Raw genomic sequence first — 57671 nt, 5'->3', positions numbered from 1 at the left:
TGAGTCGGCTGATGTTCAGCCAACGATGCAGCTACAGCCGGCGCCGGCCAAACACACCAACAAAGAGCGGCTGATGTGGGAGCGCGAGCTGATGGGCTGTATATTTCGGCGCACCCGCTCGATGCGTATGAAACATACCTCAGTGAGCAGGCCCAGCCACTAACGCAGCTGGTGCCAGAATACGACGGTCGCCTGATGACGATCGGCGTATTATCACGACGGTGCGCACCATCGTTACCAAGTCAGGCAGCAAGATGGCATTCGTCGGGATCGAAGATAAGTTTGGTGAGGGCGAAGTGATCGTTTTTCCGAATTTGTATGAGCAAGTCGGCGCCAAGCTCGTCCAGGACGCTGTCATTCGGGTGACCGGCAAAAACTCAGCCCGTGATCGGGATGGTAATTTGGGCTCAGAGAGCAAGATGATTGCTGATGAAATTGAACTGATTTCTGACGATGACCTCCGGCAGTATCAGTCAACTGGCCGTAAAATGGAAGCGCCAAGAATGAGTAATAAAGTCAAGCAAGAGCGGCGTACAGCGTTCCGAACTCAAACGACTCAGCGAGCAGGCACGGCCCGAGTATCGACAGCGAAAGAGACGAACATGAAGTCAACACCGGCCGACGCGACAAACACGCCACGCGTCCAGCAGCCACGCACGCCGTGCCCGAGACAGAAAAGCTATTTCTTCATATCAAAAACCCGAGTGACCATGATAAACTAGTAGCACTCAAGTCACTCTGCTCCGAATACACTGGTGTGACTGATGTGGTGTTGGTGCTGGGTGAGGCCAATAAATCTGCCATGCGCATGCCGTTTCGTGTTGAGGCTGGCGACCAGCTCATGAGTCAGCTGCGTCAGGCACTGGGCGACGAGTGTGTAGTCTTGAAATAAATTTGAGCGTACTTTATTGAACTTTTATCTCTCGTCGTCGCAGGAGCTTATTATACCAGCGAATCATACCGCGCCGTACTGGTCGGCCGATCATATTACCAAGCGATGCGCCGATGGCGATGGCCACGCCGATCATGATGGCTCGTGCGAGGACGGCCAGTGACAATAAAAAATTCGGGGTCAGTTGGTGGATTTTCTATCACACCCATCAAGCCGTTGTAGAGCGACAGCCCGGCACCAGCGGTACGATGCCAGCAGCGATAATGGCTACTGAAGGAAAGCGCCACAGCCGGGATGCAGTACGCTGTCAATCCGACTACTGTTGCTGCGGCACCGCTGGCGATGACAACTCCGAGTGACCCAATTAGCGTACTTGACACCCACCATCCCAACACACCGACACCGCCGGCAATCAGCATTCCGAACAAACGCGCGTGATTGCCGGCCGCGAAACCTGCAGCAATGATCAGCGCCCCTAAGTATTGCGCGTATGTCTGCTGCTAGCCCCAGCCGATCTGGTGTAGCCGGAAAGCTAATCCCAAATCGCTGAATAATATATAGCCCGGTCATTACACCGACAACAATACCAGCCGTTCAGCTGTTTCTTTTGCAGCGTGATAATAAGCACTATTTGGATCGGTGCGCGCCGAGCAAAAGATGGTTATTGTTTTCTGATATTTCCGGAGGATCTCGTAGCCGCTCTGAATTTCATCTTCCATCTTGCCGAGGCGGAACATCGCCGCCTGTAGCTGCACATCGCGCGGAATACATGTATGTTGTGGAGTCATTGAAGTGCCCTTTTTGTTTTATAGCTAATAACTGGTTAACTATATCATGAAAAGTTGTTATTTGTCAATAATGCTACAATAGTAACGACATGGTGCCTTTAATCTCGTCTCCAACTATCGGCCGACCGGCGACCAGCCGACGGCGATTGCTCAGTTGGTGAACGGTTTGGAGCGGGGCGAGCGCGAGCAAACTCTATTGGGCGTGACCGGTTCGGGTAAGACGTTTACTATGGCGAATATCATTGCCCAAGCTAATGTACCGACGTTGATACTGGCGCACAACAAAACTTTGGCGGCGCAGCTATTCTCTGAGTTTAAGGAGTTCTTCCCAGACAATGAAGTCCATTATTTCGTCAGCTATTTTGATTATTATCAGCCAGAGGCTTACATTGCCAGTAGCGATACCTACATTGAGAAAGACTCGAAGATCAATGATGAAATCGATCGGCTGCGGCATGCCGCAACGTCGGCGCTGCTAACGCGGCGCGATGTGATCATTGTGGCCAGCGTGTCCTGTATTTATGGCATCGGTTCGCCAGAGACGTATGCTGACATGGCCATTCCAATTGACGGTCGGCGAGCGGCGGGTTCAGGATAAGTTTATTCGCTTACTAACTGACATTCAGTATAACGTAATGACATTGATTTTGCACGCGGCACTTTCAGGGTGCGCGGCGATGTGGTGGATATTTTCCCGGCTGGGCAGGACACGGCGGTGCGGGTGGAATTTTTTGGCGATGAAGTTGAGAGACTCACGCGAATTGATCCGCTGACGGGCGAGATTTTGGATCAGCCAAAGCAACTGACGATTTTCCCGTCTAGTCACTATTCGACGCCGCGTGAACGATTGAAAAAGCCATCATTGGCATCGAAAAGGAGTTTGACGAGCGGCTGAAGTGGTTTGAATCACACGATAAGTTACTGGAGGCACAGCGCCTCAGTCAACGCACCAAATATGACCTGGAGATGCTCAAAGAAACTGGTTTTGTCAAAGGCATTGAGAATTATTCGCGCTATTTGACTGACCGCGAGCCGGGCGAGCAACCAGCGACCTTGATTGATTATTTTCCGGACGATTGGCTGCTGCTGGTCGATGAGTCACATATGACCTTGCCCCAAGTCCGCGGTATGTATAACGGCGATCGGGCGCGTAAGGAAGTGTTGGTGGAGCACGGGTTTCGTCTGCCGAGTGCGTTAGATAACCGTCCGCTGAGGTTTGATGAGTTTGATCAGCATATTCATCAGGCGATTTATGTGTCGGCTACGCCGGGCGACTATGAAATTGCTCATTCGCCAAAGCCGGCTGAGCAGTTGATTCGGCCGACCGGGTTGCTTGATCCGCCAATTGAGGTGCGGCCGACTGAGGGCAGGTTGATGATTTGATGGAGGAGATTCGCCAGACTATCGCCAAGGGCCATCGCGTATTGGTGACCACCTTGACCAAGCGCATGGCCGAGGACTTAAGCGCTTATTTGACCGACAATGGCGTGAAAACGGCGTATCTACACAGTGAGATTGACACACTGGAACGCGGCGATATCTTGAAAGATCTGCGACTGGGGACGTACGATGTCTTGGTTGGTATCAATCTGCTGCGCGAGGGGTTGGATCTGCCAGAAGTCAGCCTGGTGGCGATTATGGACGCCGATAAAGAAGGTTTCTTGCGTAGTGAACAGCACTGATTCAGACGATTGGCCGGGCGGCGCGGCACGTGGACGGCGGGTGCTGATGTATGGCGATAACGTAACTGACAGCATGCGCCGAGCGATTGATGAGACCAATCGTCGGCGGCACATTCAGCAGCAATATAACGAAGCGCACGGCATCACGCCGCAAACCATCCAGAAGAAGATTGACGATGGCTGCGCTCCATCATCCCGCAAAAAGAATCGGACAAAAGCCGAAGCTTGATTTGAAGAAGATTCCAAAGGACGAATATCCAACGCTGGTCAAGGAGCTGACTGGTCAAATGGAACTCCATAGTGCTAATCTGGAGTTTGAAAAAGCCGCTCAGCTGCGCGATTTGATTGCAGAAATTCGCCAGACCATGTAGAATGAGGTTAGCATAAGCGGAGGTAATAATTATGACACAAAAGAAAACAGCATCAACACCAGAGATGGTGCAGCCGGTACAGGACACGGGCGCTCCACCAGTTCCACAATATGCTCCACAACCGACAGCGTACTATCCCCAGGCTGCTACCGATCCGGATCGCGGTAAGGCAAAATGGCTGACATTTGAGTATTTACTAGCAATGGTATCGACGGTCGTATCGGCGGTATTGTTTGCGCAAGTACTGGGGTCGTTGTTTACTGCTTGGGCAAAGGTTAATGGTGCAACGACAACGACGATAACTTCGATTGGCGGTTGGCTGGCCGATATATTATCGATAAACATGGTAACGCCGGGAACGGGTATAGTGATGGCGGGTGTATTGGCAACACTGTTTGCAATCGTTGCGCTCATCACATTTGGTCGCGTCTCACGGGCTATTCCAGATCGTGACAGCTACACCAGTAGTACGGCGTATAAAGTAGTAACATATGGTGCATTTGGTGCTTTGGTAATTCCAGCAATTGTACTGACGGCAAAGTTAGTAACAGTCCTCATCAGCTCGCTACTATTTGTCGGCGCTGGTGACGCTGGTACAGTGTATGGCGCGCTGTATCTCGGTGAGTTTGTACCATATCTCCTAGGGCTAGGAGTAATCGGTGCGACGCTGTGGATGCTTAAGGGGATTATCTCTGGCCGCAACACATCTAAGACGATGTCTCTGATCCTGTTGGGCGCAACAGGGGTGGTGCTGATTGCTGGAGCTATCACGGTAGCCGTTCAGGTGCACGATACTGGGTCCACATACACTAAAACCAATGTACAGCGCAATGTTCGTTCGACGATGTGCGATAAATACGGAGTCGGATGTGACTAATAAGACATCTGGGTGGGATAAGGACGGTGGGTTTGTGTTGCCGACCGTCCTTGTGGCGAGCATTATGCTGCTGCTGATCTTGCTAGCTGGTCTCCAGCTGGCGTCGGCAGCAGCTAATGCCTTGATGGAGCAGTATTATAATCAGCTGGCGCGTGAAGCGGCTGAGGCCGGCGTGGTGCGGATGAATGAATGTATCAGTCGTGGTCATGACAGCGCCATTGCCTCGGGCGTGCGTCCAGGTACCGATTGCCGCGGCAATGGTACGGCGATTGACGTATTTCGTAATGACAAATTACGTTCGTATTTTATTGGTGAATACACCTCAACAACTAACCCGCGGCGTGCTGATGTCAAGGGTTACCTTGAGTTGATTCGAAAATCTGATGGCCGCCCGTATAAAACCTATATTTACAATTCACGCCAGCAAGCTATCCCGGAAGTTGATTTTAAGGGAACGCGCGCCAGTAAGCGCTGGTGGTGTATCGGCGGGTCAGTCTGTCTCGATTTCGGTGTGGGCGGGTCAAATAAACCGACTCCACACCCTCATCCAACACACTCAAGTGGCCCATCCCATGAGGGTCTAACGACGATTTCCGATCGTAATGGTAATTTGAAATTCTACTCTGACGGACTTCGTATCTGGAACTCGGCACGGAATATTATGCAGGTTGATAGCTCGGCTCCCGATGGCAATCCAACATGTGACGATGGTCAAACAGCATACTATAGTGAATCACCACAGGGATTATGCGGTTCGCGTACTGGTACGCAGGCGGTGGTTGCTTTCCCGATCAATAAGGAAGAGTCTAAATATCTCGTAGTATCAAACTCGGCAAATGGTCGTGAGCGGGCAAAATTCGGCACGCTATACTACCACGTCGTTGATTTTACCAATGATCCACTCGGACGAGTGACGAAAAAGAACATGTCTATTGGCATGGCGGGCAGTTTTTCGCGCAACTATTCTGGCGAGGCGATGAATGCCGTGCCGAATAATGCGGGAAATGGTGCGGTGGTGTATACCTATCGGCCGGGTTCACCGAATCAAGTCTATGCCTTCAATATTTTCTCGACTGACAACGGAGCAACTATTCAGACGCCAAATGCAGCAGTGTATAATGTACCGTCTGGCCCGGCTCAGCCGTGTATCGTGCAACCAAATCCATCAAGCCCTTCACGAACGGGATTCGGCTCGATTAACTTTAACAACGAGGCTACCAAAATGTTAGTGTTTATGGGTGGTAGTGCCTGTCCAAATCGTAATGGTAACGCTGGAGTATTACACGTATTTGATATATCTGGGGCTGATACCAATATGACACCAATAGCTCACTGGTCAGTTGGCGTGCATAACAACAACCCACTTGACAGTAGCTTAGGATATGCTGCTGATTTCTCGCCAAATGGTGACCACGTCTACGTCTCGAAGTTGTATATTGGTGAATTATTCCGCTATGATATAACAAGTCGTAATAGTAGCACTATTAAAGCGAGCGAGCGATTCATCGGCTTCACTAGCTGTGAGCATTTCAGGGACTGTGCGGTTGCCGACTCTCTACCAAACTCGTCAGTGCCGAATCAACCTAGCTGGATGGGTCCTGGCTTTGGTGGCGATGGCGGCGGACAAGTTTTACGTGGCCCGGATGGTCGAGTATATGTGGCAGATCGTGGTGCCAACAAGATTAGTTATATTGAACGACCAGACGCACCAAATGCGGCAACCGATGCAGCAACGGCGGCAGCTATCGGCTGGAACCGCGGTGGGTTATCGCTTGGTTCTGGGATCAGTAGATATGGCCTACCACAGATGGTGACGCTCCATTCGCCGCGACTGCTAAGTTATTAGATTTTCCTCGAGACAGTGCTATAATAAACTGCATGACAACTATTTCTACCAGTGACATTCAGCACCTGGCGAGTTTGAGTAGTCTGGCATTAGCCGATGATGAAGTTGATGGACTGCGCCAGGATTTGGAAAACATAATTAGCTACATTGAGCAGCTGAGTAAGCTTGACACAGCTGGCGTAGAGCCGACCTATCAAGTAACGGGGCTGGCGAATGTCTGGCGCGAAGATGAGGTCCAGTCAGGGATTTCTCGAGACGAGTTGCTTGAGCTGGCGCCTGAAAAGCAGAACAATCAAGTGAAAGTGCCGCAGGTGCTGTGATGAGCCAGATTAGTGATTTTGCCGGAAAAAGTGCGGTCGAAAATGTTAAAGAAACACTGCGGCGGGCGCGCGACATTGAAGAATACCATGCACTACTCAGTTTAGCGGAAGAGCGGGCGCTGGAGCGTGCCGAACTGGTGGATAAGGGTGAGATTTCTGGCCGGCTGGCTGGTGTGCCGTTTGTGGTGAAAGACAATTTCTTGGCCTTTGGAGCGCCGACGACTGCTGCCTCGAAGATGCTCGAGAATTTTAACGCACCATTGCAGGCCACGGCCGTTGAAAAACTAGAGGCTGAAGGCGCAATTTGCATCGGCAAGGCGAACTTGGATGCCTTTGCTCACGGCGGTTCGACGGAAAATTCAGCCTTTGGTCCGACCAAAAACGCTACGGATAAAACTCGGGTAGCCGGCGGTTCGTCAGGCGGCTCGGCGGTGGTGACGGCGCTTGATGTGGTGCCGTTTGCGTTGGGTACCGACACTGGCGGGTCAATTCGCCAGCCAGCCAGTTTTAACGGTGTGGTCGGTGTCAAGCCAACCTACGGCGCAGTCAGCCGTTACGGTGTGGTAGCCATGGCCTCGAGTACGGACACCATTGGTTGTTTCGCCACGAACGCTGATGACGCTAATGTGGTGATGGAAATTATGGCGGGCCGCGACGACAAGGATACGACGACGCTGCCTGACTTTTGGCGGAACCAGCCAGGCTTTAGAAAGAAAAAGATTGGCTTGGTTAAGCAATGTATGACTGACGATGTGGACGCGGCAGTTCGCCAGAAAACTCTTGATTATGCTGAAAAATTAAAACAGCTGGGCTATGAAATTGAAGAAGTAGGTCTGAGTATGATGCAATATTCGCTGGCGATGTACTATATTATTGTGCCGGCAGAGTTGTCGTCAAATCTAGCGCGCTATGATGGCGTGCGTTATGGTCACCGAGCGGCCGAGGTAAAAACGCTGGCGGAATTGTACGGCCGCAGCCGTAACGAAGGTTTTATGACGGAGAATAAGCGGCGGATTATGATCGGTAGCTTCGTGTTGTCGAGCGGCTTTTTTGACGCTTATTATATGCAGGCGCAAAAAGCGCGCACGCTGCTCATCAACGAGTTCAAGGAATTGTTTACTGAGTACGATGCGCTGCTGACGCCGACGGCACCAACGCCGGCATTCAAGCTTGGCGAGAACACTAGTGATCCGATCAAGATGTATCTGTCTGATATCATGACCGTGCCGGCCAGTCTGGCCGGACTGCCAGCAATTTCTGTGCCAGCTGGAAATAATGACGAAGGATTACCGATCGGCGTGCAGCTAGTTGGTAATTACCGTTCGGACGGAAGCCTGCTGAAACTGGCGGCGGAAGTGGGGGTCATCTGATGGATGGATTGTTGATCGCGCTAGTGGTAGCGGCGCTGGTGATTGGTGGCCTATTGATGCTGTTTATTCAGTTGACGTCGAAGCGAACAGAGAAGCTCGACCGGGAACTATACCGAAGAGTCTGGCAGGCGGTGCAGCGTGTGGCTGATACAAACAACCCCGACAGTCTGCAAATGGCGATTATCAAAGCTGACAAGCTGCTCGACCGGGCGATGCGCGAATATGGCGTTAGCGGCACGACGATGGGTGAACGACTCAAGGCGCGGCGTGGTCTGTGGACACATGAGGACGCGATTTGGTCGGCACATAAACTGCGTAATCAAATTGCCCACGAAAGTCGAGTCACCATCACCACCCAGACATTCAAGCGGGCAATGGCCGCATTTGAGCAAGCATTAAAAGATTTGGGAGCGTTATGATGAGTGTATATGATGAATATGAAATGACCATTGGTATCGAGTGCCACGTCCAGCTGGCGACCAAAACTAAGCTGTTTAGCCCGGCTGATAACGACGCTCGCGACGCTGAGCCGAACGAAAAAACGCACGAGATTGACTTTGGCCTGCCAGGAATGCTGCCGGTGCTGAATAAACACGCTGTCGAGCTGGCGGTGCGTGCTGGCAAGGCGTTGAATGCGCCGATTGCCCGCGTTAGCCGGTTTGATCGCAAGCATTATTTCTACCCTGACCTGCCAAAGGGCTATCAAACCTCGCAGATGTACCAGCCGATCATCTTGGCTGGCTATGTTGACGCGCCACTAGAAGACGGTTCGCTCAAACGAGTGCGAATTCATCACGCGCACATGGAAGAGGATGCTGGCAAATTGACGCACCACGACGGGTACTCGTTGGTCGACCTCAACCGCGCTGGTACGCCGCTGATTGAAATCGTTTCTGAACCGGATATTCATTCTGCCGAGGAGGCCAAAGCGTACGCTTCGGAGTTGCACAAATTGATGGTCTACGCAGGTGTGACGCACGGTGATTTGTATCACGGCAATATGCGGTTTGATGTCAATATTTCGGTGGCCAAGAAAGGAGCGACCGAACTCGGCAAGCGCGCCGAAGTCAAAAACCTCAACTCTTTCCGTAGCGTGGAGCGTGCCGCTGAGTACGAGTTCAAGCGCCAAGTTGACCTATTGGAGCGTGGTGAACAGGTAGCTCAGGAAACCCGCGGCTGGAGTGATGACAAGCAAGTCACCACTCCACAGCGCTCGAAAGAGGACGCGCAGGATTACCGCTACATGCCTGATCCGGACATTCCGCCGATTGTGTTGACTGACGAGGAAATCGCTAGTATGCAGGAACATATGCCACTGATGCCGGGCGAGTGCCGAGAGCGTTGGGCTGATCTGGGGTTGGATCATTCGGTGATTACGACGATACTCGGCCATCAGCCGCTCGCGATATTGCTTGATGCTATCAAGACGCTGACGGTACATAACGAGCAGGCTGTCCTTGATGAGCTAGGAGTTGACAAGATAAAATATCAGCGGCTGGTCAAGCGGATCTTTAACTGGTTTGCCTCGACGCCGGAGGATCTAATTGATATGGATCTCATCAATGAGGGTCATGTTGGGCCGCGTCGGTTGACGGAGTTATCACTGCTTGTTGAGGATGACGAGGTCAGTTCAACTGGTGGCAAAGAGATTTTCCTTAGTCTATTCGACCGACAATATCTCAAACAGGGGCCGCGTGAGATTGCTCAAATCAAGAACTTGCTGCAGGTGTCTGACGAGGGGGTGATCGCAGCCATCGTTGACGAAGTATTGAATGACCCAGCCTCGGTGGCATCCATCGCTGATATTCGCTCGGGCAAAGACAAAGCCATCGGCTATCTCGTCGGTCAAGTCATGAAGCGTTCTAAGGGTCAGGCCAATCCAAGCTTGGCACAAAAACTAATTCGGGAGCGGCTATAGCATGAAAACATTCACACGTATTCAACCAACCACCACGCAAACAGTCGGCGAGGCGTTCAAGTGTTCGGCCGTCATCAAGCGGTATCAAACAGAGGATGGTGAGCAGCATGAGTTTACAACCTTCTTTTCTGAGGAGTTAGTGTCAGTGTTGGTGGTGGCAGTGACGACGGATAACAAGATCGCTATGACCTATCAGTTTCGAGCTGGCCCAGAGAGGTGGCTCTATGATTTTCCCGGTGGTGACGGGGAGCCGGGCGAATCAGTAGAAACAGTGGCGCGGCGTGAGCTAGTGGAAGAGACTGGTTGTACACCGGGGCACTTTGAATATATTGGTGAATGTTATGAGGGCCCGTACATTAACATCAAGATTGCAGTGTACTTGGCGACTGATTGCGTGTACAATGAGGATACAATTCACCTTGATGAAGCTGAAAGTAGCCAGGGCGCTGAACTACGGTTTGTTTCAGCGGCAGAGTTGTTTGCTATCGCTCGGGCGGGTAATTTATGTGTGACAGGGCCATTCGCGCTTTTGTTTGATTATTTAGATAACCTACGACAGGAGGAACTATCATGAAAAAACCAACCAAGGCTATCATCGCTGCCGCCGGCTTCGGTACGCGGTTCTTGCCGCAGACCAAGGCCATGCCAAAAGAAATGATGCCGCTGATCGACAAGCCGATTATCCAATACGTCGTCGAGGAATTAGTCGAGGCCGGCATCAAAGATATCATTATCATCGGTAGCGCCAACAAACGAGCAATTGAGGATCATTTTGACAGGCCGAACGAGGAGCTGCTAGTCAATCTGCGGGCGGGCGGCGCCAAGAAGCAGCCACTGATTGACATCGTGAATAATTTGTCAGAAATGGCTAACTTTGTCTATATCCGCCAGAAAGGCCCGTACGGCAATGCCACGCCGTTGACCTGCGCCGCACATTTGATCAATGGTGATGAGCCGGTTATTTATACGTTTGCGGATGACTTTATCGCTGCTAGCCCTAGCCGATTTCGCCAGATGATCACTGCGGCGCAAAAATTAGACGGCGCGGTGCTATCGTGCAAGAAGATTATTGATGATGCTGAATTTGATCGCTACGGCGTGGTTAACGGTGAGCAGGTTGCTGACGGTGTGATCAAGATGACGAACATTGTTGAAAAACCAGGCAAAGCTAATGCCCCATCCGATCTCGCGAGTGTCAGTAGCTATCTGCTGCCGGGCGAGTTCTTTACCTATCTCGATAAGGCCAAACATGCGTTTGATGGTCACGGCGAATTTACAGTGCAGCCGATTATGCAGAGTATGATTGATGACGGCCATAGTTTTTATGGCGTGGAAATTACCAATGGCATGTACTATGACACTGGCGACAAGCTAGAGTATCTCAAGACAGTGATCGATTTTGGCATGCGTGATCCGAAGCTTGGTGCGAGCCTTCGTGAATATCTAGTCAAGCGGCTTGAGGAAAATGGCGCCAACTAAATCGTCAAGAGAAAGTGGCCATGAGGACAAGAAGGCCGCCGACCCACGTCCCTCGGTAGCCCGCCGAGCCATTCATCGCATCAAGCGTGACAATGAAAACGGCGCTCGGCAAGCAATGATTGAAGACTTGTTTTTTGATTTTCATCGATCGCGGCGGCAAATCTATTGGATAAACTTTTGGCGCGGCTTTTTCTTTGGCATGGGTAGCCTCGTGGGTGTGACGGTGTTGATCATGGTGTCGGCTTGGCTGCTGGGGCGGTTTGCCGACGTCTTTCCAGCGCTGGCGGATTTTCTCAATCAGTTGATTGATACCATGCAGCGCCGGCGCTAACATGCTATACTTGGTGGAGAAAGAGGAGGTGGCGCCCAAGGAGGCGTGATAGATAATGGCTACCAAACATACGACAGCTTCAGTCCAAGCCGCGGCCGCGTTGCAGCCGTCTGATTACGTACACCTACACAATCACACCCACCATTCGCTTCTGGATGGGCTGACTAAAATTCCTGACATGGTGGCGCGGGTGAAGGAGCTGGGTATGGAGGCCTGTGCCATTACTGACCACGGCACGATGTCGGGCGCGATTGAGTTTTATAAAGCAGCCAAGAATGTTGGTATCAAGCCAATCATCGGTATCGAAACCTATGTGGCAGCCCGCACTCGTCATGACCGCGACCCAGCTAAGGACAAGGCACGCTATCACCTGACGCTACTGGCCATGAATCACAAGGGCTATCAAAATCTGATGCAGCTCAGCACCATCGCTAACCTCGAAGGTGTCTATTACAAGCCGCGCATTGACCACGAGCTACTGGAGCAATACAACGAAGGCATCATCTGTATGTCTGGTTGTATCGGTGGTGAGCTGGGTGAGAATTTGCGCAATGATGATTATGAAAAGGCCAAGGAAATCGCTGGCTGGTACAAGTCGGTGTTTGGTGATCGCTACTACATGGAGCTACAAGATCACGGTCATCCCGAGGCGCGCAGTCACTGGCCGGAGCAGAAAAAAGTCAATGATTACATCGAGCGCATCAGCGAGGAACTAGACATTCCCTGTGTGGTGACCAGCGACGGCCATTACCTCAATCACGAAGACCAAGAGGCACATGAGATTCTGCTATGCGTTGGTACCGGCGCATATTTGAGTGATGAAAAGCGGATGAGCTTGAAGGACTTTGAGCTGCATTTGACCACACCAGAAGACATCATTTCGCGGTGGCAAACCACCAATCCGCAGGCAATTGCCAATACCAAAGCCATCGCCGATCGGTGCGACGTAGAAATTAAACTTGGTGATATTCTCATCCCGAAATTCCCAACGCCAAACGGTGAGTCCGAGAAAGAATATCTGGATCACCTAGTGTATAGCGGTATGGCAGCACGGTATGCTGGTATGAAGCTGGAGGATGCAAAGAAGCTGCCAAATGATCAGCTGCGAGCCAAGTTATCAGAGGCGCAGCTAGAGCGACTAGATATGGAATTCGGCGTGCTCGACAACATGGGCTATAACGGCTACTTTTTGATCGTCCAGGACTTTATCAACTGGGGCAAATCTCAAGGAATTATTTTTGGCCCGGGGCGTGGCTCAGCAGCTGGCTCTATCATCGCCTATGCTCTAAACATCACCGACCTTGATCCGCTGCATTATGACCTGCTGTTTGAGCGCTTCCTTAACCCGGATCGTATTTCCATGCCCGACATCGATATCGACATTCAAGACACCCGCCGCGGTGAGGTGATTGAATATTGTGCCAAGAAATATGGCCCAGAACGAGTGGCTAACATCTGTACCTTTGGTACCATGGCGGCGCGTGCTTCGGTGCGTGACGTGGCGCGGGTGCTGCAGGTACCATATGGCGAGTCGGACCGGCTGGCCAAGCTCATTCCACCGCCCGTTCAGGGCCGGCATGTGCCTATCAAAAAGTCGCTCGAGGAAGATCCTGACCTTAAAAAAGAATACGAAACCAACCCGACTGCCAAAACGGTTTATGACTTTGCGTCGCAGCTGGAAGGAACGATTCGTTCGCACGGTGTGCATGCCGCCGGCGTGGTGATTGCGCCGGATGATTTGGTGAAATACGTGCCGCTCGAGATGGCGCAAAAGGGCGTGGTGGCAACGCAGTATCCGATGGGCCCGGTGGAAGAGCTTGGGCTGCTGAAGATGGACTTTTTGGGTCTGTCTAACTTGTCCATCATCAACAACGCCCTGCGTATTATTCGTAAAGTCTACAAAACGGATATTGATTTATCAACACTGCCGCTGGATGATGAAGAAACCTACAAATTATTCCAGCGCGGCGACACCACTGGCGTGTTCCAGTTGGAATCGGCTGGCATGAAGCGGTACCTGCGCGATCTCAAGCCGAGTGTCTTTGAAGACATCATCGCCATGGTGGCGTTGTACCGCCCGGGGCCGATGCAGTTTATCGACTCATTCATCAAGCGCAAGCACGGCGAAGAAGAAATCACCTACTTGCACCCCGGTATGGAAAACTCGCTGAAGAATACGTACGGCATCTTGGTCTATCAGGAGCAGTTTATGCAGATTTCCAAAGAGTGGTGTGGCTTTACCGGTGGCCAAGCCGACACCCTGCGTAAGGCAGTCGGTAAAAAGAAAATTGACCTGATGAAAAAGGTCAAGCCAGAGTTTGTCGAAGGCGCGGTCAAGGTTGGTGGTGCGACTAAGGAAATCGCTGAGCAGTTTTGGGATGCATTGGAAGAATTTGCTAACTACTGTTTCAATAAGAGTCACGCGGCGTGTTATGGCTTGATCGCCTATTGGACGGCGTATCTCAAGGCGCATTACCCTGACGCTTTCATGGCGGCGCTGATGACCAGTGATCAGGACGACACCGAGCGCCTGGCCATCGAGATGACCGAGTGTAAGCACATGGGCATTGAAGTGCTTAACCCGGATGTTAATGAGTCATTTGTCGAGTTCGCGGTGGTGCCTGGTGAAAAGAAGATTCGTTTTGGTATGGCAGCGGTCAAGGGCGTCGGTGTCGGCGCGGTGGAAGAAATTATTCGTGCTCGCGAGGCTGATGGCCCGTTCAAGTCGGTCGAAGATTTTGCCAAGCGAGTGTCGACCAGCAAGTTTAACCGCAAGGCTTGGGAGTCGCTGATCAAAACTGGTGCCTTTGATAGCTTTGGTGATCGGTCTGATTTATTATTTAATCTTGATACCATTGTCGCCTTTGCTCAAAAGACTCAGAAAGAGGCCGCGTCGGGGCAGACTGACCTGTTTGGTATGCTTGGTGATGAGTCGGCTGATGTTCAGCCAACGATGCAGCTACAGCCGGCGCCGGCCAAACACACCAACAAAGAGCGGCTGATGTGGGAGCGCGAGCTGATGGGGCTGTATATTTCGGCGCACCCGCTCGATGCGTATGAAACATACCTCAGTGAGCAGGCCCAGCCACTAACGCAGCTGGTGCCAGAATACGACGGTCGCCTGATGACGATCGGCGGTATTATCACGACGGTGCGCACCATCGTTACCAAGTCAGGCAGCAAGATGGCATTCGTCGGGATCGAAGATAAGTTTGGTGAGGGCGAAGTGATCGTTTTTCCGAATTTGTATGAGCAAGTCGGCGCCAAGCTCGTCCAGGACGCTGTCATTCGGGTGACCGGCAAAAACTCAGCCCGTGATCGGGATGGTAATTTGGGCTCAGAGAGCAAGATGATTGCTGATGAAATTGAACTGATTTCTGACGATGACCTCCGGCAGTATCAGTCAACTGGCCGTAAAATGGAAGCGCCAAGAATGAGTAATAAAGTCAAGCAAGAGCGGCGTACAGCGTTCCGAACTCAAACGACTCAGCGAGCAGGCACGGCCCGAGTATCGACAGCGAAAGAGACGAACATGAAGTCAACACCGGCCGACGCGACAAACACGCCACCGCGTCCAGCAGCCACGCACGCCGTGCCCGAGACAGAAAAGCTATTTCTTCATATCAAAAACCCGAGTGACCATGATAAACTAGTAGCACTCAAGTCACTCTGCTCCGAATACACTGGTGTGACTGATGTGGTGTTGGTGCTGGGTGAGGCCAATAAATCTGCCATGCGCATGCCGTTTCGTGTTGAGGCTGGCGACCAGCTCATGAGTCAGCTGCGTCAGGCACTGGGCGACGAGTGTGTAGTCTTGAAATAAAATTTGAGCGTACTTTATTGAACTTTTATCTCTCGTCGTCGCAGGAGCTTATTATACCAGCGAATCATACCGCGCCGTACTGGTCGGCCGATCATATTACCAAGCGATGCGCCGATGGCGATGGCCACGCCGATCATGATGGCTCGTGCGAGGACGGCCAGTGACAATAAAAATTCGGGGTCAGTTGGTGGATTTTCTATCACACCCATCAAGCCGTTGTAGAGCGACAAGCCCGGCACCAGCGGTACGATGCCAGCAGCGATAATGGCTACTGAAGGAAAGCGCCACAGCCGGGATGCCAGTACCGCTGTCAATCCGACTACTGTTGCTGCGGCACCGCTGGCGATGACAACTCCGAGTGACCCAATTAGCGTACTTGACACCCACCATCCCAACACACCGACACCGCCGGCAATCAGCATTCCGAACAAACGCGCGTGATTGCCGGCCGCGAAACCTGCAGCAATGATCAGCGCCCCTAAGTATTGCGCTCGTATGTCTGCTGCTAGCCCCAGCCGATCTGGTGTAGCCGGAAAGCTAATCCCAAATCGCTGAATAATATATAGCCCGGTCATTACACCGACAACAATACCCATCGTCGCCATAGTTACCCGCAGCAGTCGGGCATTTGCTGTTACATAATATTCATCAATCGCATCCTGAAAAGCACCGACGATCATCAGTCCTGCCACCAACAACACGATACCGCTGATCACCAGCATTGTTGTATCAACCTGCCAGCCCAGCCAGCCATTTAGCCACTGGGCAGCGCCCGCCGCCAGGGTGATTAGGAGTGCGGTAATGATTTGCAGGTAAAATGTTGCGAGACCCCATTTGTCCAGAATCCTCATTGTCGCCGTCGCCACGAAGCCCATCACAAACGCTAGTCCGCTCATCAGGATCGAGCCGTTAAATAAAATCACCACGCCCATCGACACGCTACCGCCTGCTAGGCAGACGATCCAGCGCGAGTGCTCTCGTGGGCCTGCTAATAATTCCTCAGTGCGTTTTTCAGCTTCGGCCAGTGGTAAATGATGGTCACGGATTGTGAGGGCGAGGTTTTGCAATGCCTGAATTGTCTGGTAATTAACGTATTTTAAGGTAATCGTCCGCACTAAGGTGAGTGGTTCACGTTCGGTACCGCGGTCTTGGGACATGGTAATGAGTGTCGAGCTAACATCAATGTGAACTCGTCGCCTGCAGTATGTGCCAGTGATCCCCAGCGCCATATGTACCACGTCCCGAGCAGCCACCCCCATCGCCAGTAGCTCCTCGGCGATTGTCATCGTCATCCGTAGCGCTCGCATATTTGGTGTCAGGCTTTCGTCGATTTTATCTAATTGCCAAACGGGTGCTGGCACTGGCAGTCGTGGTATGCGCCCTAATGATCGCTTGATAAATTCAGGTACTTTTCTTTTCACAGCTGTTTTCACATCACTACTATAGCGCCTCTTGGCTAAAATGAAAATAGTTTAGTGGGTCGAGACCTGCATGGGTGATACAATAAGCTTATGGACGAACGGCAGATAGCTCAACTTGAGACAATAAAAAATAAAGTGCGTGATATATTAGGCGGCGACCCATCAGGCCATGCTGATGATCACGTTGAGCGGGTGGCACTGCTGGCGGAACGTTTTGCGAGCGAATGTAATGAGCCGGTAGACCTGTACGAAGTGCTATTGACGGCTTGGTTGCATGACATTGACGATTACAAATTAGTCGGCAAAGCGCAGGCGGAGAAATTGACGAACGCGGTCAATAGTATGGCGGAGGCGGGAGTGGCCGCTGACTTATGCCAGGCGGTATTAGAAAATATTGCGGCGATTGGTTATGGCAAACGGCTGGACGGGCAGCAGCCGCAGCGGTTGGCAGGGCAGCTAGTGTCTGACGCTGACATGTGCGATGCTATTGGCGCGGTTGGGATTGAGCGAGGATTGATGTATGCCTGCCATCACGGTGGGCGGATTTTTGACCCCGCGGTTTGGCCAAATGTTGATCTAGCGGCGGAAGAATACGACATTAACGGCAACACGCATGATACCGACGGCTTTATTAATCACTTTTTTGAGAAGTTGCTGAAATTGAAAGGCTTGATGCTGACGGAGCCGGGGCGAATAGAAGCGAGGAAGCGTCAGCACGTTATGGTTGATTTCCTTCATGCCTATTTCCGCGAAAAGAATGTGCCGGAGTGGAGTCAGTTTTTGGAAGGGTATTTACTTGATATAACTAAGACAAATGATTTACAATAGGCGGACAAGGACTATAGTATGAGTGAAGTTTCAGGAAATATGTACTCGCTGCTTGCAGAACGCAGCATTCATGACAGAATGAAAGATCGCGAAGTTCCGTATAACGTTGTTGGCGGGCTAGGTCTGCATGCAGTTACCAATGCTGCCGAAATTGATTGGGGTAATCGTGTTGTTTGTCTGCCCAATGGTGTGGATTTACCGCGTCTACGTAAAAACGGTACGGTGCGAGACCTTGATACATTAGTGCAAAGCACAGATAAGACTGTTGTGAAGAGTTGTCGGCAGGAAATTACCGATGCTATCGGTGATAAGTTGGTAGTTTCGGCATTTGGACTTAATCCATACGAAAAAAATCGTCGTGGTATATTTGATTTCGTCGGCGATCGTTATGTTGATGATGAAGGTCGTTTATACTGGCGCCTCGGCGGTATTGAGACGGAAATTCCCCCAGCTAGTCTTGATCAGTGGCTTGTGAAGAGAGATGGCGAGACAGTATGCGCTATCCTTAATCCAATTGCTCAATTAGGAGCGTACGGATGTCGTTCAATTACCGGCTGGCGTCCAAAAGACACAGAAAAAGTCGAGGAACTAATAAAAGTTATAATGCCAAACCGCAAAATTTCAGACATTCCGCAAGATTGTCGCGACCAGTATTATACATTTAGAGAACAATCGAGAAAAGTTGCCGAAGCTAGACAAAAGTTAGGCTGGTTTGGGCTAAAGGCCGGATTATTGTCATTCCTTGAGCGCCAAGAGTGGGCGGTACGACTTGCTCAGGGCGAGCTGGATGGTGTGCTCAGTGGTTTTGTCGGCAAGACGTGATCGCTTGATATAATGGTAGCTGTGAATCAACGGTTGCAGCAAAAACTCAAAACCTTACCCTGCACTCCCGGTGTCTATTTTCATAAGTCAGCCAGCGGCGAGATTATTTATGTGGGCAAGGCGGCGGTGCTGAAAAACCGCGTGCGTCAGTATTTTCAGGATTCGCGCGGTCGGGACAATAAAACCATGGCGCTGGTGGCGGAAATTGCTGATACTGATTGGATTGAGACCGAGAGCGAGGTTGATGCTTTGTTTCTGGAAAGCGAGATGGTCAAGCGTTATATGCCGCGCTACAACGTACTGCTGCGCGACGATAAATCGCAGATGTATGTGCGAATCGACATGAAAAGTGAGTGGCCGACCGTCAGTTTTACGCGCAATCCAGCCGATGACGGCGCAGAATATGTTGGCCCGTTTTATAATGGCTTTGCCTTGAAAAAAGCCCTGCGATATTTGCGGCGAGTGTTTCCGTATTTGACCAGGCAGAGGCGACCAGGGCAGTCGAAGTTGGATGAAGATTTGGGCTTGAGCCCGCGGCTGAGTGATGGATCAGCTGCCTATAAAGCTAATTTACGCAAACTCATCAGCTACATCAAGGGCAATCGTAAAGCCATCGCTGCCGAGCTGGAACGCGACATGAAAACGGCGGCTGGACTGCATGATTTTGAGCGGGCGGCTGATCTTCGCAATAAGCTCAGCGCCATGCGGGAGTTACAGCGGCGGGTTTGTTTTGGCGACAAAGAATTCTTGGATATTTCTAAAGACAAGGCGCTGGCTGATTTGGCGAAATTGTTGGGTCTAAAAGATATCCCAGTGCGCATCGAGGGCTATGACATTTCACACATGAGCGGCCGGCAAGTTGTCTCCAGCATGGTGGTATTTACCAATGGCGTGAGCGACCGGGCGGAGTACCGCAAGTTCAAAGTCAGTGAGAAAAATGATGACACCGGCAATATCTATCAGACGATTTTTCGCCGGCTGAGTGAGCGTCATCTGAAAAGTTGGGGTCGTCCTGATCTGCTACTGATTGACGGCGGCAAAGGTCAACTAGCGGCAGCCATTAGAGCGCGTGATGAGCGTGGCGTCACCGTGCCGATTGTCAGCATCGCCAAGCGCGAGGAAGAATTATTGGTGCATAAGACTGGTTCGCAAATTGACATAGCGTTCATTGAGCAGGTTCGGCTGCAGTTGCGGGTAGATATTGCCATCCATGAAGACGGCGATGTTTATATAGTGAATTTACATCCGAGTCGGCGCAACGCCAGTTCGCATTCAAAAAACTTACGAGCTAGCATGGAGCAAACTCGCAACGAACGTCCGACGGCGGACGAGAATACCCTTGCGACAACCGACATCGTCAAACTGTTCCAGCGCATCCGCGACGAGTCACATCGCTTTGCCGTAAGCTATCACACCGCGCTCAAACGTCAGCAGCAAACGAAAAACCAGCTGGAGGAAATTCCTGGCATTGGGCCAAAAACCCGCGCCAAATTGCTGAAAAAATTTGGTAGCATCAGCCGTATACGGAATGCCTCACTCACCGACCTGGAAAAAATCGTGGATAAAGAGCTAGCGAAAAAGATTATGCTTATGCTATCATCATAAGTATGAGTCGCAAGTATGGATTTACCGTCATAGAAATACTAATTGTCGTTGTGGTTATCGGCATCTTGGCGGGTATCGGTCTCGTCAGCTATAACGGGTGGCGCAAAGAGACGGTGCGTAAGGCTATAACGTCAGATCTACAGAATGCGCTATCAGCGGCGGAGCAGGAGAAAAACTTCAAAGGGTCATACCCAACGACATTGCCGCAGTCGTTCAAGAGTGGCTCGCCAGACATCGTAATCACTGTACGAACAATCCCACCGTCTGGTTCGACGCCAGCCGCGATCTGCATTGAGGGGACGAGTAGTCGCCAGCAGCTCCAGCTGCACATCAAGAACACTGAGCGCAAGGTAGTCGACGGCGCCTGTTAGCGTTATGATATAATGAAATGTAGTCATGAGACGACAATTTGCAATATTTTTTGTCAGGTGGATACTTAATTCTGTTGGCATCTGGGTGGCGGTGCGGCTTCTCGGGACGAGTGAGCCAGTGGTCGAGACGACGGCAACGTTTGTCCTCGCTGGCCTAATCTTTTCGATCGTCAACTCTATCTTAAAACCAATCGTTGTCATTTTATCACTACCGGCGATCTTGCTCACACTCGGTTTATTTACGCTGGTGGTGAATGGCATCATGGTTTACATATCATTGGCGCTGGCGCCGGGATTATCCATGAGTTTTGGCTCGTCGATTCTTGCCGGAATCATACTCAGTCTGGTAAACTATATAGTAAGTAGCGCCTTCGTTATCAAGCCGGCGCCAGAATAAGGAGAAAGCATGTTACTTGATACTATTTTGCCGTATGTCACATTAGGATCAGCCATTTTGATGATCATTGCCATATTGTTGCAGCAGCGTGGCGCGAGCCTAGGTGCAGGCTTTGGCTCGTCGGGCGAACTGTTCACCACGCGGCGAGGTTTTGACAAGAACTTGTTTGATGTGACTATCGTGTTTGCTGTTGTGTTCGTACTGTCGATCTTGGCGAGTTTGGTGCTGCCGAGTCTGAAGGGCTAGGAGCGCGCCTTGGACACAAAAAAATCATCTTGGAAAAAATTTCTGCGGCTGGACTTCGCAACAAAAGATCTTGATGGGCAAGCGCAAAAACTGACTAAAACGACCTTGCGTCACACGCATATGTTTATCTCTTCGCGCCTCGAACATTTGGCTGGAGTCAAGCGCCATGTCCTGGGGTGGATCTTTCTGGTTATTTTGTTAATTACGGTCAGCATGGTGCAGTGGCTGTCATTTCGTGAATTGTACGCTCATAATGCACCAGCCAGGGGTGGGTCGTACTCAGAGGGCGTGCTGGGGCCATTAGAGACACTGAACCCAATCTTTGCTCGTAGTAGTGCCGAAAAGTCAGCGGCCCGACTGATGTTTGCGAGTCTTTATAATTATGATACAACCGGGCACATCAAGGGCGACCTCGCTGAGTCGGTCACAGTCAATGAGGCCGAGACTGAGTACATGGTCAAATTGCGCCGTAATCTCAAGTGGTCAGACGGAGCGCCGCTGGATGCTCGCGACGTGGTGTTTACTGTTAATCTACTCAAGGATGCACGGACACAATCGTCAATTACTGGCTGGCAGTCGATCAACGTCAAGCAGGTTGACGAGCGGACAGTACAATTTACTCTGCCAGCCCCGTATGCACCATTCATGCACGCTCTCACCTTTCCGATTTTACCTCAGCACAGCCTCAGTGAAGTTAATCCGGCTGAGCTACGCGAGCATGGTTATGGTAAGTCGCCCGTAACCTCTGGGCCGTTTGCCATGCGGATTTTACAGAATGCTAATGCTGATGGGTCGAAAAAAGTGCTTCATCTCGTGGCGAACTCGCAGTATCATCATGGTGCGCCGAAGCTGGATCGCTTTCAGCTGTATGTATATCCGACGCGGGACGAGATCACCAAAGGTCTCAAGACGAGTGAAATTATGGCGACACCGGAGTTATCATACATGGCTCAGTCAGACCAGATCCGTCATATGTATGCCTCGCGGTCGTACGCTATTAACGATGGTGTCTACGCATTATTTAACACCCAGAGCGAAGTGGTGAGTTCGCGCAAAGTTCGACAAGCGCTGGTCCAGTCGATTAATACCCAGGCGCTGCGCGAGAAGTTTGCCTTTGCGAGGAAGCCACTACATGGCCCAATTTTTGACGACCAAGTGGACGGGCAGCTGGCCGGTCGTTTGCCGTATGACACAGAAGCAGCGAAAAAATTACTGGACGAAGAAGGATGGAAGGTGGTCGGTAATCAGCGTAAAAAGGGTGAGCAGGTTTTGCAATTGTCGTTCGTGACGCTCAAGGGCTCTGATTTTGAAACTATTGCGCGTGAACTCGTAAAAGTCTGGCAGGAAACGCTGCATATCACCGTTGATTTACGGGTGGTTGATCCAAATGATGCCTCGCAGAACGTTTTGCAGTCGGTCCTGCGGCCGCGCGGTTTTGATGTGCTATTGTATGAGTTGGTGCTGGGCGGTGACGCCGATGTCTTTGCCTATTGGCATTCGTCACAGGCCAATCAAGGCGGTCTCAATTTTGCTAATTATAATAGCGCCGTAGCTGATGATGCCCTCGCAGCTGGTCGTGCCAAACGGAGTGCTAAGCAGCGAGTTAGCAAATACCAAGCGTTTACCAAGCATTGGCAGTCCGATGTGCCGGCCCTCGCACTATATCAAGTGCAACTGGACTACATTCACTTGCGTTCCGTGTCGGCGCTTGATAAGTCAATGCGGTTGGTATATCCCACCGATCGGTTTGCTGACGTGATCTACTGGACAGTTCGCCGCGAATCCGTTTACAAAACACCGTAATCAGGTATAATGGTAGGTGGTCATGCGGGCGTGGCGGAATTGGTAGACGCGCTAGCTTGAGGGGCTAGTGAGCATTACGCTCGTGGAAGTTCAAGTCTTCTCGCTCGCACCAAATGTAACAGAGCGGCGCGTTGGCGGAGCGGTTACGCAGAGGTCTGCAAAACCTTTTAGACGAGTTCGACTCTCGTACGTGCCTCCAGGATTGTCGATAAAAGCTCTCTTGGAGAGCTATAATTATAAATAAAAATATTGAGTGAAATAAAGTTGAATTTGTAACTGAATTTTTGTATTTTGCGAAGGGAGAATATTGAGTTATGTTTTCAATATCAGGTGCAGTATTATTTGGAATTATAGCAACTATGACCGTTCTTGTTGCTTGCGGCTTGCCTTTGGGCGAATTTACCATGGGTGGACAACATAAAATCTTACCTAAGAAATTTAGAGTTATGGCAGTCATTTCGGTGGTTATCCAAATTTTTGCAATGATCATTATTTTGCAAGCCGGGGGTTTTATTTCCTTATGGTTGCCTTTTACGGTTACCAAATATATTTGTCTCTTCTTCGCCGCTTACCTAACTTTGAATACGATTATGAACATGATTTCAAAAAGTAAGAAAGAAAAATATGTTATGACTCCGATCTCACTTATAGCCGGAATATGTTTTTGGATAACGGCATTTCAGATGTAGTATGTAAAATGAGGGTAAGCTACAGCGCGTCACACTGGAATTTGACAGCAACATTTATATAAATGATTGTCAATGATATTATTGTGGTATTGATGGATACAGGAGGCACAAAGATGATGAAACATAACAGATTGCTTCATTGAATAGAACAATTTTTGAGATAGTAAATCGAGAAAAGTTTACTGTTTTTCTTGCTTAGTTTTCAAAATAAAAGCGTCAATAAAGTAAAAAAGTACAGTCGTCTTTATTATGTAGTAGGTGAATTTCTTTGGCAGACTTTTCGTTTGGTATACTGGGCAGCAAGATGCCAGTGTCATCTCGTTCTTAGGCCAACTATCTACACCATATTGGCGCGTAGGGTGTACATTTTACTTTATAAATATAGTATACTATGGAGGTATGCGCGAGTGGCGGAATTGGTAGACGCGAGGGACTTAAAATCCCTTGACCAAAAGTCGTGCGGGTTCGATTCCCGCCTCGCGCACCATAATCGTTACAAAAGCCGCCGGTAAGAGGCGGCTTTCGCGATGGATAGTTGAGTTCTAGTGTGCCAGGTAAATCAGGTGTTTCGCCCGGTCATCTTTCGCCGAAAGATATAGATAGCGAGTGTAAAGATAACGGTGGTATAACACAAAACAATCAGTAGATGTGGTGTGATGACTTGCCAATTCCCCTCAATGCTGCCTTTAATGGCGGCAACACTGTGGTAAAATGGCAGTGCTTCCGCAACCATTTTAAAACCACCGCCGATGAGATCAACCGGGACAAATACGCCCGACAGCCAGCCAGCGACATTGGTGAGCAGGGCGCCACATATACCGCCAACTGCTCGCTCGTTAATGAGACTGCCGAAGAATAACCCACATCCAACAAATAGAAGCGACGTTACCGTTGTAATAACGATTGCCCCAATAATATGCACTGAAAAGTCGAGCCCGATAAAGCAGGCGATAACGAGGGTAATCACTGCCTGCATGATAGCAATGATAATCATCGGAATTGTGTATCCAATGATAAAATCTCGGGCTGTCATAGGCGAGGTAAACAGACGCATCAGGAATGATGAGGTTCGGTCTTTTGCTAGGAGCATACCTGAGAATAGTGCTAGGAATGCCGTACCGAACATTGCGATACCTGGTGCCAAATTTTTGATGGCAAACATAGTATTATTGGCTTCGGCGGGAATGCTGGCATTTATAATAGAGAGCAGTCCAAGCAAAACGAGTGGAAAGACTAATCCAAAGAATAGATTGATCGGATCGCGTACAACTTCTTTTGTACAGCGTTTAGCAAATAGTAATGATCTCATCGAATACCTCCTACAAGTGCTACAAACGCATCCTCGAGAGTGCGCGTATTGGTTTGTTTTTGCAGTTCTGCTACTGTACCGATTGCCACGAGCTTGCCGCGCGCCATAACGCCGACACGATCAGACAATGCTTCAATTTCCTCGAGATAGTGAGTTGTGAGCAGCGTCGTCACTGTACCTTTGAGCAACTGGATCGCCTCCCATAACTCACGGCGCGAAAAAATATCAAGACCTAGCGTTGGTTCGTCAATGAATAATATTTTTGGATTTGAGATGAGTGCCATGGCGATCGACAGGCGTCGCTGCATGCCGCCAGACAAATGCTTAGCTTTTTTATGTTCGACAGTTTCGAGCTTGAATTGGCTTGCCATACGCGAGGCGCTCTCACTGGCGTTATGAGCAGATTGTCCGTAGAGTCCAGCGATCAGTTCGAGATTCTCGCGGACTGATAAATTACCAGCTACAGCAGTTTCTTGCGGTGAAACGTTGATCATCTGTTTGACTGCCTGAGATTTTTCGGTAATACTATTGCCGAGTAAAATAGCATCACCTTGTGTTGGCTGGCTTAAGCAAGATAACATTTTAATCAGTGTCGTCTTACCCGCACCATTGACACCGAGTAGTGAAAATAACTCACCCTTTTCAATTGATAGATTAAGGCTGTCGACTGCGACAAAGTCACCGTAGCGTTTTGTTAAGTTGGTCGCAGTGATTGCATTCATGATTTCATCTCCGTATCATTGAGTACGGCGGTGATTGTATCAATGACTTTATTCTTAGTCGGAATAGCAATTCCTTGCTGCTTGTCGCCGAGCATGATAAGTGTATCGCCAGGCTTGATATTAAAAATATCTCGTGCCTCTTTGGGTATCACAATTTGCCCGCGTTCGCCAACCTTGACTGTCCAAGCATGTCTACTCTTTGGTTTTGTCATATAATTCCTTTCTTTCATATAAATATGATTTATATGAATAAGTATACGACTATGATGAGCTGCGTGTCAACAATGAGTTGGCATGATTTTGCCACTATACGACTCGTGTGTATGGTATAATTATGTGTATAAGGTACTAACCATAAGGAGAATAGAACATGGATGCAGTAATAATAACCTTAATTATCGTTGGTGTCGTTATCGTTCTGATCGTGGCGTTTTTGATCGGTACGTACAACGGACTGGTAACACTGCGTAACCGCGTCGAGGAAGCATGGAGTGATATCACTGTCCAGCTCAAACGCCGGACTGACTTGATTCCAAACCTGGTTAACTCAGTCAAGGGCTACGCCACGCACGAGAAAGAAGTATTTGAAAAGGTTACTGAAGCGCGATCGGCCATTATGGGTGCCAAAGGCGTGGCCGATACGGCTCAGGCAGAGAATATGTTAGAGGGTGCCCTAAAGAGCCTGTTCGCTGTCGCTGAGGCGTATCCGGAATTGAAGGCTAATGAGAACTTCTTGCAGCTACAGCAAGAGCTGGTTGATACTGAGGATAAGATCCAGGCATCGCGTCGCTTTTACAATGGCGGCGTTCGCGATCTGAACACAAGGATTCAAAGGTTCCCAGCTAACATGGTTGCCGGTATGTTCGGCTTCCAGGCCAAGGAGTTCTTTGAGGTTGCTGATCGAGCAAGTGTTGAGAATCCAGTCGAGGTGAAATTCTAAGGCAGGATAATCTTTGCCTGAACTAAGCCGCTCGCCTATTTTCGGCGGGCGGTTTTTGGTATAATATCTAATATGTATAGTGCAATTTCTCATAATAAGCGAAACACTGTGCTGATCATGGCAGTGTTTGTGGCGATTATCGGCGTGATTGGTGTACTGGTCGGTATGTATCTACGGAACTATTCATTGTCGTTGATCATTGTCGGTTGTGCACTGCTTTATGCGTGGTTACAATATTATATTGCTGGTAAATTGGCCATGGCGATGAGCGGTGCGCAGCAGATTGAAAAAAAGGATGCGCCGGAGCTGTGGCGAGTAGTAGAAAACCTCGCGATCGCTTCTGGTATGCCGATGCCAAAAGTCTATATCATTGACGACCCGGCACCAAATGCCTTTGCAACCGGCCGCGATCCAAAGCACGCTATCGTTGGTGCGACTACTGGGCTGTTGGAAATTATGGACAAGCGCGAACTCGAGGCGGTGATGGCGCACGAGATGAGTCATGTGCGTAATTACGATATTCGCGTTAGTATGATTGCCTTTGGGTTGGTGAGTGCTATTGGGTTGCTTGCTGATATCGCACTCCGGATGATGATATATGGCGATGATGATGACGGGGATACCAGCCCGATTGTCTACGTCGTGGGTATTATAGTAGTAATCTTGGCACCGATTTTAGCAACGATTACGCAACTGGCAGTCAGCCGCCAGCGCGAGTATCTCGCGGACGCCTCGGGTGCGCTCTTGACTCGCGACTCGGAGGGGCTGGCGATGGCACTGGAGAAGTTACAAAGTTATGGTCGGCCAATGCGCAGGCAGAGTACTTCAACAGCGAACTTGTTTATGAACAATCCGCTGCGCCCTGGCTTTTTCTCAAAGTTATTTAGCACCCATCCGCCGCTAGAAGATCGAATCGCACGTCTGCGAAGTAATGCAACAAAGATGTAATCATGACGAAGTCAACCAAAAAACAACACGCCACGCGGCGTAAACGAGCAACTTCAAAAGCAGATAGTCGCGCCGCGGCAAAGAAAACAGTATCGTTAAAAGAGAGGCTTAATAAGGCTTGGCGGCGACTAACGCAGCGCCGCCAAGCCTTTCTCCGCCGTCGGCCGCACCGTAGTTTTCGAGTGACCAAGCGACGTGACTATCGTCGTTCGCTCAAGTTGCCAGGCTACTTTGCGCTGACCAAACAAGCATGGCAACTGATGCGAAAGCACTGGCGGATCTTCGTTGGATTGGCGGCAATATATGCGGTATTGGGCGTATTGTTATCGGGGTTAATGTCACAAGATACGTACCAGCAACTCAAAGATACAATTAATGAAGCGAACCAAGAAGGAGCCCTGGGTGCTGTGATGCCGACACTGGCGCTATTTGCCGGCGTGGTTACCAATCAGCTTGGCGGTTCGACGGGTGGTGTGGGATCATCCCAGCAGCTAGTTGGTGCGTTAATTGGGCTATATATATGGCTGACGACAATCTGGCTGATTCGTGGCGTGACCGCTGATAAGCGCCTAAAGATTCGTGATGGGCTGTATAACGCGGGTGCACCAGTCATTGCCCTGGCGGTTCTGGTGTTTATTGCGCTCATTCAATTATTACCAGCGGCGATAGCGGCTATCATCTACGGAGCGGCGGATACGTCAGGCATGTTACAACAGACGGTGGTGCTGATGTTGGCGGCCGGTGCCACCATATTAATCGTTACCTTGTCGATATACTGGCTAACGAGTACGTTGTTTGCTATGGTGATCGTCACTCTACCGGGAATGTATCCACTAGAAGCAGCGCGACTGGCTTCGGACGTTGTACTAGGACGGCGGATACGAATCTTGCTGCGATTGATGTGGCTGCTGGTGGTGCTCGCCGTGGTTTGGGCGGCGGTGCTTATTCCGGTCATTACGATTGATGGTGCACTCAAAACGGTGATACCGGCGTTGAACTGGCTGCCGCTGGTGCCGCTCGTGGCGTTGATGTTGGTGGCGTTCTCGATTGTTGCCTCGGCGTGCTACATTTATCTATTCTACCGAAAGGTCGTCGCCGATGACAGCGCGCCAGCTTGATCGGCAGGCGGCCGAGCAACGAATTGTCAAACTGCGAGATCTGATCAATGATTATCGCTATCATTACCATGTGTTTGATGAATCGATCATGAGTGAGGCGGCGGCTGATAGCCTGAAACATGAATTGTCGCAGCTAGAAGAGCAGTTTCCTGAACTCGTCACACCAGACAGCCCGACCCAGCGGGTGGCAGGAAAAGCGCTCGGTAAATTTACCAAGGTCCAGCATCAAACGCGGATGATTTCACTGCAGGACGTGTTTGACCGAGAAGAAGTTGCGGCGTGGATACAGCGCATGAAAAAAGTGCGCCGGGACATCACTGAAGAATTTTTGTGTGATATCAAGATGGATGGCCTGGCCTGTGCGCTGATTTATGAAGACGGTGTGCTGACGCGGGCCGTGACGCGCGGCGACGGATTGGTTGGTGAAGATGTGACCATGAATGTGCGGACGATTCAGAATGTGCCGCTGACACTGCGCGCCAACCAGCGATTTGCTCATTTTTTGCGTGGTCGGACGGAGATTCGTGGTGAAATCGTGATGCACAAAGAGGACTTTGCAGCCTTAAATCAGCGTCGGCGAGCGGCCGGTCAGCCAGAATTTGCCAATCCGCGTAATTTAGCAGCCGGGACGATTCGTCAGCTTGACCCAAAACTGGTGGCAGAGCGTCCATTGCACTTCGTTGGTTATGACATCATTCGCGATAACCTCGAGGATACGCCGACAATTGCCTTTGGCTATCAGATGATGAACGAGTTGGGCATCACCACCAGTCGGCAGACACAAATTGTCTATGGCCTGGACGAAGTGATGAGCTATATCAATCACCTTGATGAGCTGCGTCAGTCGCTGCAGTTTAATACTGACGGAGCGGTCATCAAGCTCAATGACCGGCGACAGTTTGCCGAGCTGGGCATCGTTGGCAAGACACCACGAGCGGCAGTGGCCTATAAATTTGCCGCCGAAGAAGCTACGACCATCGTCCGTGATATCGTTATTTCCATCGGTCGAACCGGTGCGGCCACGCCAGTAGCGGTGTTTGACCCAGTGGTGGTGGCTGGTACGACGGTGCAGCACGCCAGTCTGCATAATGCTGATGAAATTGCCCGGCTAGATGTGCGCCGCGGCGATACGGTGGTGATTTTCAAGGCCGGCGACATCATCCCGCAGGTGCAAACTGTGCTAAAAGAATTGCGACCGGCAGATACTAAGCCAATTGATTATCCAGCAGAACTGGCGCGCCAATATCCAGAACTAGCATTTGTGCGGCCAGAGGGCGAGGCAGTCTACCGCGTTAAAGGTTTGAGTGGCCCGCTGATTTTGAAGCGGTCCCTGGCACACTTTGCCTCCAAAGGCGCGCTGGACATCGACACATTGGGCGAGAAAAATGTCGAGGCGCTGGTAGAAGCTGGGCTGGTTAATGATTTGGCAGATATCTACCGTCTGACGAAAGACGATTTGCTGCAGTTAGAGCGTTTCGCTGATATTTCCGCGCAAAAGCTCATTGATGCCATTGCTGCCAAGAAGCAGCCAGCCTTGGAGCGATTTTTGTTTGGTCTCGGTATTCGGCATGTTGGCGCGCAGACGGCGATTGATCTTGCGAATCACTTTGAAAGTGTTGAGAAACTCAGCCAAGCGACTATCGATGAGCTACGCGAAGTGGACGGCGTCGGTGAAATTGTTGCCGAGTCAATCGTGGCATGGTTTGCTGATGAAGATAATGTGACGCTGCTCGAAAAATTTGCTGACTTGGGTGTGGCGCCGCAGTTTAGTCGAAAATCTGATCGCCTGGCTGGCCAAAGTTTCGTCATTACTGGCACGCTGCAGTCGATGGGCCGTGATGCCGCCGCGGAAAAAATCCGCAATCTAGGTGGTGTCTTTCAAACCGCTGTTGCAAAAGATACAACATATCTGGTAGCGGGTGGTAAAGTCGGCGCCAGCAAGCTAAAAAAAGCTGAACAATACGGCACTAAAATTATTGATGAACAAACATTGTTAGAGCTTATACAATAAGGAGGTAATAATCATGACTCAGCAATCACATCGCGCCCTCGCTATCAAACCTGCCGACACAGTTGTGTTTACGGCGATGTCCAAGAAATATTTTTACATGAGATTTTTTGTAACGAAATTTGCGCTTGATCAAGGCGTTGTGCCGATTAACCCATTTACCAGTTTTGATTATTTCTCGCTTGACGCGGTGGAGCGCGATACGGTACGGCGCGCCAATAATACGCTGGTGGCGCGCGCTGATGAGCTGTGGGTATTTGGCGACATCGCTGATGGCGTGCGGGCGGAAATAGCTCAAGCCTGGCAGCAGCATAAAACCGTCCGATTTTTTGCGTTTCGTAATGATAAGCACATTTACGAAGTTGAGCTTGGCGACTTGGTGTATGAAGATGGCGTTGAAGCATTAACCAGCGGAGGTAATTAGATGATTCGATTTTATTTACAAAAACTAGTTCGCGACAAAGTTGTGAAAAAGTGTTTGGATGACGAAGAAGTTTTACATACAGAGTACCGCGAACTAAACAAGCAAGAATTTCGCCGGGAGCTGCTTCGTAAGATTCATGAGGAAGCGGACGAAATCCCGCTGGACGATGATCAACGCGGCGAATCTCTCAAAGAGCTGGCTGATTTACAGGAAGTTGTTGACGTGCTGCGCCAAGATTTTGGTTTTTCTGTCGAGCAAGTCCAGGCGGAAATGGCGTGCAAGAAACAGAGCAAGGGTGGCTTTGACAAACGACATTACATTAAATATCATGACCTGGATGATGATAGTAAATGGGTAGGAATCTTCCGCGCTCAGCCAGAGAAGTATCGCGAAGAAGCTGCGGATAGTAAAGAGCAGAGTCGTTGCGCGAAAATAAGCAAGGGTGTGTACAAGCATAGCAAGTCAGGCAAGCTATACGAGGTGATCGGTCTAGCGTTAGAAACTGAGGCAGAAGACTTCCTAGTAATTTACCGACCTCTCTATGAAAATGAATATGAGTTATTTGCTCGCCCCGCCAACATGTTTACGGAAACGGTAGTACTGGATGGGAAATCTGTGTCGCGATTTGAGAAAGTAAACTCTGAAACTCAGGTGTAAGCGTGATGAAGACGATTACGTTTATCACCGGCAATCAGCACAAGGCAGATTACTTATCGCGCATGCTGGGTTTACCACTGAAGCATCGGGCGGTTGATTTAACGGAAATTCAATCAACGAGCTTGGAAGAGATTGTTGAGCATAAGGTACGTCAGGCGTATGCAGTTGCTAAGCGTCCAGTTTTGGTTGAGGATGTGGCGCTTGAGTTTACGGCGCTCGGTGGACTGCCGGGTCCGTTTATCAAGTTTTTTGTGGAGGCGCCAAACGGCTTAGAGAATCTCTGCCGGATGCTTGATGGCTTTGACGATCGATCGGCGGTGGCGGCATGCGTGTTTGGCTACTATGACGGCCAGCGGGTCAGGTTGTTTCGCGCTGAACTTCATGGCGCTATCTCTGAGTATCCCATAGGCGATGGCGGCTTTGGCTGGGATAAAATATTTTGCCCAGATGGCTACGGGGGCAAAACGCGCGCCGAATTAACGCCAGATGAGGACGCTGAGACGTACCGCTTATTCAAGCCAATCGATGCCGTCCGTCAATTTCTCACCACACTTGAATAAACATATGCTATTATTTATATATGAAAGTGATCTACCTAGCTGGCAAAAATCTCGACAGGGCGAATCGCGTGGCAAAAATCCTAGAGGATTCCGGCTATAGTATTCCGTGTAATTGGTACTATAATTACAAAGACGACGAGACAAATTTCAGTCCAGAAGATGAAGTTCAGGCTGTCCGTTCTGCCGATGTTTTGGTATATCTATGGGAATCCGACCAGGAGAGTGCGCGCTACGAAGTTGGCATGGCGATAGCGCTTGGTAAACCAGTGGTCGTTGTTCATGATACCCCAAAATGGTTTCTACAACTGTCAAATATTCATGCGGTCTCACGGGATGAGGATATTATAAAGGCGCCGAGTGAGGTTGGTTGACGAAGGATCCCCTATGGTAAAACCAGTGCTACAGCCACACTAAAATGAGAGGTGCTATAATCGGCCCCATGACAAAACACATCAATCTCGTCACTGGTAATCCGCGTAAAATTGAGGAGGCAACGGCTACGCTGAGCCAATACGACATAGCGGTGGAGATTATTAATCTCGATATTGATGAGATCCAGCACCGTGATCCATTGAAAATTACCGAGGCTAAGGTTCGGACGGCGTACGAGAAGGTTGGCAAGCCGGTTGTTGTTAATGATAGTAATTGGGAAGTGCCCGCGCTCGGCGGCTTTCCCGGTGGTTACATGAAGGATGTTGCGCACTGGTTGGCGCCCGAGGATTTTTTGGCTTTGCTACGCGACAAAGATGATTGGCAGATTATTCTCCATGACATTGTCGCCTATTACGACGGGCATAATCTACAGACGTTTATCTTTGATCAGCCGGGGAAGTTTGTGGCTCCGCCACGTGGCAAGAGTGGCGCATCGGTCAACAAGATTATTACGATGGATGGTAGTAACGGCCTGACGATATCCGAGGTGTTTGATCGGCGCGATCAAGGCTTGGCGGTTGAGACTGATACGCTGCAGCAATGGCATCAATTTGCGCAGTGGTATATCATGCAGTAGTGTCGCTCGTTGCTATGAGTGCGCTTGCGCCATACTAGCAGTAACGAGTGTGGCGCCGATCACATCATCAACGCTAGAGCCGCGCGATAGGTCGCTGATTGGCCGAGCAAAACCCTGCAAGATCGGCCCGTACGCATGACCGCCAGCCAGATGTTCGGCTAACTTATACGCGATATTACCAGAACCAAGATCAGGAAACACAAGGATATTAGCCATGCCGGCAACCGGACTGTCCGGTGACTTTTTCTGGCCGATAGCGGGGACGATTGCCGCGTCTAATTGTAGTTCACCGTCAATGAGTATATCGGGTCGCCCTGTCTTGACGAGTTGTAGTGCCTGGGTGACGAGCTCGACACTATCACCGCCAGCGCTGCCTTTCGTTGAATATGACAGCATAGCCACGCGTGGCTCCCAGCCAAGCGACGCCGCACTATTCGCTGAGGACATGGCAATCGCCGCCAGCTGCTCGGCGTTTGGCTGAATATTCATACCGCAGTCGGCAAAGAGCAATAAACCTTGTTCGCCGCCCTGAAACTGTGGGACGTCTATCACGAAAAAGCTGGATGCATATCGAACATCGGGCGCCAGTCCAACAATTTTCAGCCCAGCCCGCAGCACGTCTTTCGTTGGGTGATCAATCCCAGCCACCATAACGTCAGCCTCGCCGCTCGTTAGCATCGTTGCACCGCGACTGATGGCGTTCTCTTCCCCATCAAGCAACACTGGCTGCGCTGCGCCGCTTTCTTCTAGTACGCGTGCTGCCTGCTGGATGATGTGATTATCGCCCTCAGGAAATACCACGCGTGGCGGATTTGAAGCTAAAATTTTTGCTAGGTCTCGTATGTGCTGATTCATGGGTATAGTATAATGGAAGCATGGACGAATTGACAATTGAACGAGCATCCCACATCACTGAATCTGATGTGGCAGACATTACCAACCTTATCGCGGCGCTTACCAGCAAGCCGCATCCAGCTGACACCAAGCTGTTGCAGCAGATTATCGACTCGCCGAGTCATGTGTTGCTGTTGGCACGGTTATCAGGCAAAGTCGTTGGCATGGCAACGGTGGCGTTATTACTGGGGCCAGCTGCTGGGCGTAAGATCTACCTCGACGATTTCGTTGCTGATCCGACTATCCAGGGCAGGGGCGTCGGCTCTCAACTCTGGGACGCTATCATCGACTGGGGTCGCGAGCAGGGCGCTTTGAAATTAGAATTCACATCACGCCCAGAACGTGAAGCGGCGCAGCAATTCTACTTGAAAAAGGGCGCAGTCGTACGTAGCACTAACGCTTTTGCTAAGGAATTGTAGATAAATATCAGGCAAACCCCTTGTGCTTTTTAATAAAAAAGCGCATAATATCATTAGAGCTGGTACGCATAGGGGCGTTTCCTATGCTGCCATCCAAAACAAACACATGAAATTGCCCCGGGTGGGCGCGTAACAGCTCTTTTTTGTTCGTCAAGTGGCGCGTTTGACGGCGCTTATGGTATGATAAAGGGGATGTTCAAGAAGTCGTTTGAGAAAAAAATGATACGCTATGTCCGGCAATTTTTTGCCGACCATGCTGACGTCAAGTTGATCGCAGTGACCGGGAGCGCCGGTAAAACGAGTGCCAAAACGGCGATCGCCACTGTGCTATCGCAGCAATTTGCTGTCGCCATGCACGCTGCTGAGCCAATGTCGCACTTGCAAACCCTTCTACAGATTATGGGTGTGCGCTATCCTGAGAATCGTCCGGAGGAGAAGTGGGGATTTTGGCACCGCCGCAAGATGATGCGAGCTGTCAAAAAGCGTGCTCGCGCTGAGCATCCTGAAGCTCATGTCATCGTCCAAGAATTCAGCCCGATGCAGCCTGGTTTTAACGCGTGGTTTCAGCAGGTTATTTTGCCGGACATGGCCGTTGTGACGTCGGTAACCTCTGGCCGCATGCGGGTTGAACATACCGTCGAAGAGGTGGCTGGCGAGATGCTAACATTGGCGAATAATGCTCGCTTTGCGGCCATTAACCGCGATGATATTGACGGTCGATTTGCCGCGTTTTTGACAAATCCCCAGATGACGACATATGGCACTAGCGAGGTCGCTGAGTATTATTTTGAGCAGCATGATTTCTCGCTGGAGCACGGTTATGTCGGCAAGATTATCGGCCCGGAATACCCTGATGGCATCGCGGTGACGCTGCCGCTGCTTGGTGAACATAATCTGCGGCCAGCCGTCGTGGCGATGCTCGCTGGGGTGCGGATGGGTATGACGAAAGAATTGATTGAAAAGGGCTTGAGCCAGTTAGGCCCGCTGCCGGGTCGGATGCAAGTGCTTCGCGGTGCGGATCAGACGATTTTGATTGACGATAGCTATAGCTCATCACCACTGACGGCATTGTCAGCACTACAAACGCTGTACAGTCTTGAGGTGCCGCAGCGTATCGTGGTGTTTGGTAACATGAATGGGCTACGCAAGGATACACAGGCCGGTCATGCGAAGCTCGGCGCTCAGTGTTCACCAGACGAGCTGGATTGGGTAGTGACCGTCGGTGAGATGGCTAATCAATACCTAGCGCCAGTAGCACGTCGTCGCGGCTGTCAGGTCAAGGAGTGTCGTGATGCGCTGATGGCCGGCGGATTTGTGCGCGAAAAACTTCATGCGGGCGGCGTGGCTCTCTTCAAAGGTTCGAGCGGCGGTGTTTGGCTCGAGGAAGCGATTAAAATTAACCTACACAGCGCCGAGGATGAGAAAAAATTGGTGCGCCAGTCGCCTGACTGGATTAAGCGAAAAAATGAATTTTTCTCGCGCTTTCGCGGATAGTGATACAATGAAAGTATAACGAGGAGGAATATGGACGACAAGGGTACGAATAGCAAGAAAACACCAGCAGATAAAGCCGCTGCGTCAACATCGCCGGCAGCGTCGCAGTCGACGGTCACATCAAGCTCATCACAGTCGACAACGACTCCGCCTACACAGGCTGATCAGCCGGCATCGTCGTCCTTGCGCCCGCCGATCATGAATTCGGTTATGCCGCCAAAAAAGAAAACTGGCCTCATCATCGGTATTATTACCGGCTCGGTTGTATTGCTGCTAGCTATCGCTGCGGTACTGTTGTACTTTTTCTGGTGGCAAGATCCGCAGAGGATGGTAACTGATGCGATGGTCAGTTCGTTCCAGACTAAAAAGGTGGTTTCCTCAGGTAAGCTCGTCATGGATCTTGGTAGCGGCAATCGGGCTGACATTAAGATTAAAGCCGTTGCTGACTCACCAAAATCAAAAACCGAGGCCACCATTACATTGGCGATCAATGGCATAGAAACCCAACAGGATATCGTGCTTACGGTGGTGGCTGACGGTAAGGGCGCGGTTTATATTAAGGGTGAACACTTAAAAGATATCGTACGCCAGATGGCAGAGACGATCATTAAGGATCGGGGCCAGGGAGCACTACCGGACGCGCAGCCGACAGTTATACGTATACGTGACCAGATCCTCAAACAGCTTGATGAGAAACTTAACAAGATTGAAGGCAAGTGGCTTAAGGTGTCATTTGATGAGCTTGGCGCGTCATATGCGGATAAAGATACATGTTCCCAAGAAATCTTTGATTTGATCAATGCTGACCAGCAGGTGCGTAGCGAACTGATCAATGCGTATCGCAAAAACAGCTTTGTGACGGTCAAAAAGGACGCTAAGGTCGAGCCGCGTGATGGTGTGCCTGGCTTTGAAATTGATCTAGCTTCGGATGGTAAAATGTCAGACAAACTACGCGCATTTGTCGATTCTCTGGGGGATACGAAACTTGGCAAGAAAATTAAAGAGTGCTATGGCGACAAAGTATTCAATACAGCAAATAAAACTACGTCATCAAAGAAATTGCCTACTATACGCATCTGGGTCAATCCGTGGTCGCATCAACTGAAAGCGATTGAGATTAAGGCACACAGTTCAGATGACGACAAGGATCGGAATATCACTATGGATATGACATTTGATTACAGCAAGTCAGAACAGATTGACATACCATCAAATGCCGATAATCTTAAGTCGGTGCTTCAGGATTTTGCCGGCTCATCGCCAATACCGCCGCCGTTTGCTAGGGGTGGTGTGTCTGTAGACGAGAATGACGAAGACACGAACGTTAGCGTCGAGAGATGATATACTAAGGAGTATGAAACGCTACAATCCGACGGAAATTGAGAAAAAATGGCAAGATAAGTGGGAGGCTGATGGTACCTATGTCACTGACCTTGGTGATACGACGCGCCCTAAGTACTATAGTCTAAGCATGCTTCCTGGTATTACTGGCGCGGGTATTCACATCGGTCACGGTCGGACGTTTCAGTTTGCCGATATTAAAGCGCGCCTCAAGCGTCAGCAGGGCTATAATACTTATCATCCAATTGGCTGGGATAGCTTTGGCCTCCCCGTAGAAAATTACGCCATCAAGGTCGGTAAAACGCCGCGAGTGGCGCACGACGAAGCCAAGGCGCATTTCATCGCTCAGCTGAAGCGCCTCGGCTTTAGCTACGATTGGTCAAAGGAGATTTCCACCGCCGACCCCGAGTACTACAAATGGACCCAGTGGATTTTTACGCAGCTGTACAAACACGATTTGGCGTACCAGAAGGAGCAGCCGCAGTGGTGGTGCGATACCGACAATACGGTGCTAGCTAACGAGCAAGTTGAGGGCGGCAAATGTTGGCGTTGCGGTAACCCCGTCACCAAGCGCAACCTCAAACAGTGGTTTTTCCGCATCACCGCCTATGCTGATGAAATTCTAGAGGCGACTGACGACCTAGACTGGACGGACATGGTCAAGACCATGCAGAAAAATTGGATTGGCCGGTCGGTTGGCGCGGAGGTTGAGTTTGTAGTTGAAGGCCGCGACGACGTCATAACTGTTTTCACCACGCGTCCTGACACGCTGTTTGGCGCGACGTATGTGGCGCTGGCGCCAGAACATCCATTGGTTTCTCAGCTAGTCAATGCCGACACGCGTGCCAAGGTTGAAGCATACATTCAAGCAGCACAGAAAAAATCCGACGTTGAACGCCAGGAAAATAAAGACAAAACTGGCGTCTTTACTGGCAGCTATGCCATCAACCCGGTCAACGGCCAGAAGCTACCAATTTGGGTGGCGGACTACATACTCGGCGGTTACGGTACTGGCGCGATTATGGCGGTGCCGGCGCATGATGAGCGCGATTTGGAGTTTGCCGAAAAATTTGATTTGCCAGTAGTGCAAGTGATTGAAAAGCCAGAAAACTCGGCGGATGCTGGCTGCTACACGGGCGAAGGCGAATTGATTAACTCGGGCGATTTTGACGGCCTGCGCAGCGAAGAGGCTCGCGAACAGGTGGTAGCCTGGCTGGAGCAACAGGGCTTGGGCCGGAGTAAGACTACCTATAAAATGCGCGATTGGTTGATTTCTCGCCAGCGGTACTGGGGTGCGCCGATTCCGATGGTTCATGTTGATGGTTATGAGCCAATTGCCGTGGCGGATGAGTGCTTGCCGGTGATTTTGCCAGAAGTCGAGAACTTCAAGCCGACGGGCGGTAACACCTCGGTCCTAGCGCAAGTTGATGATTGGGTGCGCGTGTGGGTTGATGTTGAGACGGGTAAAACGGTGCCGATCACCGAGCCAAAACCAGCGGGCGATAATTGGTATGAAGGGCGGCGCGAAACTGACACACTGGACGGCTATGCCTGTTCCAGCTGGTATTTCCTACGCTATCTTGACCCGCACAATAATGCCGAGGCGTGGGATCCAGCGCGCATTAGTCATTGGATGCCGGTCGATTATTACAACGGTGCCGACCATGCGGTGGCGCATCTGTTGTACAGTCGTTTTTGGATGCGATTTTTCTATAAACTGGGCTTGGTGCCGACGCCGGAGCCGTTCAAGCGGATGATGTATAACGCCTACATCATGGCGCCGGACGGTCAAAAAATGTCCAAATCTAAGGGCAATGTTATCGATCCAATGGAAATCATGGACAGCGGTTATGGCGCTGATGCGCTGCGCGTCTATGAGATGTTTATCGCGCCGTACGATATGGATGCGCCGTGGGATCCGCGCGGAGTGCCGGGGACGTATCGGTTCTTAAACCGAGTGTGGAATTTAGTGCAGGAGTTTGTGGTTGCGGATACATCACCATCCACTAACCCTTCCTTGAGCGACCCATCGTCATCGACTGATTCTTCTGAATTATTGCGCCTCACTCACCTCACTATCAAGAAAGTCACTCGCGACATTGAGGATGAAAAGTTCAACACGGCAGTGGCGGCGATGATGGAGATGGTGAACGGCCTATACAAGCTCAAAGAAACACACGGCATGCAAGCAACAGAAACGTGGCAGTTTGCCTTGGAGAGTTTGCTGCAAATTTTAGCACCATTTGCACCGCACATCACCGAAGAATTGTGGCAAGAATTGGGCCATAGTGACACTATTCATGTCGATCACTGGCCGAAATGGGATGAAAAATATCTGGTGAGCGATGTGATGACCATCATCGTTCAGGTCAATGGTAAGCTTCGATCACGGCTGGAGCTGCCGGCTGACGCTGATAAAGAGACGATTGAGCAACGAGCGCTGGATGACGAGAAGGTTCGCGCCTATCTCGACGCCCGGACACCGAAAAAGGTGATTTATGTGCCGGGGAAGTTGGTGAATATTGTTGTCTAGGTTAGTTGCCGAGGGGCTTAGTCGTCACCGAGCCATCCCGGTGTACCTCGACTCGTACGCGTGTTCCCTGTGGAAGACCAGCGAGCTTTTTGGATTCCGTAGCACAACCCACTATATCAATTTGGGTAGTAGTATTGGCATCCCTTACAACGGAATGTGCTGCTGCACATACATCTGAATCATTTGTGGCATTAGCTTCCGTGGGGTCATAATGCATCATATAAGAGCCAACTAGAGGTGATTCCGCCGGTTCTTTATCGGCGTTGGCGATACCGTTAATGCCGATGCCGAGACCCGCCCCCATTACCGCTAGCATCGCTCCTGATCCGATGGCCAGTTTCAGCTCACCTAGTCGACTTAGTGTTTCCCCAGATTGAGGGGGTAAGTTTTTCTTATCCATAATTAGTAGGATGTATCCTTTCTATTGTAAGTGATGTTTACGATATTACCATAAATATTATATAAAGTCAATAATACCCCCTGACAGCGTATCGCCATCGCTCTGCATCATCTCTGCATCCCCTTGAGAAATCTATCAAAAACCGGTATAATGAAGCCCAAGTGTTACGATAAACTGAAATAAAGGAGATTTTTCTATGGCACAACCAAAAAAGCAGAGCAGCCCGCGCAAGACTGGTCTGCGTCGCAGCCACTTGGTACTGAAATTAGCACGCCGCGTCAACGGGACGTCACCAGTGAAAGTCAAGACGACCAAACGCGAGACTGGTAATAAGAGTATAAAATAAACTAACACGAACAGGAACGTTTTTGTCATGGCTTCAAACCGTCATTTGGGACGAATCGTCGCGTTGCAGACCTTATACGAGATTGAGTTTCGCCAGGAAGTTGGCGACAGCGGGGTTAATGTCGCCGATATCTTGACGCGCAATCTTGAGAAATACAAATCGTCAGTCGATGATGTTGAGTTTGTGCGGGGTCTGATCAATGGCGTCACCACGCATAAAGCAGAGCTTGATGATAAACTTCGTCCGCTGGCGCCAGAATGGCCGATTGAGCAGATATCGCGAATTGACCGGACGGTATTGCGGCTCGGGCTGTATGAATTATTGTTTTCTCGGGCAGCAGTGCCACCAAAAGTGGCTATCAACGAGGCAGTGGAACTGGCAAAAACGTTTGGTTCGGATAACTCAGGGAAATTTGTGAACGGTGTGCTCGGCACAGCGTATCGCTCCCTTCAAGAGGATGCCGATGAAGACAAGCAGCTTTGATCATATTAAGAAATATTTTGGCGGTCGCAAAAAACCGTCGATCCAAGAAATAGTTCGCGAGCCAACCGCCGGTGGTGTGGTGTTTCGACGCAATAAAAAAGGTGATGTTGAGTTTCTACTCTACCAAGACGCGCGGGATCGCTGGACAATTCCCAAGGGCCACGTTGAGCCGGGCGAGACGGCACAGGCTGCCGCCAAGCGTGAGGTTGGTGAAGAGGCTGGCCTCAAGAATATCGAGGTATGTGGCTGGCTGGGCAAGATTAATTTTCGCTATCGCCGGCTTGATAAGTTAGTGCTGATTTCGCAGCAAGTGTACCTGATGAAGGCGCTTGATCCGGACGAAAAACTGCAAAAAGAAGACTGGATGAATGGCCTGGCGTGGTTTACCTTTCATGAGGCGCTGGATGAGATCGAGTATGAGGATATTGGCAAGCTGATTCTGCTCGCTATGAAACGAATCAGGCAGGAGAATCTATAGATGAGCGGGATGAATACGGCGCCGTATCAGGAGTTTGCGCGTGAGAAGTTGGGGTTTGAGTTTAATAATTTGGATCTGTTGATTACGGCTTTGACGCATCGTAGCTACGTTAATGAACACCGAAAATCAGTCCACGAGCATAACGAGCGGTTGGAATTCCTCGGTGATGCGGTGTTGGAGCTAGCAGTCACGGAATATTTGTTTACGAATTTTTCTGAGCCAGAAGGTATTTTGACAGCGTGGCGGGCGGCACTGGTGCGGACGGAAAGTATCGGCGATGCGGGTGATACCTTGGGCTACGGGTCGCTGATTCGCATGTCCAAGGGTGAGAAAAATGGTTCGGATCGGGCGCATTTGCAGATTTTGGCCAATGCCTTTGAAGCAGTCATTGGCGCGATTTATCTGGAGCGTGGCTTTGACGATGCGCGCGATTTTATTCATAAACATATCATCGTTAAGTTGGACGGAATTTTGGAATCAGGCAGCTGGCGCGATCCGAAGTCGTATTTGCAGGAAATTTCTCAGCGCGTTGATGGTCAGACGCCGGTGTACAAAGTTTTGGGCGAGGAAGGTCCAGATCATGATAAGGTTTTCACGCTTGGGGTGTTCGTCGGTGAAACGCTGATGGGACGCGGCGTGGGTCCGTCCAAGCAGGTGGCTCAACAGCAAGCCGCCCGCCAAGCGATCGCTCGATATCGGGCAGCTAATTCTGAACAGTGATTATATCTTTTCTCAGCGCCTAACCGGTGTTATAATCAAAAGGATGAGTAACACAATTTTTAAACGTACCAAGATCCTAGCGACTATCGGTCCGGCAACGATGAGTCAGGATAAAATTAGTCAACTTATGCAGGCCGGTGTCAATGGCTTTCGTCTGAATTTCAGCCACGGTAGTTATGATGAGCGGCGTGAGCAAATCGACTGGATTCGCACGGCCAGTCATGAGCAGGGTAAACCAGTTGCCATTCTCCAAGACCTTCAAGGTCCAAAATCCGCCTCGGCGTTCTCAAAGACAACATGCTGACGGTGCGGGCTGGTGATATGCTGACGCTTGATTCGTCGATTGCGGAACACGATGGAAGTTTCAATCTACCCGTCCAGTATAATCTCGCCGAGAAAATGAAAGTTGGCGAGCCGCTGTATATGTTTGATGGCAAGATCAAGTCGATCGTTCGTGAAATTGCTGGTCCAACAGCCATCAAGGTGGAGGTACAGAATGACGGATTTTTGATGAGCCGCAAGGGTCTGAATCTGCCAGATACCGATTTTGGTGGTGATATCTTGACGCCAAAAGATATCGCCGATATCGAGTGGGCGGCTGGTCAAGATTTTGATTATGTGGCGCTCAGTTTTGTGCAGACAGAGGACGACATTATTGATTTACGCTCGCGGCTGACAGCGCTGGGATCGGATGCGTATATCATTGCTAAGATCGAAACGAAATCAGCAATTGCCGATGAGCATCTGGAGGAGATTGTCAAGGCAAGTGACGGTATCATGGTGGCGCGCGGCGACCTAGCGGTTGAGGCCGGGGCAGAGATCGTGCCAGTTATTCAGCGGCGTATTATCGCTCTTTGTCGTAAATATTCTAAGCTCAGCATCGTCGCCACGCAGATGATGGGCAGCATGGTTGACAATCCTGAGCCATCTCGCGCTGAAGTGAGCGACGTTGCCAATGCGGTCATCCAGGGTGCCGACACGGTGATGTTGTCGGATGAAACGGCCAACGGTAAATATCCGATCGAGACAGTGCAGGCAATGCGCCGGACGATTATGTACACTCAGGAGCACAGTGATGTCATGGCGGTTGAGTCGAGTGAGAAGCGCCGCAAGCATGACGCGCTGCTCAGTTACACGGCGGCGCGGTTGGCTACTGAACTTAAGGCGGGAGCAATCATTGCTGAGACTAGCACCGGTGTAACCGCGGTGAATGTCGGTGCCTTTCGACCGAATATGCCGATTATTAGCGTTACTGATAGCCAAAAAACGGCCCAGAAATTAGCGTTAAGTTACGCCACGCGCTCGTACGTTCGCCCAAGTGGTCTCGGTTCGGCGAATAAGTTAGCGGAGGAATTAAAGGCCGAAGGTTACTTTGGCGAGGATCCAGTGACGTTGGTATTGGTCAGCGGCCATCAACCAGGCCGGCCGGGCAAGACTGACAATATCCAGATCCGGACAATGGAGTAGGACGAGAAAAGGGTGGGCAGATTTTTCAAGCAAACAATTCATGACGTTAATCTCCGCGGGCTGACCGTCCTGGTGCGGGTTGATTATAATGTGCCCTTGACTGCGACTGGTGGGATTGCCAGCGACTTACGAATTCGCGCTAGTTTGCCGACTCTGCGCTATCTATTAGAGCAACGCTGCAAGATTGTTTTGATGAGTCACCTCGGGCGGCCAAAGGGGGCCGATCCGACGTATAGCCTGCGTCCAGTGGCGCGCCGACTGGCTGAGCTGCTCGGGCGGCCAGTGCAGTTTATTGATGGCTGTGTCGGTGATAAACTTCGTCAAGCAGCGCGGCATATGGCAGCCGGCGACATACTGATGCTAGAAAATTTGCGGTTTTATGACGAGGAGTCGCGTGATGATACGGTGTTTGCCAAGGCAATTGCTCGGGCGGTGCGGCCGGATTATTTTGTGCAGGATGGTTTTGCGGTGGTACATCGAGCTCACGCCAGTACCCATGCGATTACGCTATACGTGCCGGGGCTAGCCGGTGACCTGTTGGTGCACGAATATACCGCGCTAACCGCAGCGATGTCACGTCCAGCGCGACCAGTAGTGGCGATTATTGGTGGTGTGAAAATTGCTGATAAGATTGCGCTGATTGAGCGGCTGATTGATAAAGCTGACACAATTTTGATTGGTGGGGCGATGGCCAATACCTTCCTCGCCTACCGCGGCCACAGGATGGGTCACAGCACAGTTGAGCCGGATCAAGAGCAAGTGCTCGCGGCCATCTACCACCGTGCTGCCGGGAAGGTTGGTGATGAACAGGTCGATCAGTTCTTGCGGCTACCTAGCGACGTAGCGGTGGCGTTGTCACCAGAAGCATCGGGTGATCGTCATGAAGTGTCGGTTGATGGGATCGGTGAGCATGAGATGGCGCTAGATATTGGTGCTCAGACGATGGCACAATTTGCCTCAGTGATTGCCTCGGCCAAAACAGTCATTTGGAATGGGCCGCTGGGGTACTCGACTAACCCGTTGTTTGCTCGAGGGTCGGCTCGGATCGCTGAAGCCATCGTACAAAACCACGGCGTCACCTCAATCATTGGCGGCGGCGATACGGCAGAGTTTGTCCTTAGGTGGGATGGGCATGACGGCAAGCAATTTTCGCATATTTCTACCGGTGGCGGGGCTAGCCTCGAGCTGATGAGCGGCAAAAAATTACCAGGTGTGGAAAGTTTACTAGACGCACACGGACTAAAATGATACACTAAACATAAGCATTATGACGCGAAAAACACTCATTATCGGCAACTGGAAGATGAACCTCACTATGCATGAGGCCAGTTTGTATTTACATAAGCTCATGGAGCAGCTGCCGGTGCGTCGTGACGTCGAGGTGGTGGTGGCGCCAACAATGTTGACCTTGCAGAGTTTGAGCTTGCAAATCAAGCGTCGGATCGTCAAGCTCGCCGCCCAGAATTGTTACTGGCGCGACCACGGTCCATACACCGGCGAGGTGCCGGCGTCGCATCTACATGGTATGGTTGACTATGTCATCATTGGTCACTCCGAGCGGCGACATATATTTATGGAGAGCGACAAGGATATTCGTTTCAAGGTACAGGCAGCACTGCGTAATCGACTTCAGCCGATTCTCTGCATTGGTGAAACGGCACACGAGCGGACGCTAGGCGAAACGCGCGAGGTGCTCCAGGATCAGATTGTAAATGGCCTGGCAAATATCACAGCCGAGGAGATAGACCATGTGGTGATCGCCTACGAGCCAGTATGGGCAATCGGTAGCGGCGAGTATGCGCAGCCGAGTGACCTTGCCAAGGTGCTCAAGGTGATTCGCCAGCAAATCACGCATTTATTTGGCAAGGAAGCAGCCGAGGCGGTACGCGTGGTGTATGGCGGCAGTGTCTCGGTTGATAATGCTAGTGATTATCTCGCAGTGGCGGGACTTGATGGACTGCTGATCGGTGGAGCGAGTCTGGACGCATATCAATTTACGGAGATAGTAAAGAAGGCGCATAAAGAATAGGGGGGCTTATGTCAGACATTGATTTTGACGAACTTGATCGGGCGGTGACGTCACTGATGCAGAAACGGGCAGAGAAAGAAGCGGCTCAGCAGGCGGCCGGTGTTGATACGGACGTGGCGACGTCGACGGCACCCGCGGCTAGTACTGCTGAAAATACGGTGAAGGCGTCGTCGCCTGAATCTGTTCAATCTAGCACCCCCGCTTCTCAGCCTGAACCAGCGACACCTCCGGTCGCGCCGCTAAGCCCTCAACCCAAGCCAGTTGCGCCGCAACCTGCGGTGTCATTATCAACGCCACCGAGCGCGCCAGTGGCTACCGCACCGCAGCCGATTGAGAAGTCTGAACCAACATCAACGCCGCCGTCGCCACTTACGTCACCGTCTTCGTCGGTAGCACCAGCAGCCCCTGCTCCGTCAGCCCCACCGTCGCCTGCCACCACGCCATCAACGCCGATTCCGCCATTGACCATCAAGCCGCTAACGCCTCCGTTGCCGACCACTGCACCGACAGCGACGCCAGCACCGCTGTCGACGCCCGTGTCTGCGCCTGTATCTCCAACTTCAGCCATGGCAACCGTACCCGCATCCGAGTCAACAAGTACCGATACGAGCAAGCCACCAGCCCCGGCCAAGACAACACAATCATCAGCCTCATCAAACACTCCAAGTGCGCCGCCAGCGGCTGCAGCAACACCGGCGCCGACTGCTGTCCCGATTTCTGTTACAAAGCCAGCGCCAAAGCCTGTCTCGAAGCTGACGCTCGAGCCGATACCGTCGTTCAAGACAACCTCGTCGCCTGTCCCGCCGTCGCCTACTTCGATACCAGAACCGCCGACCCGGTCAACAACCCCGGAGTCTAGTGATGACGAGCCACACAGTGAGTCACAGGGCGAGCCGCCGACCTCACTACAAGAATCATCCACCAGGGAGACGGCTTCACCGTCGACGGAAGCCAATGGATTTCCGCACGCCGCCTCAGAGACTAAACCAGCCGTGGTATTTCCAGATATCAAAACACCAGCTAAAAAGGCGGATGACCAGGCTGCCTCAGACGCACCGCAGGATAAAGTGACCGATACGTCAGCAGCGAAACCAACTGATGATTCTTCAGATACAAAACATGATGACGAGCCGGCCGTTGCTCCATCACCAGCTATTTCGCGTCGACCGTCTGGCCGTTTCATGGACGTTGTGCACCCATCGTCTGTCATGCGCGGGCATAGCGTTTCTCAGCCGCGCACTGGCGTGACGCTTCAGCCGACTGGCTCATATCTGTCCGGTCGGGCTGGTAATAACGGCCAGCAAGGCGTTAACATGACTGAAGATGCCGAGGACGCGTCAAGCGATATGATGGCGGATGATAACACCGCTCACTCACCGGCAGCTGATCGCGAGATTAAGCGCCGACCACCACGCCTCGTTCTGCAGCCCGATCCATCGCACGTAGCTGAAGGTCTGACGTCAGACAATGTGTCGCTCAATACCAAGGACGTGCCTGATTATGAGTCGATGGCGAGTGAAGCTGAGGCCAGTACCGACAGCGCCTTTATCGAGGAGGGCTTGCTGGCAGAGGACGCTCCGGCCAAGGCGGCTGATAGTGAAGGACTAACCATGGATGAATTAACGGCCGATGATGATCGTCTGGTGACGGATGCGGCGGCTGGAGACGAGGTAGTAGAACACCATGATGAGGCGGCTGATACTGACATTGCTGCTGATCGTACGAGCCTTGAAGCGACCATTGATGAAATTGAAGCCAGCGAGGTCAGTGAGCAACTCGACGCAGATGCTACATCGGTAGGCGCTTCGTCCAAGCAGCCCGCCGCTGATACATCAGAACTAGACAGTGAACTCATGGCGATCGAGTCGATGGATGAGAGTGGCGCTGAGATAGCTGGTGATGAGACGCCACGTCGACCGCACACTCCGGGCGATATTCCTCAGCAATACACGGCCGGTGACGAGATCGCACCAGATCCAGAGCCGATGTTTGATGCGGCAGCCAGCCAGCCAGCCACCGGGGAAGCGCTCCAGCCTGATAAGAAAAAATCTGGCATCGGTACCATTCTATTGATCATTCTCTTTGCCCTTATCGGCGTTGGTGGCGGTGCGGCAGCGTACTTTTTCCTGCTATACTATAAGTAATGGACATCCTATCTGAACTCAACCCCGAACAGCGGCGAGCCGTCCAGCATGATGGCGGGCCGCTGCTTATTTTAGCGGGAGCGGGGAGTGGTAAGACAAAAACCTTAACGCATCGCATCGCCTATCTGATTAGCCAGCGAGGGATTTTTCCCAGCCGCATCTTAGCGGTGACCTTCACCAACAAGGCTGCTCGAGAGATGCGTCAGCGCTTGGCTGATATGCTGGGCGAAGACGCCTCGGATCGACGCTTCATGCCGTGGATGGGGACATTTCATAGTATGTGTGTGCGGCTACTGAGGATAGACGGGATGTCAATTGGTCTCGGTCGTAATTTTATTATTTATGACGAAGATGATCGGCTGGGCCTCATTAAGCAGTTGATGAAATCGCGCGGGCTGACTGATCGCGACATCAAGCCACGCCGCATCGCTGCGGCTATTTCTGCGGCAAAAAATGACATGCTTTCCCCCGATGAGTATATGATGCAGGCGGTTGGCCCCGTCAAACAGCAAATGGCCGAATTATTTGCTGCGTACGAGGCCGCTATGCACCGGGCTGGGGCGCTCGATTTTGATGATTTATTGCTTAAGGCGGTGGAGCTACTGCGCTCCTCGCCTGACATCCGCCACAAATGGCAGCAGCAATTTCGCCACATTCTCGTCGACGAGTATCAAGATACCAATGCGGTGCAGTATGCGCTGATCAAGCTGCTAGTTGGTCCAGAGCACAACCTCTGTGTGGTCGGTGATGATGCGCAGTCAATTTATAGTTTTCGTGGCGCAGATTATACCAATATTCTTAACTTTGAGCGTGACTTTCCGGGCGCAGCGGTGATTAAACTAGAGCAAAATTACCGTTCAACGGGCGCGATTTTAACGGTGGCAAATAACTTAATCCAACATAACACCCAGCGCACCGACAAGAGCCTGTGGACAGAAGCAGTTGGCGGGATGACACCGCAATTATGGCGACTGTACAGCGAGGCCGAGGAGGCACAGGCAGTGGCTGACGAAATTCATCGCCAGGCCAGGATGGGCCGAGCCTATAGCGACATAGCGGTACTGTACCGCACCAACGCCCAGAGTTACGCCATAGAGCGCGCGCTGCGTCAACGACACATCCCCTACAAGATTGTGGGTGGCCTGCGGTTTCTGGATCGAGCAGTCGTCAAGGACGTACTGGCGTATCTTCGGTTATTATATCAACCCAGTGACCGCGTTAGCTTCACGCGAATCGTCAATCTACCAAAGCGTGGCATCGGCGCGGTGAGCGTGGCGAAATTTCTCGATTGGACCGATCAATCGGGTCGGAATATTATTGAGGGGCTGGTGGCGGTTGATGAGGCTACAGGGTTGAGCGCTCGTGTCAAGCAGCCGCTGCGGGTGTTCGGTCAATTGATGCAAAAATTACAACAGTTACTTGACAGGGCGCCGGCCGAGGCGATTGAACAAATTATTGAGCAGACCGGCTACGGCGAAGCGGTGAATGACGGCAGTGTGCAGGCCGAAGAGCGGCTGGAAAACCTCGGTGTTTTGGTGGCCGAGGCGCACGCCTATGCTGATGTATCGACATTCCTCGAAGACATGGCGCTGATGTCATCAAGTGATAGCCAAGCAGACCAGCAGGTCACCTTGATGACGCTACACGCTGCAAAGGGTCTGGAGTTTCCGGTGGTGTTTATGACTGGCTTGGAGGAAGGAATCTTGCCGCACGCACGGGTATTTGACAGCGGTAAAGCGGATGATGTTGAGGAGGAGCGCCGCCTCTGTTATGTGGGGATTACGCGGGCCCGAGAGGCGCTGTTTGTGACTTGTGCTAGTTCACGGACGCAGTTCGGTCAGATCGGCTATAATCTGCCGTCGCGATTTCTCGATGAGATGGGGCTGATGAGCGGCGGTCTGGATGCACCTGCCGCGCCGCCAGCTGGTGATGTGTTTTATACTGATGACATAGGTCTCGAGGTTGGTGAGCGGGTGCGAAGCCCACAATTTGGTGCGGGTGAGGTGGTGGATGTTGACGGGATGGCGGTGACGGTGCAATTTGCTGATGGTAATACGAAAAAGCTTAATGTAGAATTCGCCAGATTAGAGAAAATTTGATATAATACATAGCAGTTTGTGGCACTGCCCACGAGCGAGATTATGGAAAAGAGTTTATCTATTCGCTACCATTCAAAGAAGATTTTTCTATTGATCGGTTTGCTGGTGCTTGGAGTGACATTGATCCAGCTGGCGGATGCTGCACTGGCGCAGGGTACCGAGCGTCCATCACGGAGCGACGGCCAGCGTCTGATGAGTGTCTATGATAAGGGAGTCGAGAAAACAATTATCACTCGGGCAAAAACGGTGCGCGAGGCACTGAAGGCGGCGCGGATTGAGGTTGACGAGCGGCGAGATGTAGTAGAGCCGGCACTTAATGAAGAGCTGGTCGCTAGTTCATATAACGTTAATATTTTTCGGGCTCGGCCGGTAACGGTAGTCGATGGCCGGGCGCGTATTCGGCTAACTACGGCGGAGCAAACCCCGGCGGCGATTGCCAAAGCAGCGGGGATCAAACTCTATAGCGAGGACATCGTCGATATTCATGCCGCCGAAAACGTGGTTGCTAGCGGCACGAATGCAGTCTTGACCATCAAGCGGGCCACGCCACTACAGCTCAATCTCTACGGGTCACTGGCTGAAGTGCGCACCCACGCGAAAACCGTCGGCGCGCTACTCAAGGAAAAGCATGTCCAGCTGGCCAGCAACGACACCGTATCACTGCCGCTCGAGGCGCCGATTACCAGTGGTATGCGGCTGGATGTTTGGCGTAACGGTAAGCAGACAATTACCACTGATGAAGATGTCGCTTTTCCGGTTGAGACAGTGCGGGATGCCAATCGCGAGACGGGTCACAAGGAGGTGAAAGAGGCCGGCGAAAAGGGCCGGCGAACCGTGACCTATGAGATTGAGGTGCAAAATGGCAAGGAGGTGAGCCGTCGGGAGATTGCTAGCCAAGTAATAAAACAGCCTAAAAAACAAGTTGAAATTATCGGTACAAAGAATGCGGCTATGCCGTATACTGGTGGTGGTAATAAAGATCAATGGTTATCTTCGTCAAATATCCCGCGTGACCAATGGGGTTATGCCGAGTGGCTGGTGCAGAAAGAAAGTGGCTGGAATCCCAATGCTCGCAACCAGAGCGGTGCCTGCGGTCTCGCACAAGCGTTGCCATGTAGTAAAGTACCAGGAAATCCGCTCAACCCAGTCGATTCGCTAAATTGGATGCATGGTTACGTCATGGGGCGATATGGTTCATGGGAAAAAGCGGTGGCGCACAGCAAGGCCAGAGGGTGGTACTAGTAATTATTAGATAAATATGGTATAATACGTCCGTTAATTAGGTACTAGAGCAGAATGATGAAATGGTGGAAATGGCACATAGAGAAAGGCTGGCGGCCGGTTGTTCTGCTGGGCTGCTTCATGGCTTTCATAGCTGGTACGGTTGGCTTACTGCTATCGCAGCCTGTCCAGGCACAAGATAACCATGCCCAGTCGTCAGCGGAGCGGCTGGTGACGATTCATGACCGCGGTCGCGAGCAGACGATCATGACCCGAGCACGCACCGTACGCCAGGCGTTACAGCTGGCACGGGTAACGGTTGATGAGCGGCGTGACGTTGTTAAGCCAGACATTGATATGGAGCTGACAGGAACAACATTTACGGTGACAATTTTTCGGGCTCGGCCGGTGACGGTCATTGATGGTTCGCGGCGCTCACATATTACCACAGCGGAGCAGACGCCGCAGCGAATTGCCAAAGCGGCGGGGATCGCGCTGTATGTCGAGGATAAGGTTGAATTTATGACGAGCGATAATATGCTGCTGGATGGGACAAACATGCTGATGAACATTACCCGCGCGCCACTGCGAACAGTGACCGAGGAGGTTGATATTGACTTCCCTCTGGAGCAGATCAAGGATGCGAATCAGCCGATTGGTTTCAAGGAAATTAAGCAGCTGGGCGAAAAGGGTATTCGTACCGTGACTTACCAGGCCCAGGCCGAGCGTGGTGTTGAGATTAGCCGTAAGGAAATAAGTAGCCGTATCAGCAAACAGCCCAAAAAGCAAATCGAAGTGATCGGCACCAAGCCAAAAAATCCACTAACGAAGTCGAAGGGTGCGCATATCTTTACTGATTCACGCGGCGTGGCACACCGCGAAACTTACTATGACCTACCAATGAACGTCGTCATTAATGCGTGCGGCGGTGGTGGCTACACGGTGCGAGCAGACGGTGCCAAGGTGGACAAGGACGGTTATATTTTGGTGGCGGCAAATTACGGTAATTATCCGCGTTGTTCAGTGGTGGAAACCAGTATGGGCCCTGGCAAAGTGTATGATACTGGCGGTTTTGCGACGCGGCATCCGCATGGGTTTGATTTGGCGACTGACTGGACGAATGGGGACGGACGTTAGATGGCGTCAGCTCGTGGGCCGAAAAAAGAATTAGGCCAGCATTGGCTGCGCGACCCAGAGATTTTGGCGGAGATCGCCGAGGCGGCGGAACTTGGTGGGGATGATGTGGTGTTGGAAATTGGGCCGGGACTTGGCACGTTGACTAGTCGATTGTTAGCGCGAGCCGGGCGCGTGGTGGCGGTGGAGTTTGACGCGGATTTGGCACGCAAGTTGCCGGGGCAATTTCCTGGTAAAAACCTGGAAGTGATCAATGAAGATATTTTGCAATTTGATTTGAACCAACTACCAGCTGGTTATAAAGCGGTCGCTAATGTGCCCTACTATATCACTAGTAAAATTGTCGAGAAGTTGATGACGGCGGAAAATAAACCAAGTTTGGCGGTACTGTTGGTACAGAAAGAAGTCGCCCAGCGCATCGCGGCGGAGCCTGGTGAGATGAGTATTTTGGCAGTGAGTGCCCAGATTTTTGCCGAGGCAGAACTCGACATTGAAGTGCCGCGGCAATTTTTCACGCCGCCGCCAAAAGTTGATTCACAGGTGGTGATATTGAGAACCCGCACCGAACCACTAGTCGATTCTGAAGACCAAAAAGATTTTTTCCGCATCGTCAAAGCCGGTTTTTCGGCCAAGCGTAAGAAGCTACGTTCCAGTCTGAGCGGTGGACTGGGTGTTAGTAAAGACACCGCCGAACAGTTGCTGAAAACGGCTAGTATTTCACCTGATGTCCGTGCCGAAGATTTGGCAATTGACGATTGGCGGCGGCTACTGAGTGAGTGGCGGACGCAATGATTACAGCAGATCAGCCGACGTGTTTTCCCTCTAATCTGCTCATTGCGGTTTCATCGAAAGACGACGGCACCATGCTCAACCGTATTCGCGGTCGCCACGTAGCTGAGGTGCTGGAAAATCGGCGGCGGTTTTGCGATCAAATCGGTGTTAAGTATGACGACGTTGTTTATCAAGTGGTTTCATATGACCAAGGACAAACGTTTGATAATATCGCCGAAGTTGCTGAGTCTGATACGGTCAAATATAACAGCGAGGGGATTTTTGCTGACGCATTATATACCGAAGCGACTGGTGTCGGTTTATTTTTGCCAGTGGCGGACTGTATCGCTACGGTCATTTATGACCCAAAACGTCGGGCGCTGATGTTGGCGCATCTGGGTCGACATTCAACGGTCGCACAGTTGATGACAAGGGCAGTCCAGTATTTTGCCGAGCGTGGTAGTCAGGCAAAAGATTTGCAAATTTGGATGTCGCCAAGTATCACCCAGAAAAATTACCGTATGGATTATTTTAATCATACAAATGATATGAATTGGCAAAATTTCTGCCGTCAAACGGCTGACGGAATTTATCTGGACATGCAAGGATTCAATCGTTCGTTGGCCGTCCAGGCAGGCGTTCCGGCTAATAATATTGTCATTTCGCCAATTGATACAGCGGACAATCCAAATTATTTTTCGCACTCATCGGGTGATACGGCGGGGCGAATTGCAGTAGTAGCAATGATGCGCGGGTGAGCCCTCGGCGAACGCATATCGGTGAAAATTGTTCCAGATAATGATACAATGAGTAGCATGACTAAACAACACGCCTACATCACTACTGCTATTCCTTATGTCAACGGTTTGCCGCACATTGGGCACGCCATGGACTATATGTTGGCGGATGTGTGGACGCGCTATCAGCGGCAAAATGGCCGCGAGGTGCGTTTCCAGACAGGTGTGGATGAGCATGGCAATAAAATTGCTGCCAAGGCTGCTAGCCAAAACCAAACACCGCAGGCCTATGTCGATCAAATGCATGGTAACTTCCAGAACATGATTGCCGAGTTGAATATTTCGGCGACGGATTTTATCCGCACGACTGATCCGCATCACGTTAGCGCGGTGCAGTATATTTGGCAGCGGCTGGCAGCGGCTGGCTATATTTACAAAGACACGTATGAGGGCTGGTACTGCCAGGGTTGTGAGGCGTTCGTCACTGACAAGGAAGCAGCTGAAAATAATGGTGTTTGTCCCGATCACCAGGCGCCATACCAGCGGTTGAGTGAGGAAAATTATTATTTCAAAACCAGTGCTTTTTCGGACAATATTCGCCAGGCCATTGAATCAAATAAGATGAAAATTGTGCCAGAATTCCGCAAAAAAGAGTTTTTGGAATTGATGAAGGATGGCCTGAAAGATGTGTCGGTTTCGCGTCCGCGTAAGAACCTGAGCTGGGGTGTGCCAGTACCAGGCGATGACACGCAGGTGATGTATGTCTGGCTGGATGCGCTAAGCAATTACATCACGGTCATCGGCTATCCTGATCGAGCTGAGGAATGGCAGGCGTTTTGGCCGGCAGATGTACAGGTGATCGGCAAGGATATCCTTCGTTTTCATGCCGGGATTTGGCCGGCGATGTTAATGGCGCTGGACTTGCCACTGCCAAAGGTGCTGTTGGTACACGGATTTATCAACGTTGGCGGCACTAAAATGAGCAAGAGTCTCGGTAATGGCATTGGTCCAGCTGACATCATCCCGCACTACGGCGTTGAGGCCTTTCGCTATTATTTCCTGCGTCATGTGCCGACGCAAGATGACGGTGACTTTACCTGGGAGAAATTTGAAGCGGCCTACAACGGCGAGCTGGGCAATGACCTGGGTAATTTGGTGCAGCGGGTGGCAAAGATGGTGCAGAGTTATCAAGCCGGCGTTATTGGCGATGCGCCGCAGTCTGAACACGATATGGGGCCGTACCGTGCTGATATGGAATCTTTGAACTTTAATCTAGCAATTGATGAAATTTGGCAGATTATCCGTTCATTGAATCAATATATTGAGCGCGTGCAACCATGGCAAGTTGCCAAAAAGCGCGCCAAGGATCCAGAGGCGGAAGCACATTTGGGCGAGATTTTGGCGCATGCTTGCGGCACATTACTGCAGGTCTCTGATATGCTTCGTCCATTTATGCCGCAAACCGCTGAGAAAATTCACGACATGTTTGCCAGTGGCGTTGTGCCATCACAGCTGACCCCACTGTTTCCACGCAAATATCTCCACACGCCTGATCCACGTGCACCAAAAGCAGAAAACCAGGGTAAATAATAATGAGTCTGACGGCGGAGAATAGTATGGCGGCAGACTTACGCTTGATTGACTCGCATTGTCATTTGCATGATACCGAGTTTTTCGTGGATAATCGCGAGGAATTATACCAGCAGTCAATTGCAGCGGGCATCGGTATGATTTGTGTTGGCACTGATGAGCGCAGTAGCCAACAGGCAGTGGAATTTGCTGCGAACCACGACCACGTGTGGGCAGCAGTTGGTGTTCATCCGCATGACAGCAAGGATGGTTGGGGCGACGTTGAGCGGCTACTGAAAGCCAGAGCGGAGGATTCACCAATTGTGGCGATTGGTGAGATTGGCCTTGATTATTATTACCATCACAGCCCGCGCGAGGTGCAAATTCAGGCACTAGAGGCGCAGCTGCAGCTGGCGGTGGATTATAGTCTGCCGGTTAGTTTTCATGTGCGTGATGGTGCACCTGACCAGCCGTCGGTGTGGGGTGATTTTTGGCCGATTTTTGATAATTTTCATGGTCTGCGCGGTGTGCTACACAGTTTTACTGATACACGCGCCAACTTAGAGAAGGGATTTGCTCGCGGACTGTACGTTGGTTTAAATGGCATTAGCACGTTCACTAAAGACCAAGCGCAGCGAGAATTATTTGCTTCCATCCCACTGGAACGATTATTGTTAGAAACTGATGCACCATTCTTGACACCAAAGCCATTTCGTGGTAAGCTGAATAAGCCAGAATATGTGGAGTTGGTGGCAAAGTATTGGGCGGCGGAGCGCAAGCTAGTGCTTCACGACCTCGAAAAAGTAGCGACCGATAACACGGTAACACTTTTTGGCTTGTAACAGTGGAGAGATAATGAATCAGCAGCCAAGACCAATCACAGAAATGATGTCGATTCAAAAGGCGCGGGCCGAAGCGCTGGATTTGGCGACGCAAGCACACCCAGAGCGATCGCAGCGAGTAACGCCGCGTCTGTCCGAAGCGGCGGTGCGTGGTAGTGCCGAGGTGATTGATAGTACAGCCGAGTCGGTAATGATATCACTAGCGGAACGGCGCAAGCTAGAAGAATTAGTTGAAGAATGTTTGCGAACTGTTGAAGCAATTGGTGGGCGCATCGAGACATATCGAGCGGATTATAATACAATCGCGGAAAGCACATTCAATGCATCCGACGCTATGCCAAAAAATCATAGAAATAATCATACCTTAGCAGCCTAGAAAGGAGGTGCTTCATGCCAACGATTCTCAAAAAAGCCCTTGGTCTCGTCTTGGCGGATAACACACGCCTTTCGCGCTCATCTAAGCCAGCGAAGCCGGCCCACACTGCCTCAGCGCCAAAGGTCCCGAAATCGACACGCTCGCTGCTGCGACTTACCCGTAAAGATCGGCCACTGAAGAAATTAACTGAGCGCGAACTAATTCAACTGGAGAGTGAAATTGGCGCAACGATTTTCGGTGACAAGCCCGACCACGTCGTCCGGCGGACGTTCTTTAACCTCGATAAAACGACGTGGATTTGGCACGAAGAAGTGATGGGCAAGGACGGCAAGCGTCATGAGCTGACGACGCGCTATGAGGTGCAGCCGAAGGGTATCTTGAAAATCCAGCCTAACTATCAGTATAACTATCTCGAAGGCCAGGAGCTACAAAACTTTGTGCTGGCAGTCAATGAATATCATGAACGGGTAGCGCGTCAGTTATATAATCGCGATCCGAAAACTGGACAGTTGGTGTAGTCGCCATCTGGGCCGCTTGGTATAATAGTATGTGTGGAATCCTCTATGATATATCTTGATCACGCTGCTGCTACGCCGATGG

At 51.0% G+C, this 57671-nt stretch carries 60 protein-coding genes, 3 tRNA genes and 2 pseudogenes (2 of these 65 only partly in view); 56 read left to right on the top strand and 9 right to left on the bottom strand.

Going from position 1 to position 57671, the window contains the following annotated elements; translation table 11 throughout:
• Both GWK76_03115 and GWK76_03110 read left to right on the top strand, forming a co-directional pair.
• Window positions 1–163, top strand: the 3' portion of a protein-coding gene (locus tag GWK76_03115; protein ID QHU92286.1) for a hypothetical protein. It extends 215 nt beyond the left edge of the window; only the last 163 of its 378 coding nucleotides appear in the window; its start codon lies beyond the left edge, outside the window; the stop codon is at window positions 161–163.
• A 58-nt stretch (window positions 164–221) separates the two neighbouring features.
• On the top strand, window positions 222–722 hold the full coding sequence (locus GWK76_03110) for a hypothetical protein (GenBank protein QHU92285.1): 501 nt from the start codon (window positions 222–224) through the stop codon (window positions 720–722).
• 265 nt (window positions 723–987) lie between these two features.
• On the opposite strand, the gene GWK76_03105 is transcribed toward GWK76_03110, so the two are convergent.
• Both GWK76_03105 and GWK76_03100 read right to left on the bottom strand, forming a co-directional pair.
• Window positions 988–1320 carry a hypothetical protein gene (locus GWK76_03105; GenBank protein QHU92284.1) on the bottom strand — a complete coding sequence of 111 codons (333 nt, stop codon included), beginning with the start codon at window positions 1318–1320 and terminating at the stop codon, window positions 988–990.
• Window positions 1321–1461: 141 nt separating this feature from the next.
• On the bottom strand, window positions 1462–1680 hold the full coding sequence (locus GWK76_03100) for a hypothetical protein (GenBank protein QHU92283.1): 219 nt from the start codon (window positions 1678–1680) through the stop codon (window positions 1462–1464).
• Between the two features lie 145 nt (window positions 1681–1825).
• On the opposite strand from GWK76_03100, the pseudogene uvrB reads away from it, so the two are divergent.
• From uvrB to dnaE, 12 genes and pseudogenes are all read left to right on the top strand, one after another.
• Window positions 1826–3591: pseudogene (uvrB, locus tag GWK76_03095) on the top strand (excinuclease ABC subunit UvrB).
• 1 nt (window position 3592) lies between these two features.
• Window positions 3593–3733, top strand: a complete 141-nt coding sequence (locus tag GWK76_03090; GenBank protein ID QHU92282.1) for a hypothetical protein — start codon at window positions 3593–3595, stop codon at window positions 3731–3733.
• A 31-nt stretch (window positions 3734–3764) separates the two neighbouring features.
• The gene (locus tag GWK76_03085; protein QHU92281.1) at window positions 3765–4610 is read left to right on the top strand and encodes a hypothetical protein; all 846 of its coding nucleotides are present in this window, start codon (window positions 3765–3767) and stop codon (window positions 4608–4610) included.
• A complete protein-coding gene (locus tag GWK76_03080; GenBank protein QHU92280.1) occupies window positions 4603–6456 on the top strand; it encodes a hypothetical protein in 1854 nt (617 codons plus the stop codon). Before GWK76_03085 ends, GWK76_03080 begins: the two co-directional genes overlap by 8 nt.
• 32 nt (window positions 6457–6488) lie before the next feature.
• Window positions 6489–6776 carry an Asp-tRNA(Asn)/Glu-tRNA(Gln) amidotransferase subunit GatC gene (gatC, locus tag GWK76_03075; GenBank protein QHU92279.1) on the top strand — a complete coding sequence of 96 codons (288 nt, stop codon included), beginning with the start codon at window positions 6489–6491 and terminating at the stop codon, window positions 6774–6776.
• Complete coding sequence (gene gatA, locus GWK76_03070; protein QHU92278.1) at window positions 6776–8146, top strand: Asp-tRNA(Asn)/Glu-tRNA(Gln) amidotransferase subunit GatA; 1371 nt, start codon at window positions 6776–6778, stop codon at window positions 8144–8146. Before gatC ends, gatA begins: the two co-directional genes overlap by 1 nt.
• Window positions 8146–8565: a hypothetical protein gene (locus GWK76_03065; GenBank protein ID QHU92277.1), complete on the top strand. Its 420-nt coding sequence runs from the start codon at window positions 8146–8148 to the stop codon at window positions 8563–8565. Before gatA ends, GWK76_03065 begins: the two co-directional genes overlap by 1 nt.
• Window positions 8562–10064, top strand: a complete 1503-nt coding sequence (gene gatB, locus GWK76_03060) for an Asp-tRNA(Asn)/Glu-tRNA(Gln) amidotransferase subunit GatB (protein QHU92276.1) — start codon at window positions 8562–8564, stop codon at window positions 10062–10064. The genes GWK76_03065 and gatB overlap by 4 nt, the downstream gene beginning before the upstream one ends.
• Before the next feature lies 1 nt (window position 10065).
• Window positions 10066–10638, top strand: coding sequence for an NUDIX domain-containing protein (locus tag GWK76_03055; GenBank protein QHU92275.1), 573 nt, complete (start codon window positions 10066–10068; stop codon window positions 10636–10638).
• Complete coding sequence (locus tag GWK76_03050) at window positions 10635–11543, top strand: NTP transferase domain-containing protein (protein QHU92274.1); 909 nt, start codon at window positions 10635–10637, stop codon at window positions 11541–11543. The genes GWK76_03055 and GWK76_03050 overlap by 4 nt, the downstream gene beginning before the upstream one ends.
• The gene (locus tag GWK76_03045; protein QHU92273.1) at window positions 11530–11874 is read left to right on the top strand and encodes a hypothetical protein; all 345 of its coding nucleotides are present in this window, start codon (window positions 11530–11532) and stop codon (window positions 11872–11874) included. Before GWK76_03050 ends, GWK76_03045 begins: the two co-directional genes overlap by 14 nt.
• 55 nt (window positions 11875–11929) lie before the next feature.
• Window positions 11930–15697 (top strand): DNA polymerase III subunit alpha, encoded by a 3768-nt coding sequence (dnaE, locus tag GWK76_03040; protein QHU92272.1) that lies wholly within the window; start codon window positions 11930–11932, stop codon window positions 15695–15697.
• A 14-nt stretch (window positions 15698–15711) separates the two neighbouring features.
• On the opposite strand, the gene GWK76_03035 is transcribed toward dnaE, so the two are convergent.
• Window positions 15712–17130, bottom strand: coding sequence for a threonine/serine exporter family protein (locus tag GWK76_03035; protein QHU92271.1), 1419 nt, complete (start codon window positions 17128–17130; stop codon window positions 15712–15714).
• Window positions 17131–17208: 78 nt separating this feature from the next.
• On the opposite strand from GWK76_03035, the gene GWK76_03030 reads away from it, so the two are divergent.
• The 11 genes from GWK76_03030 to GWK76_02980 all read left to right on the top strand — a co-directional run bounded on the left by GWK76_03030 (window position 17209) and on the right by GWK76_02980 (window position 24366).
• Entirely contained in the window at window positions 17209–17946 is a 738-nt protein-coding gene (locus tag GWK76_03030; GenBank protein QHU92270.1) for a phosphohydrolase, read from the top strand.
• A gap of 18 nt (window positions 17947–17964) precedes the next feature.
• The gene (locus tag GWK76_03025) at window positions 17965–18768 is read left to right on the top strand and encodes a hypothetical protein (protein QHU92269.1); all 804 of its coding nucleotides are present in this window, start codon (window positions 17965–17967) and stop codon (window positions 18766–18768) included.
• A 21-nt stretch (window positions 18769–18789) separates the two neighbouring features.
• Window positions 18790–20373: a GIY-YIG nuclease family protein gene (locus tag GWK76_03020; protein QHU92268.1), complete on the top strand. Its 1584-nt coding sequence runs from the start codon at window positions 18790–18792 to the stop codon at window positions 20371–20373.
• A gap of 2 nt (window positions 20374–20375) precedes the next feature.
• Complete coding sequence (locus tag GWK76_03015; GenBank protein ID QHU92267.1) at window positions 20376–20744, top strand: prepilin-type N-terminal cleavage/methylation domain-containing protein; 369 nt, start codon at window positions 20376–20378, stop codon at window positions 20742–20744.
• Between the two features lie 25 nt (window positions 20745–20769).
• Window positions 20770–21141 (top strand): phage holin family protein, encoded by a 372-nt coding sequence (locus GWK76_03010; protein ID QHU92266.1) that lies wholly within the window; start codon window positions 20770–20772, stop codon window positions 21139–21141.
• 9 nt (window positions 21142–21150) lie between these two features.
• Window positions 21151–21387 carry a preprotein translocase subunit SecG gene (secG, locus tag GWK76_03005; protein ID QHU92265.1) on the top strand — a complete coding sequence of 79 codons (237 nt, stop codon included), beginning with the start codon at window positions 21151–21153 and terminating at the stop codon, window positions 21385–21387.
• Window positions 21388–21396: 9 nt separating this feature from the next.
• A complete protein-coding gene (locus GWK76_03000; protein ID QHU92264.1) occupies window positions 21397–23190 on the top strand; it encodes a hypothetical protein in 1794 nt (597 codons plus the stop codon).
• Between the two features lie 24 nt (window positions 23191–23214).
• A tRNA-Leu gene (locus tag GWK76_02995) sits at window positions 23215–23302 on the top strand.
• A gap of 13 nt (window positions 23303–23315) precedes the next feature.
• Window positions 23316–23389 (top strand) — tRNA-Cys (locus GWK76_02990).
• Window positions 23390–23504: 115 nt separating this feature from the next.
• Entirely contained in the window at window positions 23505–23879 is a 375-nt protein-coding gene (locus GWK76_02985; protein ID QHU92263.1) for a hypothetical protein, read from the top strand.
• Between the two features lie 401 nt (window positions 23880–24280).
• A tRNA-Leu gene (locus GWK76_02980) sits at window positions 24281–24366 on the top strand.
• A gap of 72 nt (window positions 24367–24438) precedes the next feature.
• Here the strand turns inward: GWK76_02980 and GWK76_02975 are convergent.
• The 3 genes from GWK76_02975 to GWK76_02965 are packed head-to-tail and all read right to left on the bottom strand — an operon-like array spanning window position 24439 to window position 26122.
• Complete coding sequence (locus GWK76_02975) at window positions 24439–25188, bottom strand: ABC transporter permease (protein ID QHU92262.1); 750 nt, start codon at window positions 25186–25188, stop codon at window positions 24439–24441.
• On the bottom strand, window positions 25185–25910 hold the full coding sequence (locus GWK76_02970; protein QHU92261.1) for an ATP-binding cassette domain-containing protein: 726 nt from the start codon (window positions 25908–25910) through the stop codon (window positions 25185–25187). Before GWK76_02970 ends, GWK76_02975 begins: the two co-directional genes overlap by 4 nt.
• Window positions 25907–26122, bottom strand: a complete 216-nt coding sequence (locus GWK76_02965) for an AbrB/MazE/SpoVT family DNA-binding domain-containing protein (protein QHU92260.1) — start codon at window positions 26120–26122, stop codon at window positions 25907–25909. Before GWK76_02965 ends, GWK76_02970 begins: the two co-directional genes overlap by 4 nt.
• Before the next feature lie 158 nt (window positions 26123–26280).
• On the opposite strand from GWK76_02965, the gene GWK76_02960 reads away from it, so the two are divergent.
• From GWK76_02960 to GWK76_02920, 9 genes are all read left to right on the top strand, one after another.
• On the top strand, window positions 26281–26850 hold the full coding sequence (locus GWK76_02960; GenBank protein ID QHU92259.1) for a LemA family protein: 570 nt from the start codon (window positions 26281–26283) through the stop codon (window positions 26848–26850).
• Between the two features lie 72 nt (window positions 26851–26922).
• Entirely contained in the window at window positions 26923–27798 is an 876-nt protein-coding gene (locus GWK76_02955) for a M48 family metalloprotease (GenBank protein ID QHU92258.1), read from the top strand.
• A gap of 2 nt (window positions 27799–27800) precedes the next feature.
• The gene (locus tag GWK76_02950; GenBank protein QHU92257.1) at window positions 27801–28916 is read left to right on the top strand and encodes a hypothetical protein; all 1116 of its coding nucleotides are present in this window, start codon (window positions 27801–27803) and stop codon (window positions 28914–28916) included.
• Entirely contained in the window at window positions 28897–30927 is a 2031-nt protein-coding gene (gene ligA, locus GWK76_02945) for an NAD-dependent DNA ligase LigA (protein QHU92256.1), read from the top strand. The genes GWK76_02950 and ligA overlap by 20 nt, the downstream gene beginning before the upstream one ends.
• Window positions 30928–30940: 13 nt before the next feature.
• Window positions 30941–31348, top strand: coding sequence for a hypothetical protein (locus GWK76_02940; GenBank protein QHU92255.1), 408 nt, complete (start codon window positions 30941–30943; stop codon window positions 31346–31348).
• Window positions 31349–31618: 270 nt separating this feature from the next.
• The gene (locus GWK76_02935) at window positions 31619–32005 is read left to right on the top strand and encodes a DUF1653 domain-containing protein (protein ID QHU92567.1); all 387 of its coding nucleotides are present in this window, start codon (window positions 31619–31621) and stop codon (window positions 32003–32005) included.
• Between the two features lie 2 nt (window positions 32006–32007).
• The gene (locus tag GWK76_02930; protein QHU92254.1) at window positions 32008–32565 is read left to right on the top strand and encodes a non-canonical purine NTP pyrophosphatase; all 558 of its coding nucleotides are present in this window, start codon (window positions 32008–32010) and stop codon (window positions 32563–32565) included.
• Window positions 32566–32585: 20 nt separating this feature from the next.
• Entirely contained in the window at window positions 32586–32936 is a 351-nt protein-coding gene (locus GWK76_02925; GenBank protein ID QHU92253.1) for a hypothetical protein, read from the top strand.
• 68 nt (window positions 32937–33004) lie between these two features.
• Complete coding sequence (locus GWK76_02920) at window positions 33005–33574, top strand: hypothetical protein (GenBank protein ID QHU92252.1); 570 nt, start codon at window positions 33005–33007, stop codon at window positions 33572–33574.
• A 12-nt stretch (window positions 33575–33586) separates the two neighbouring features.
• Here the strand turns inward: GWK76_02920 and GWK76_02915 are convergent, their stop codons facing one another.
• Window positions 33587–34429 (bottom strand): phosphate acetyltransferase, encoded by an 843-nt coding sequence (locus GWK76_02915; GenBank protein QHU92251.1) that lies wholly within the window; start codon window positions 34427–34429, stop codon window positions 33587–33589.
• 20 nt (window positions 34430–34449) lie between these two features.
• On the opposite strand from GWK76_02915, the gene GWK76_02910 reads away from it, so the two are divergent.
• The 4 genes from GWK76_02910 (at window position 34450) to GWK76_02895 (ending at window position 40255) form a co-directional block, all read left to right on the top strand.
• Window positions 34450–34887 carry a GNAT family N-acetyltransferase gene (locus GWK76_02910; GenBank protein ID QHU92250.1) on the top strand — a complete coding sequence of 146 codons (438 nt, stop codon included), beginning with the start codon at window positions 34450–34452 and terminating at the stop codon, window positions 34885–34887.
• A gap of 192 nt (window positions 34888–35079) precedes the next feature.
• Window positions 35080–36381: a hypothetical protein gene (locus tag GWK76_02905; GenBank protein ID QHU92249.1), complete on the top strand. Its 1302-nt coding sequence runs from the start codon at window positions 35080–35082 to the stop codon at window positions 36379–36381.
• 30 nt (window positions 36382–36411) lie between these two features.
• Complete coding sequence (locus GWK76_02900) at window positions 36412–37722, top strand: hypothetical protein (GenBank protein QHU92248.1); 1311 nt, start codon at window positions 36412–36414, stop codon at window positions 37720–37722.
• A gap of 13 nt (window positions 37723–37735) precedes the next feature.
• The gene (locus GWK76_02895) at window positions 37736–40255 is read left to right on the top strand and encodes a leucine--tRNA ligase (GenBank protein ID QHU92247.1); all 2520 of its coding nucleotides are present in this window, start codon (window positions 37736–37738) and stop codon (window positions 40253–40255) included.
• A 1-nt stretch (window position 40256) separates the two neighbouring features.
• Here GWK76_02895 and GWK76_02890 read toward each other — a convergent pair whose 3' ends face one another.
• A complete protein-coding gene (locus GWK76_02890; protein QHU92246.1) occupies window positions 40257–40655 on the bottom strand; it encodes a hypothetical protein in 399 nt (132 codons plus the stop codon).
• Between the two features lie 196 nt (window positions 40656–40851).
• On the opposite strand from GWK76_02890, the gene GWK76_02885 reads away from it, so the two are divergent.
• The 7 genes and pseudogenes from GWK76_02885 to GWK76_02855 all read left to right on the top strand — a co-directional run bounded on the left by GWK76_02885 (window position 40852) and on the right by GWK76_02855 (window position 46178).
• A complete protein-coding gene (locus tag GWK76_02885) occupies window positions 40852–41001 on the top strand; it encodes a hypothetical protein (GenBank protein QHU92245.1) in 150 nt (49 codons plus the stop codon).
• A 27-nt stretch (window positions 41002–41028) separates the two neighbouring features.
• On the top strand, window positions 41029–41484 hold the full coding sequence (nusB, locus tag GWK76_02880; GenBank protein ID QHU92244.1) for a transcription antitermination factor NusB: 456 nt from the start codon (window positions 41029–41031) through the stop codon (window positions 41482–41484).
• Window positions 41465–41962 carry an NUDIX domain-containing protein gene (locus tag GWK76_02875; protein ID QHU92243.1) on the top strand — a complete coding sequence of 166 codons (498 nt, stop codon included), beginning with the start codon at window positions 41465–41467 and terminating at the stop codon, window positions 41960–41962. The genes nusB and GWK76_02875 overlap by 20 nt, the downstream gene beginning before the upstream one ends.
• Window positions 41963–42682, top strand: coding sequence for a ribonuclease III (gene rnc, locus GWK76_02870; GenBank protein ID QHU92242.1), 720 nt, complete (start codon window positions 41963–41965; stop codon window positions 42680–42682).
• A 43-nt stretch (window positions 42683–42725) separates the two neighbouring features.
• Window positions 42726–44149, top strand: a pseudogene (pyk, locus tag GWK76_02865) (pyruvate kinase).
• A gap of 12 nt (window positions 44150–44161) precedes the next feature.
• Window positions 44162–45397 carry a phosphoglycerate kinase gene (gene pgk / locus GWK76_02860; protein QHU92241.1) on the top strand — a complete coding sequence of 412 codons (1236 nt, stop codon included), beginning with the start codon at window positions 44162–44164 and terminating at the stop codon, window positions 45395–45397.
• A 16-nt stretch (window positions 45398–45413) separates the two neighbouring features.
• Window positions 45414–46178 carry a triose-phosphate isomerase gene (locus GWK76_02855; protein ID QHU92566.1) on the top strand — a complete coding sequence of 255 codons (765 nt, stop codon included), beginning with the start codon at window positions 45414–45416 and terminating at the stop codon, window positions 46176–46178.
• Window positions 46179–46425: 247 nt separating this feature from the next.
• Here the strand turns inward: GWK76_02855 and GWK76_02850 are convergent, their stop codons facing one another.
• Complete coding sequence (locus GWK76_02850) at window positions 46426–47100, bottom strand: hypothetical protein (GenBank protein ID QHU92240.1); 675 nt, start codon at window positions 47098–47100, stop codon at window positions 46426–46428.
• Window positions 47101–47170: 70 nt separating this feature from the next.
• Here GWK76_02850 and GWK76_02845 point away from each other — a divergent pair, with 70 nt between their 5' ends.
• The 11 genes in view from GWK76_02845 to GWK76_02795 are tightly spaced (at most 57 nt apart) and all read left to right on the top strand, a layout consistent with a single transcriptional unit that may run on beyond the window.
• Window positions 47171–48322 (top strand): hypothetical protein, encoded by a 1152-nt coding sequence (locus GWK76_02845; protein ID QHU92239.1) that lies wholly within the window; start codon window positions 47171–47173, stop codon window positions 48320–48322.
• Between the two features lie 5 nt (window positions 48323–48327).
• Window positions 48328–50421: a UvrD-helicase domain-containing protein gene (locus tag GWK76_02840; protein QHU92565.1), complete on the top strand. Its 2094-nt coding sequence runs from the start codon at window positions 48328–48330 to the stop codon at window positions 50419–50421.
• A gap of 42 nt (window positions 50422–50463) precedes the next feature.
• A complete protein-coding gene (locus GWK76_02835) occupies window positions 50464–51663 on the top strand; it encodes a DUF348 domain-containing protein (GenBank protein ID QHU92238.1) in 1200 nt (399 codons plus the stop codon).
• A gap of 54 nt (window positions 51664–51717) precedes the next feature.
• Window positions 51718–52779, top strand: coding sequence for a DUF348 domain-containing protein (locus GWK76_02830; GenBank protein ID QHU92237.1), 1062 nt, complete (start codon window positions 51718–51720; stop codon window positions 52777–52779).
• Window positions 52780–53568 (top strand): ribosomal RNA small subunit methyltransferase A, encoded by a 789-nt coding sequence (rsmA, locus tag GWK76_02825; GenBank protein ID QHU92236.1) that lies wholly within the window; start codon window positions 52780–52782, stop codon window positions 53566–53568.
• On the top strand, window positions 53565–54305 hold the full coding sequence (locus tag GWK76_02820; GenBank protein QHU92235.1) for a hypothetical protein: 741 nt from the start codon (window positions 53565–53567) through the stop codon (window positions 54303–54305). Before rsmA ends, GWK76_02820 begins: the two co-directional genes overlap by 4 nt.
• A gap of 57 nt (window positions 54306–54362) precedes the next feature.
• Window positions 54363–55874, top strand: a complete 1512-nt coding sequence (locus GWK76_02815; GenBank protein ID QHU92234.1) for a methionine--tRNA ligase — start codon at window positions 54363–54365, stop codon at window positions 55872–55874.
• 26 nt (window positions 55875–55900) lie between these two features.
• Window positions 55901–56695, top strand: a complete 795-nt coding sequence (locus tag GWK76_02810) for a preprotein translocase (GenBank protein QHU92233.1) — start codon at window positions 55901–55903, stop codon at window positions 56693–56695.
• Between the two features lie 13 nt (window positions 56696–56708).
• The gene (locus GWK76_02805; protein QHU92232.1) at window positions 56709–57071 is read left to right on the top strand and encodes a hypothetical protein; all 363 of its coding nucleotides are present in this window, start codon (window positions 56709–56711) and stop codon (window positions 57069–57071) included.
• A 14-nt stretch (window positions 57072–57085) separates the two neighbouring features.
• Entirely contained in the window at window positions 57086–57589 is a 504-nt protein-coding gene (locus tag GWK76_02800) for a hypothetical protein (protein ID QHU92231.1), read from the top strand.
• Between the two features lie 45 nt (window positions 57590–57634).
• Window positions 57635–57671 carry the 5' portion of an aminotransferase class V-fold PLP-dependent enzyme gene (locus GWK76_02795; protein ID QHU92230.1) on the top strand. Its footprint extends 1106 nt past the window's final position, so the window shows 37 of its 1143 coding nt (coding positions 1–37); it begins with the start codon at window positions 57635–57637; the stop codon falls past the right edge of the window.

This window comes from Candidatus Saccharibacteria bacterium oral taxon 488 (assembly GCA_010202465.1).
Classification (GTDB): Bacteria; Patescibacteriota; Saccharimonadia; order Saccharimonadales; family Saccharimonadaceae; genus Nanosynbacter.
Note: the sequence above shows the minus strand (reverse complement) of the source record. Positions and strands in the feature narration are given on the sequence as shown.

Bases quoted from the DNA above. Each gene is read 5' to 3' on its own strand.
- GWK76_03100 (QHU92283.1), bottom strand. From the start codon at position 1,680: ATGACTCCACAACATACATGTATTCCGCGCGATGTGCAGCTACAGGCG.
- GWK76_03085 (QHU92281.1), top strand. From the start codon at position 3,765: ATGACACAAAAGAAAACAGCATCAACACCAGAGATGGTGCAGCCGGTA.
- gatC (QHU92279.1), top strand. From the start codon at position 6,489: ATGACAACTATTTCTACCAGTGACATTCAGCACCTGGCGAGTTTGAGT.
- gatA (QHU92278.1), top strand. From the start codon at position 6,776: ATGAGCCAGATTAGTGATTTTGCCGGAAAAAGTGCGGTCGAAAATGTT.
- GWK76_03065 (QHU92277.1), top strand. From the start codon at position 8,146: ATGGATGGATTGTTGATCGCGCTAGTGGTAGCGGCGCTGGTGATTGGT.
- gatB (QHU92276.1), top strand. From the start codon at position 8,562: ATGATGAGTGTATATGATGAATATGAAATGACCATTGGTATCGAGTGC.
- GWK76_03055 (QHU92275.1), top strand. From the start codon at position 10,066: ATGAAAACATTCACACGTATTCAACCAACCACCACGCAAACAGTCGGC.
- GWK76_03050 (QHU92274.1), top strand. From the start codon at position 10,635: ATGAAAAAACCAACCAAGGCTATCATCGCTGCCGCCGGCTTCGGTACG.
- GWK76_03045 (QHU92273.1), top strand. From the start codon at position 11,530: ATGGCGCCAACTAAATCGTCAAGAGAAAGTGGCCATGAGGACAAGAAG.
- dnaE (QHU92272.1), top strand. From the start codon at position 11,930: ATGGCTACCAAACATACGACAGCTTCAGTCCAAGCCGCGGCCGCGTTG.
- GWK76_03030 (QHU92270.1), top strand. From the start codon at position 17,209: ATGGACGAACGGCAGATAGCTCAACTTGAGACAATAAAAAATAAAGTG.
- GWK76_03025 (QHU92269.1), top strand. From the start codon at position 17,965: ATGAGTGAAGTTTCAGGAAATATGTACTCGCTGCTTGCAGAACGCAGC.
- GWK76_03015 (QHU92267.1), top strand. From the start codon at position 20,376: ATGAGTCGCAAGTATGGATTTACCGTCATAGAAATACTAATTGTCGTT.
- GWK76_03010 (QHU92266.1), top strand. From the start codon at position 20,770: ATGAGACGACAATTTGCAATATTTTTTGTCAGGTGGATACTTAATTCT.
- secG (QHU92265.1), top strand. From the start codon at position 21,151: ATGTTACTTGATACTATTTTGCCGTATGTCACATTAGGATCAGCCATT.
- GWK76_02985 (QHU92263.1), top strand. From the start codon at position 23,505: ATGTTTTCAATATCAGGTGCAGTATTATTTGGAATTATAGCAACTATG.
- GWK76_02975 (QHU92262.1), bottom strand. From the start codon at position 25,188: ATGAGATCATTACTATTTGCTAAACGCTGTACAAAAGAAGTTGTACGC.
- GWK76_02970 (QHU92261.1), bottom strand. From the start codon at position 25,910: ATGAATGCAATCACTGCGACCAACTTAACAAAACGCTACGGTGACTTT.
- GWK76_02965 (QHU92260.1), bottom strand. From the start codon at position 26,122: ATGACAAAACCAAAGAGTAGACATGCTTGGACAGTCAAGGTTGGCGAA.
- GWK76_02960 (QHU92259.1), top strand. From the start codon at position 26,281: ATGGATGCAGTAATAATAACCTTAATTATCGTTGGTGTCGTTATCGTT.
- GWK76_02955 (QHU92258.1), top strand. From the start codon at position 26,923: ATGTATAGTGCAATTTCTCATAATAAGCGAAACACTGTGCTGATCATG.
- GWK76_02950 (QHU92257.1), top strand. From the start codon at position 27,801: ATGACGAAGTCAACCAAAAAACAACACGCCACGCGGCGTAAACGAGCA.
- ligA (QHU92256.1), top strand. From the start codon at position 28,897: ATGACAGCGCGCCAGCTTGATCGGCAGGCGGCCGAGCAACGAATTGTC.
- GWK76_02940 (QHU92255.1), top strand. From the start codon at position 30,941: ATGACTCAGCAATCACATCGCGCCCTCGCTATCAAACCTGCCGACACA.
- GWK76_02935 (QHU92567.1), top strand. From the start codon at position 31,619: ATGGCGTGCAAGAAACAGAGCAAGGGTGGCTTTGACAAACGACATTAC.
- GWK76_02925 (QHU92253.1), top strand. From the start codon at position 32,586: ATGAAAGTGATCTACCTAGCTGGCAAAAATCTCGACAGGGCGAATCGC.
- GWK76_02920 (QHU92252.1), top strand. From the start codon at position 33,005: ATGACAAAACACATCAATCTCGTCACTGGTAATCCGCGTAAAATTGAG.
- GWK76_02915 (QHU92251.1), bottom strand. From the start codon at position 34,429: ATGAATCAGCACATACGAGACCTAGCAAAAATTTTAGCTTCAAATCCG.
- GWK76_02910 (QHU92250.1), top strand. From the start codon at position 34,450: ATGGACGAATTGACAATTGAACGAGCATCCCACATCACTGAATCTGAT.
- GWK76_02905 (QHU92249.1), top strand. From the start codon at position 35,080: ATGTTCAAGAAGTCGTTTGAGAAAAAAATGATACGCTATGTCCGGCAA.
- GWK76_02900 (QHU92248.1), top strand. From the start codon at position 36,412: ATGGACGACAAGGGTACGAATAGCAAGAAAACACCAGCAGATAAAGCC.
- GWK76_02895 (QHU92247.1), top strand. From the start codon at position 37,736: ATGAAACGCTACAATCCGACGGAAATTGAGAAAAAATGGCAAGATAAG.
- GWK76_02890 (QHU92246.1), bottom strand. From the start codon at position 40,655: ATGGATAAGAAAAACTTACCCCCTCAATCTGGGGAAACACTAAGTCGA.
- GWK76_02885 (QHU92245.1), top strand. From the start codon at position 40,852: ATGGCACAACCAAAAAAGCAGAGCAGCCCGCGCAAGACTGGTCTGCGT.
- nusB (QHU92244.1), top strand. From the start codon at position 41,029: ATGGCTTCAAACCGTCATTTGGGACGAATCGTCGCGTTGCAGACCTTA.
- GWK76_02875 (QHU92243.1), top strand. From the start codon at position 41,465: ATGAAGACAAGCAGCTTTGATCATATTAAGAAATATTTTGGCGGTCGC.
- rnc (QHU92242.1), top strand. From the start codon at position 41,963: ATGAGCGGGATGAATACGGCGCCGTATCAGGAGTTTGCGCGTGAGAAG.
- GWK76_02835 (QHU92238.1), top strand. From the start codon at position 50,464: ATGGAAAAGAGTTTATCTATTCGCTACCATTCAAAGAAGATTTTTCTA.
- GWK76_02830 (QHU92237.1), top strand. From the start codon at position 51,718: ATGATGAAATGGTGGAAATGGCACATAGAGAAAGGCTGGCGGCCGGTT.
- rsmA (QHU92236.1), top strand. From the start codon at position 52,780: ATGGCGTCAGCTCGTGGGCCGAAAAAAGAATTAGGCCAGCATTGGCTG.
- GWK76_02820 (QHU92235.1), top strand. From the start codon at position 53,565: ATGATTACAGCAGATCAGCCGACGTGTTTTCCCTCTAATCTGCTCATT.
- GWK76_02815 (QHU92234.1), top strand. From the start codon at position 54,363: ATGACTAAACAACACGCCTACATCACTACTGCTATTCCTTATGTCAAC.
- GWK76_02810 (QHU92233.1), top strand. From the start codon at position 55,901: ATGGCGGCAGACTTACGCTTGATTGACTCGCATTGTCATTTGCATGAT.
- GWK76_02805 (QHU92232.1), top strand. From the start codon at position 56,709: ATGAATCAGCAGCCAAGACCAATCACAGAAATGATGTCGATTCAAAAG.
- GWK76_02800 (QHU92231.1), top strand. From the start codon at position 57,086: ATGCCAACGATTCTCAAAAAAGCCCTTGGTCTCGTCTTGGCGGATAAC.